Origin of the sequence: Streptomyces sp. NPDC059851 (assembly GCF_042732005.1) — a bacterium.
Lineage (GTDB): Bacteria > Actinomycetota > Actinomycetes > Streptomycetales > Streptomycetaceae > Streptomyces.
In genome coordinates, this window is sequence record NZ_JBHWJJ010000062.1 from 1 (window position 1) to 41,971 (window position 41,971).

Here is a 41,971-nt window from a genome sequence, read left to right on the forward strand (position 1 = left end):
CCGGACACCGGTCGACGTCAGGCGGGTGCGGCGGCCGGCGCGGATCGGACCGGGCGCAGCGGACGCAGGCGGTCGCGGCCGGACGGATCTCCAGGGCCGGCGGGCTGCAGCGGGGCGCGGGCCGCGGCGGCTGACCCGCGAGCGCCGGGAGCTGCTGCGCGAGGTGGGTCGTCCCTCTGCCCAAGACGAGTGCCGCCTTGCCGACGATCGGCATCCAGGCTCTACAGCCCCGTCCTGCGGCTGGGTCATTGCCAGAAGAGGGTCTCGATAACGATCTGTGGTTCGGCAACGCGCGGGGTGAACACGTAGCGCAGCCACCCGCGCCCGCGGTCGAAGTACAGGAGGTGGGCCCCGCGGGGCTGGGTGGAACGGACGGGCTCGATGTTGACCTTGGCCGTGTCAAGGTGATCGTCACGGTAGGGGTGGCGCGAGCATTTCAGCTCGGTGACTGCGTCGATGATCTGGTCCCGCACCGTGGTGGGCAGGCTGTCGCGGTATTCGGCGGCGCTCTTGGTCCAATCGGTTGCCCATGGCGGGCCGGTGAGGTCCTCGGTCACTCGCCAGGCCCGAGCAGGCTCACCCGGCGGTGGATCTGCGCTGCCTCCTCCAGGAGGGCCATGGCCTTGTCCGGATCGGCGGACTGGGCGGCCCGCTCCTCCAAATCGCGCACATACCGGTCGAGCCCCGGATCGCGGGCCAGGGCGTATTCGGCCCACCACCGGGCCAGGAACGCCGGCGCCGCACCGATGTCGTACGTGTCCGCGATCCTCGCCCGCCAGTTCGCCTCGAAATCGGCTAGGAGCTGGGGCGTGTGCGCGGCGACCGCGGCACGCAGGGCCGGGATACTGCGCTCGGGCATCGGGGGCACACCATGAGGGCGCCCGGGGGCGGTGGTCACTTCTCCTCCTGCAGTCGACACCCGCCACGATAGCCGCCGGCGCCGGGTGGGCGGAGGTTGTCGGGGCAACAGAACGCAACCGCCTGCCGACGCCCCGCGGCCGCGCCGGACAATCCAACTCAGCGGCTGGCGTCGATGCCCTTCCAGTCGTGCCCGAGCTCGCGGCGCAGTGGCCGCGACGGCGGGTCAGCGGGGGCCGGGCGGGTGTTCCGTACATCGGTCACCTGCCGGGCAGCCGTGGAGGAGAGGCTGGAGGTGACCTGCCCGGAGGTTAGGACCCGGGCGGGCCCCGCCCGTACGCGGCCAGGGCCACCGCGAGCGAGGCCGCAGCCGTCTCGGCCGGTGCGCCCCACCGCAATGCGTCTTCGCAGCAGGGGAGTTCAGGGCGGGCGGTGAGCAGTACGGCGAGGGCCTGGGCGTGGGCCGCGTCCAGCGTTACGGTCAGCACAGCGAGGCCGAGCATGTGGACCTGGTGTCCGGTGAGGCTGTGCGCGGCGAGTGCACGTCCTGGCCGGTACTCAGCACCCGCAGGATCCTCCGTGCGGTCGGCAGGCCGATCGGTGCGGCTGTCGCGGGTGCATGCTTGTCGCGCAAGCAGCGCGGTGGCGGGGATGACCTCCGAAATCTCAGCGGCTTCCGGGCTGAACCCGGATCCCGCCCCGGCGAGCACCTCCAAGGCGGTGGCCTCGTCCTCGACGGCTCCGCCGCTCCCCCGCTTGTGGCCGATGGTGTCGGCGAGGAGACACACGGTGATCACCGCGGTCTGGCCAGCGCGGGTCCAGTCGAGTCCCGCGAAGAGCGTCATCAGACCTGCTCACCACGCCGCCGGCCGCTGATGTGCAGTGCGCCAGGATCGCGCCGTTGCTGTCGGTCCGGACTCGATGCGATCGCGATCGAGTACCGCACCGGCACGCCGCGGATGGACCGGCCCGAACACTTCGGCTCGTGGAAGGGCGCCCACAACCGCCTGCGGAAGTGGGCCGCCGAACGGCACCCGGAAGAAGGTCTTCGCCGCCCTGCTCGCCCAGGCCAGCCGGGCCGGGGGCGGCGTACGTCCGGGCATACGCGTGCTTCGACTCCGCCTCGCCCCATGTTGCCGCACAGGACTGGCGCCGGACGTGGCTCACTTCTGCTGGAAGCGAGGGGCTACTGCGAGCGCTGCGTTCCGCTGCGCACCCTCGGCTGGGGTCAGCTGCTGAGCGCCCGAGAGGTGGGGAACTGGCCGAGTCGGTGGGCGCGAAGCTGCGGTGGGGTCTGTCCGCGGACCAGGTCGAAGTCGACGCGTGAACGTGAAGGTGTGCCCACCGGGCCGTGTAGGTCTGTGATCACCGCCGCGTCCTTCGCGTCGGTCTTCGCCTCTCCCGGTAGAGATCGGCGATCCGCCGGGTCGCGCCGCTCGCAGGGACGGAAGGCGCTGGTCAGTCTTGGTTCGGGAGGGCGTCGAGTCGAGCCAGGGCATCGGTGATCACAGCGGTTCACGGCCAGTGCTTGGCGAGGCGGGGATGCGGGGTGGGAGGTGGGCGGCAGTGGAGTGCAGCCGCCGGCGGAGCCGGCGCGGTTCCCAGCGCCGGGCGGGACCGGTCCGGGCGTGCACCGGCATCCAGGCAGGCGCAGTAGGTCGAGGGCGATCCAGCCAGATGTGGTTCTGTGCGGCGTCGTGGAGGCGGAGCCGCAGTTGATCCACCGCGTCTACCGGTGCACGCTCGACCAGGCCGGGCAGATTTTCGGCCCGCAGGCCGCTGCGTCAGCCTCGCCGGGCGGGTTGTGGGACGTTCACCGCTACCTGACGATGAACGTCGACGGCGCCGGACCGTGGTCGACGTGACGTTCCCCGCGGGCCCGGGCCGGGACGGGTTCGCTCCGTGCGGCTCGCCTGCGGGTCCGGGACCGATCACGTCGTGACCGCGGACGCGGACGCGGAGAAGCGGGCGTTGGAGGAGGCTGGTGCGATCCGGCGGTCCGGCGATCCGGCGGTCCGGGAGCCCTTCATTGCGGCGCTCTCCGGCGAGCGACCGGCCGTCCCGGGAAGCCGAGCCGTTCCCGCGCATGCCCGGAAAACCGGTGGAACGGTGCCGCCGTGCAGGCCTACCGTGCTGTCCGAACGCGTCGTCGAGCCGAAGGCAGACCCTTGTACACCCTGTGAGACCCCCGAAGAGCTGATCGGTCGCGCGTCGCGCATCTGCGCGCCGTGCTGCTTCCTGCTGCGGATTTCTCACTGAAACCGGTGTACACCTGTGCTCAACACCTGGGTGGTCGCTCCCACCTGCCTGCCCCTCGTCCGCCGTCGTTGCCATGCGTGCACGTCCGACCGTTTCCGGGCGAGCGGCAAGTTCCGCGTCAACGCGAACCACAAGGCGCTCGACGCCTGGCTCCTCGTCCTCTGCACCGGGTGCGGGGACACGGCGAAGCTCACGGTCTTCGAGCGGGCGAACGTCCGCTCCGTACGACCGGAACTGCTGGACCGGCTGCACGAAAACGACCACGGTCTGGCCGCCGAGTTGCTCCAGGACCCGGTCCTGCAGCGTCGCAACCGCATCGCCCTCGACTGGGACGGCGCCTGGCGCCTGGACACCGGCGGCTCGAACCACCTGGACCGCGAGGTCATCGACGTCTCGGTCCGCTTCGCGGCCCGGATACCCGTCCGGCCGGTACGGCTCATCGCCGAGGGCTGCGGTCTCGCACGGGCCGAGGTCGAGCGCTTGATCGCAGAGGGGAGTCTCGTCTCGGCGGTCCGGCTGGGCGCCAGGCTCTCCGGTGACTTCACCTTCACGCTCAAGCGCTGATCCGCGGCAACTCCCCCTTCCGCGGCCCGAACTGACAGGTCGCGGAAGGGGGATGTCCGACGAGGACTGGACCCGCATGGCGCGCCGCGTCCCGCATGTGGACGCAGCCCCGCTCCACGTCAAGACCCCCGGCCGCCTCACTATGGCCACCCTTGAAACCGAGGCCCGCGAACTCGTCGAGGACCACGGTGTGGCGATCCTCGCCGTCGACGGTATCCAAGACATCCGTCCGGCGAAACGCAGCGACCTCCGCGAACGCGAAGCCGGAGAGGTCGTCCGCGACCTGAAGACCCCCGCCCGGGAGCTGAACATCCCTGTCGTCGCCACCAGCCCCCTGAACCGCAACCCCGAGCAGCGGTATGACCGCCTTCCCAAGCTGGACGACCTCCGTGAGTCCGGAGCCACCACGTTCGCCGCGGATACCATCCTGCTACTGCACCGGGAGGACTCCTAACCTTGGACACCCCGCGGGCCGGCGAAGCCGATGTCCAGGTCGCAAAACACTTCGCCCAGCCCAACGCCGATGCGGTCAGGGCCCAGCTCGACAACGTCGCGGACATGCTCGGCAGGCAGTTCCCCGAGGTCAAAGAGATGCTGCTGGAAGCGAAGGAGGATCTGACCGCGTTCGCGGACTTCCCCAACCAGCATTGGAAGAACGGCCCCAGACCCGCAGGTCCCGTTTCAGCTCGTTGAACCGTGCAGCCCGGCGGAGGGCTTGGTTCGCGTCGGGTGCGCTGCCGAGCGCCAACCTCCGCAAGACTCGCCATGCTCAGCACAACGAGCCGAAGCGCCAAAGGGAACGACGCCTTAGCGGGAGGCGGCGGTGAGAAGCGGCCTCTGCGCGCCGAGCGCGAGCGGGCGGATGCCGCGTCATTGAAGCCCGCCGCATGGTTCCGTAGCCTCGGATCCCGGCCACCTCACGCGGGATCGGACCGGCAACGGGCGGAAGGGCGGGCGAGGTTGACACAGCAGGCGCAGCCGGGCAGGACGATCGGGGGGCGCTACCGGCTCGTGGATCTCCTGGGGTCCGGAGGGTTCGGACGGGTGTGGAGGGCGCACGACGAGGCGCTGGACGTGGAGGTGGCGGTCAAGGAGGTTTGGTTGCCGCAGCAGGCCGGCTCGGAGCACGAACAGGAAGAACGGCTGGCCCGTGCCACACGAGAGGCCCGCAACGCGGCGAAGCTGCGCGACAAGGCGCACATCGTGGCCGTCCACGACGTGGTGGTCGAGGAGGGCACTCCCTGGATCGTGATGCGCCTCGTGGAAGGGTGCTCCCTGAGCGAGTACCTGCGGGTGGAGGGAAGGATGCCGGCCGCGCGGGTGGCGAAGGTGGCCACCGCACTGCTCAAGGCCCTGGAGGCGGCCCACGCGGCGGGGATCGTGCACCGCGACCTCAAGCCGGCGAACGTGATGCTGACCCCGGACGGGGACGTGTTGCTCACCGACTTCGGTATCGCCGTCCACCGGACCGACACGAGACTCACCGTGACCGGCGGGGTCGTCGGCTCGGCCGAGTACATGGCCCCGGAGAGGCTCAACGGGGGTGAGGACCAGGGCGCCGGCGATCTCTTCTCGCTGGGCGCCACCCTGTACGAGGCGGTGGAGGGCACCTCGCCCTTCCGGCGCGACACCCCGACCGCCACGTTCGCGGCGGTGGCACTGCACGATCCCCCACCACCGCAAGGCGGCGACACTCCGCTGGCGTCGCTGATCACCGCCCTACTCGCGAAGAGGCCCGGAGAGCGGCCCACCCTCGGGCAAGCCCTGTCCCTGGCCGCAGCCGCCGCCCCTCACAGCGGCCGGTACCACGAAGACGGCGGCGATCTGCTGCGCTGGAACGGCACCGGCTGGGACACCTACCGACGGGCCGACAGCCTGACCTGGACGCCGTACACGCCGGCCTGGTCGGGTCTGGCCGCACTCGGCTCGTCCGTCCCGGGCGGCCGGTACGCACGGATCGGCGACACCGTCCTCTACGTCGCCGAGCTGACCTGGGGTCCCGGAAGCAAGCTCGGTTCCGGCGAGGTCCAGGCGTCCTTGCCGCTCGCGGCGGCGGGAGTCGGCAGCACCGAGTGGGGCTGGCAGGGCACCGGTCGCTACCGCGACGGCACCCGCGGCACGTGGAAGGGACTCACTCCCGTCGTCGCGCACGGCGGCAGTGTTGCCACGGTCTTCGCATGCCGCCCGAGGGACGGCGGCTGGGTGCCCCCGGGCCGGATCCCCTACACCTGGGCGGCCGGCGCGCACATGCGGATCCAGGGCGAGTACGAAACAGCTTGAAGGGCGAGCGTGACCGACGCGTTGTGCTCGAGGTGGAGCCGCGGCAGCGTACTCGTCGAGGCGGCCGGGGCGCCCCACTCGTGCGGGGAGTGGGGCGCCCCGGGCAGGCCGATGTCCGGCCAGCAGGCCTCAGGCGATGTCCGCGCGGGGGCCGGCGATCGCTTCGGGCCGTAGGAGGGCCGCAAGCTTCTCGGCCGGGAGCAGGCCCCTGTCCAGGACGAGTTCGGCCACACCACGGCCGGTTGCAAGTGCCTCCTTGGCGATGTCGGTGGCGGCGGTGTACCCGATGTGCGGGTTCAGGGCGGTCACCAGGCCGATCGAGTTCTCGACGGTCGCGCGCAGCAACTCGGTGTTGGCTGTGATGCCGGCCACGCAGCGCTCCGCGAGGGTGAGGCAGGCCGCGCGGAGGTGCGTGACGGACTCCGACAGCGAGTGAAGGATGATCGGCTCGAAGGCGTTGAGCTGGAGCTGTCCCGCCTCGGCGGCCATGGTGATGGCCACGTCGTTGCCGATCACCTCGAAGGCGACCTGGTTGACGACCTCGGGGATCACCGGGTTGACCTTGCCCGGCATGATGCTCGAGCCGGCCTGCACCGGCGGCAGGTTGATCTCGCCGAGACCCGCGCGCGGCCCTGAGGAGAGCAGGCGCAGGTCGTTGCACGTCTTGGACAGCTTGACGGCGATGCGCTTGAGCACGCCCGACATCTGGACGAACGCGCCGCAGTCCTGTGTGGCTTCGACCAGGTTGGCCGCGGTGACCAGGGGCAGACCGGTGATGTCGGCGAGGTGGCGGCGGGCCGTTTCGGCGTATCCGGCGGGGGCGTTGAGGCCGGTGCCGATCGCGGTCGCGCCGAGGTTGATCTCGTGGATCAGCTCCACGGCCTCCGCGAGCCGGCTGCGGTCCTCGTCGAGCATGACGGCGAAGGCGGAGAACTCCTGCCCGAGCGTCATCGGCACGGCGTCCTGGAGCTGGGTGCGGCCCATCTTCAGGACGTCGCGGAACTCGACGGCCTTGCGGGTGAAGGCCTCCTGGAGCACGGCCATGGCGTCGAGCAGGCCGTGCACCGCGCAGACGGTGGCGATCCGGACGGCGGTCGGGTAAACGTCGTTGGTGGACTGGCTGAGGTTGACGTCCTCGTTGGGGTGCAGGTGCCGGTATGCACCCTTCGTGTGGCCCAGCAGTTCCAGCGCCCGGTTGGCGACGACCTCGTTGGCGTTCATGTTCGTCGAGGTGCCGGCGCCGCCCTGGATGACGTCGACGACGAACTGGTCGTGCAGCTTCCCGCCGCGGATCTCCTGGCAGGCGGCGACGATCGCCGCGGCCTTCGAGGCCTCCAGCAGGCCGAGTTCCTCGTTGGCCAGGGCGGCGGCCTCCTTGACGGAGGCGAGGGCGTCGATGAGGTGCGGGTAGGTGGAGATGGGGGTGCCGGTGATGGGGAAGTTCTCGGTGGCGCGCAGGGTGTGGACGCCCCAGTAGGCGTCCGCGGGGACGTCGCGGTCTCCGAGCAGGTCGTGTTCCCTGCGGGTGGCGGCGGTCATGGGTGTGCGGGTCCTCTTCCTGAGGTGGTGGCCGGATTCCGGCAGTCTGTGCGGTCAGGCGGGTGCGGGGGCGGCCGTCGGGGCGAGTGCCGGCACCGGCCGGATGGCGCCGAGGAGCCGGCCGCCGCCGGTGACGGGTTGCTCCGTGAACCGGGCGAGCAGCCGCGGGTCGGCTCCCGCCATGGCCAGGGCTGCGGCCGTCACGGGGATGCGCGCGCGGTTCGCCCCGTCGGCGATCTTCACGGCCACGGCCCGGCCGTCGGGGAGAGCGGCGACCTGGACGCCCTCGAAGCCGTCCTTGGCGAGCAGCCCGGGCACGGCGCGCATCAGGTCGGCGACGTCCCGACCGGCGCCGGAGGCCATCTCGGGGTGGCTGCGCAGGGCATCCGCCACCCGGTGCTCGGCCGTGCCCGGCGCCGCGGTGGCGATGCGGGCCGCGGCACGAGCCAAGCCGTGCAGGGAGACCGAGAACAGCGGGGCGCCGCAGCCGTCGACGGTGACGTTCGCGGTGCGCTGGCCGGTGAGCTCCTCGACGGCCTCGGCGATCGTCCTCTGGAGCGGGTGGGCGGGGTCCAGGTAGGTCTCCAGGGGCCAGCCGGCCAGGACGCAGGTGTACAGCATCGCGGCGTGCTTGCCGGAGCAGTTCTGGGCGAGCCGGGAAGGCGGGCGCCCCTGCCGCGTCCAGGTGTCCCGAACGGCCGGGTCATAGGGAAGGTCCGGGACGTTGCGCAGGTCCCCCTCGGTGGCGCCGGCCAGGGCCAGGATCCGCCGGACCCCGGCGAGGTGGCGTTCCTCGCCGGAGTGGCTGCCCATGGCGAGCGAGAGCAGGGCGCCGTCGAGGGGCAGGCCGGCCCGCACCATGGCGGCGGCCTGGACGGGCTTGAGGGCCGAGCGGGGGTAGCAGGCGGCCTCGGTGTCGCCGAGGGCGAAGCGGACCTCGCCGTCCCTGCCGAGGACGACGAGTGAGCCGTAGTGGACGCCCTCGATGACGCCGCCCCTGGTGACGTGGGCGACGGGTGCGTGCAGGGGCTCCCGGATGCCGGGCGCGTCCGCGAGGGGTGCGCTGCGCATCAGTGCCTCCTTTGCTGTGCTGGTTCGAGCTGGTGGGGCTTGTGCCGGGTGGTGCGCCGGCTGCGCGGATCGTGCAGCCGGCGCCGTCCGGTTCAGCTGCCGGTCTTGGTGGCGGCGCGTGCGTCGCGGCGGCGGATCGCGTACCAGCCGGCCACGAGGGTTCCGGCGATCAGAGGCACGCACAGCACGGTGGTGCGTCCCGCTCCGCCGTCGGCGTACATCAGGACCAGGACGGAGGCGAGGAAGACCAGGGTGATCACCTGGGTCCACGGGGAGCCGGGCAGGCGGTAGTCGGGGCGGGTGAGTTCGCCGTCGCGGGTCTTCCGCCAGAAGATCAGGTGGCAGATCATGATCATGCCCCAGGTGGAGAGGATGCCGAGGGCGGCGAGGTTGAGGACGATCTCGAACGCGTCGTCGGGCACCACGAAGTTGAGGCCGACGCCGAGGACGCACACGCCGCTGGTGAGCAGGATGCCGCCGTAGGGCACCTGGGTGCGGCTCATGCGGGCGGTGAAGCGGGGGGCGGAGCCGTTGGCGGCCATCGAGCGCAGGATGCGCCCGGTGGAGTAGAGGCCGGAGTTGAGTGAGGACATGGCCGCGGTGAGGACGACCAGGTTCATCACGCCGCCGGCGGCGGGGACGCCGATGTGGGAGAGCACGGTCACGAACGGGCTTTGATCGGCGCTGTAGCCGTTCCACGGCATCAGCATCGACAGCAGGACGACCGAGCCCACGTAGAAGAGGCCCACGCGCCACATGATCGAGTTGATCGCCTTGGGCATGATCTTCTCGGGGTTCTCGGTCTCACCGGCCGTGACGCCGACCAGCTCCACTGAGGCGTAGGCGAAGACGACGCCCTGGACGATCAGCAGCATGGGCAGCAGGCCGTTGGGGAAGATCCCGCCGTTGTCGGTGATCAGGGATGGGCCGGGTACGACGCCGTCGACGGGGTGGCGGGTGACCAGGAGGAAGATTCCGAGGGCCATGAAGACCACCAGGGCGCCGACCTTGACGATGGCGAACCAGAACTCCAGTTCTCCGAAGATCCTCACGGAGATGAGGTTCACGGCGAGGACCACGGTCAGGGCTATGAGGGCGATCACCCACTGCGGGACGTCGGAGAACAGGCCCCAGTAGTGGGTGTACACGGCCACGGCCGTGATGTCGGCGATTCCGGTGGTGGCCCAGTTGAGGAAGTACATCCAGCCCGCGGTGTAGGCGCCCTTCTCGCCCAGGAACTCGCGGGCGTAGGACACGAAGGCGCCGGACGACGGCCGGTACAGAACGAGCTCGCCGAGCGCCCGCACGACGAGGAACGCGAAGATGCCGCAGACGGCGTAGGCGATGAACAGCGAGGGCCCGGCTTCGGCGAGCCGGCCGCCCGCACCGAGGAAGAGCCCGGTGCCGATGGCACCGCCGATGGCGATCATGTTGACGTGCCGGGGCTGCAACGACTTGCTGTAGCCGGCGTCGCCGGCGTCGACGTGACGGGGGGAGGGGCGCCTCTCGTCTTGGAGGAACTGCTCGCTCACGCCTCGGGTCCGCCTTCCGTGGGGCTGTCCGTGCGCTTGGGGTGCACGATGTCGGTCAGGGTCGTCTCGACCCTGTGGAGGTGGTGGGACATGGCCTCGATCGCGTCCGGTTCGCAGCCGTCGATGAGCGCCTCGTAGATCGCCCGGTGCTCGCAGTTGGACTGCTCGCGGCGGCCGCCCAGCTCGTTGAGGAAGGTCGACTGGCGCGCCAGCGCGTCGCGGATCTCCTCGATGACCCGACGGAAGACCGGGTTGCGGGAGGCCTCGGCGACCGCCAGGTGGAAGACGGTGTCGAGGGCCACCCATGCCGTGGTGTCGGTCTCCTGCTCCATCCGGTCGAGCAGGTGGGCCAGGTGGTCCAGGTCTTCCGGAGTGCGGCGCACCGCGGCGTACCCGGCGACCGGGATCTCGACGTGCCGGCGCACCTCGAGCAGGTCGCTGGCGGCGTAGTCGCCGAAGGTCGGGTCCTCGACCGTGTTCGCCACGACGAAGGTTCCCTTGCCCGTCTTCGAGACGGTCAGGCCCATGGCCTGCAAGGCCCGGAGGGCCTCGCGCAGAACGGGCCGGCTGACCTCGAGAGCGCGGCACAGCTCGGCTTCGGAGGGGAGCTTGTCCCCCACTGCGTACTCACCGCGCTCGATGGCGGTGCGCAGGTGGCCGAACACCGCTTCCATCGCGCTCACGCGCCGCGGCATCCCACCACCTGTCTGGCTGTCTGACAGGTTCACGGCCCGATCTTGGGGCCTGCCGAGCAAGGCTGTCAAGAGTCGTCGGGAACCCGGCGAGAGGGGCTCCCTGCGGCCTGGGAGGTCTGCTCGTCGCCCAGGCGGGCCCGCCAGTCGCCGACGAGGTCCGGGGGCGTGGAGGCCAGGCGTGCTATCTCCTCGTCGCTGCGCCCGTCGGCCCACGCCAGGATCCGCGTCATGGTGCGGTTCCGTGCGGCGCGGAACTCCCGGAGCACGTTCTCCAGGCGTTCGACCTCCTCGCCTTCGCGGACGAGCTGCCGATCGACGCCCTTCCTTTCCTCGGCGCGCAGCGTCCGCAGGTAGGCGGGCAGTCCCATCAGAGCCAGCCCCTGCTCCTGCGCGGCGCTTTCGAAGCTCTCGACCAGCAGCGACAGGACGCAGTCCGGCACGTCGGCGAGGGTGGCTCCGGGGGGTTTGGCCGCCTCCCAGGCACTCCTGCCGGCCTCTGTCGTCTCCAGCCACGTGCGGGCGTCGATCGGAGTGCGGCCGCCGCAGGCCCGCGCCCGGTGGGCGTACAGGGCGGCACGGTGGCCGTAGAAGGTGAAACCGTCCTCGATCTGCTGACCGGCGGCGAGGCAGACGCGTCCCGGGACGCCGCCGTAACCCGAGTCGGGCCGGTAGTCCGCAAAGGCGTCGAGCTCCGCGTCGGTGGCCACCGCCCAGGCGGGGTCGCACAGGTCGGGATTGCCCTCGAGGAAGGCGCCGACCTCGACCCGCCACGCGGGGACGGGGCTCATCCGAAGCCTGGGCCAGAGGACCGCTCGGGAAGCCTCGAAGGAGTGGGAGGCGACCCGCTCGATGTCCTCCCAGGCAGTGGCCGCTTCGGCGGACCACTCCAGCTCGCCGTCCGGCCCGATTCGGTGGATCGAGTCGACGAGCCGCTGAACGGCCGGCAGGACGCGCAGGGCGAGCTCATGCACCTCCGCGGCGGTGAAGAAGCGCCAGGAGCAGCCGTGTTGCTCATCGTGTGTCATGTGGCTCAGCAGTTGAACCAGCACCCCGGGGGCCGGCAGCACGCCGTCGCCCAGCGCCTTGCGCGGCACGCCGGGGAGCCGGCCTTCCACGTCTTCCCGTGGAGCCCGCCAGTCGACATCCCCGAACCAGATCGCGCCAGTGCACGCGTCGACGGCCAGCCATTGCTGGTATCCCACCCCCGGGCCGTACCGCTGTTCCTGCTGCTCGGCGTCCTTGTCGTGCCATACGTACTCGGGGGGAGGCGGATTCAGCTCGGCGGCCAGGAAGCCGTCCTCGGGGCGGTAGCCGGTGAGGATGCAGGCCGTTCTTGGCGCTTCGGCAGCGGTCATGAGGGGTTTCCTCTCGGTGGAACAGCAACCTCCGCAACCGTAGTGCGCCTGTCGGCCAATAGTTCAACATTCAGCCATTTGGGTCGACTCGACGACCCAGGAGGCCAGCCCGCCAGCTCCGGCGACCCGGGGAGTTCTACGCGCGTTCAGCCTCAGCGTCAGGTTGTCTTGTTTTCATACATTCGGCACGGCCTGTTGGGGGCGGGCGTATGAGGAGGTGCGTGGTGAACCGCTCGGAGAAGGGGTCCTTCGCGGGTCGACAGGTAGGGCAGCTGTGCATCATGACGCAGCTCCGCGGACCCCACCGCCGGCGTCGAGGCGGGTGATGCGCCGCTGCGCGGCGAAGGCGGCGGCCGGATAGCGCGGGTCGGGCCGTAGGGCGTATTCGCGCAGGCACGCTTCGGTGAACTTGATGACGTGCTCGTCGCCGTGCTCGGCGGCGCGGGCGCCCAGCTCGTCCAGTGGGGGCAGATCCGGTATCTCCGACTGCCAGGCCGCCGTGCCCTCGTCGCGCCGGTCCGAGGTGAAGGCGAGCAGGAACGCCGACTGCACCTGCCAGAGCCGGGCCAGCGTCGGCGCGTGCAGCTCGTGCGGTAGATGCGGGAGTACGAGGCGGACGGCGGCGGGGGCCGTGACGCCGTGGATCAGCGGGACGGGGTACACCTCGGGGTGACCGAGATAGACATCGGCGAACTGAACCGTCATCTCGCTCAACAGCCGGGGTTCCTGCTGCGGTGCCAGCGTCTCCAAGGACTCGCCGTAGCCGGGGAGTTCGGCGAGCGTGTCCAGGCGGTGGCGGGCGGTACCCGGCCCGAGCGGGCCGTCGAGCGGTACGCGGGGCAGCGTGGCGACCGCGTCGGGCAGCTCGTGGTGGCCGTGCAGTCGCGGGCGGCCGGGGAGTTCGCTGTAGCGGGCCGCCCAGTAGGCCAAGCCCCGGGCCAGTTCCTTCAGCTGGAGTGCTGTGGTTCCGTCGCCGGTCGCGTACAGGCCGCGTACGGCGTGCGCGGTGCGGATGACCCCGTGCGTCAAACCCGCAAAGAGCCCAGGAAGCAGACGGGGCCACCAGCGCACGAGCACCTCGCGCCAGTGCGCCTCGGCCAGCTCGCGGACGAAGAGCTGCTCCCAGTCCCCGGCCCGCCGGAAGGTGCCGAGGGCGGGACGCCACGAGGACTCGTCCGTGGGGTCCAGGGCGAAGCTGGCGGAAGGGGGCTCGTGGTGTTCCATCGCCTTCCGGTAGCGCCCTACCCACCGGGCGACTTCGTCCACTTGCCCGAGCAGGGCGAGTGCCTCGGCGCCCATCGGGCCGTGGTTGGCGAGATCTACGGCCTGTCCTCGCTCGTACCCCAGGTCATCCATGCGTTCCAGGGCGTCATTGAGCGCATCGCTGTAGCTGATCGACGGCATAAGAGATCCTTCGGAGAGCCAAACGGTTTGGATATCAGAACCATATACACTTGTAGCATGCCGCAGAGCGAGAACGCCGGGAAGGCGTCACGGAAGCCGACCCCGGATGAGCTCGAAGTCGCCGGTCTCGTACCGCTGCTGGAGCCGTTCTTCCGCGGTTCGGTCGTACGGGATCTGATGCCGGAGCCCTTGCGAGGCGCCATGGAGGCGCATGGCCTGACGCCGCGCCACGGCGCCGTACTGCCCCAGTTGCTGGCCGGACAGCCACTGGCCGTCAGCGAGATCGCCCGACGCCTTCAGGTGTCACTGTCCACCGCCAGCGAACTGGTCGGAGCCCTGAGCCGGGCCGGCATCGTGGATCGCGCCGAAGATCCAACGAACCGCCGCCGCGTCCTGGTGTCCCTGGCCGAGGAACACCGCCTGCCGCTCGAAGCCTTCATCGTCCGGCGGACCGAGCCGCTGCTGCGCGCGCTGGAGGGGCTGTCGCCCGACGAAAAGGCAGGATTCGTGACAGGGCTCACAGCGTGGGTCCGCGAAGTGCAGAAGTGAGCGTGTCGTGCGCGCTTCCGCGGGCCTTGACCGCCCGCCGGATCCTCGCGTTCACGGACTCGATCGCGTAGGTGGTGCACACGATGCGGCGGATTCGGTGGCGAAGCGGAGGAACGGAGTGAACTCCTCCCAGGCGTTCTCCCAGAGCCGGACGATCGCCGGGTATTCCTTGGCACGCTGGCGTGCCATCGCGGCGTCGAACTCCAGGCCCAAGAGGATGGCCAGGTGGTGATCCACAGCCACATCAGAAAGATGATCACCCCGGCGAGGGTTCCGTACGTCTTGTTGTACGAGGCGAAGTTCGCGACGTAGAACGCGAAGTCCGCCGAGGCGATCATCCAGATCACAAGCGCGAGCAGGCTCCCGGACGTGATCCATCTGAAGTCACGGCCCCGTGCATTCGGCGCTGCCCAGTACAAGATCGGCGCCTTGCCCGCGACCATTGGTGACGGTGGGCCAGCAGCAGACGCGTCACCACTGTCGAGGCAGACGTGGCCCTCGGGGCGCCTGCACACTCGTGCCGCTCGCTCAGGACATGGAAACCCCAGGTTGCAGCAGGGGCGACGACGGGACCGGTACTGGCCTCTGCCACGTGGTTGCCGGGGTTGCCGTGGAACGGGGGGGGCGGTTCAGGACACCACGGGAGAGGCGTCCGTGACCTCGCTCAGCCGGACCGTGCACAGCCCGCGGGGCTCGCTCTTCACCTCCGTCACCTTGAGCTGGGTACCCGGCGTAAGGATGTATTCCTCCTCGCCGGTGAAGGCGGAGAAGCTCTTGATCCCGACCGCCCGGGCCGGCGTCACCTCGAAGAGGGTCCGCTTGCCGCGACTGCCCAAGAACGCCCTGGCCACCTTCAGCTCGGAGGTACACGAGGAGACGCCCCACCAGGTCACCGTCCGGCCCACCGGGTACTGCGCCCGAAGGTCCAGCGACACCCCGCGCCACAGCGGCTGCGTGTAGGTCGGCAGCTCCGAGACCGCCGAGAACAGCAGTCGCAGGTACGGCAGGTAGGGCGTGACCTTGGTGCGGTCGGGGGAACGCAGAACGCTGTTGATCTCGCGGTAGAAGGCTGACTCACAGGTGTAGAGGTGGAGCGCGGCGATCGCATCGGCGGACAGTCCGCCGCCGACCGCCTGGTCCGCACGGTGCTTGCCGAAGTCGTGGGAGCGTCGGATGTGCCCGGCGAGCCCGGACAGCGCCGCGGAGACCGGGGCGACGGCGTTCTGGAAGTCCATCAGCGGGGTGTCGAAGACACCGGTGATCGCGGGCAGGGCCAGGCCCTCGTCCTTGACGCTGGTGAGGCGCTCCAGGTACAGCTGGTGCAGGTTCATGGTCGACTCGATGAAAGCGCCCATGCGCGCCGCGACACCCCCGTCCGCACCGCCCGCGTCGGCCGCCGTCTTGTTCCACCCCTGGCTCGGCAGCCAGTCGATGCGGTCGGCGCCCAGCGAGGTCAGCGCGTCGTTGACCTGGGCGAAGTGGTCGCCCTCGCAGAAGATGTCGCCCTGTGCCGCCGGGTTCGCGTGGTCGAGGTGCCGGACCTCGACGTCCGGGTACTTCTGCTGGAGCCGCAGGACGACCCGCTTCAGGCTGCGGGCGTGCGCCCCCCACCACGCGAACACGACCCCGCGGTCCTCCTCGGCCGCTTCCTGCTTGGCCTTGAGGATCTCCTCGACGATCCGCTCGGCGACCGGCCGCCAGAACGCCGTGTGCTGGTCGGCACCCATCGCCCCGTCGCCGCTCGAAGTCAGCGACGCGTTCAGCAGGAGCACGCCCTGCGTCAGCATCGCCTGGAACCACTCCGGCGGCTGAACCGTGTCCCGCTCCTTCAGCAGCGCCCGCACGTCGGCGATCGGAGTCTTCTTGGCGATGCCGTACTTCCACATAGCCGCCGCCTTGATGAGGCACCGGATGCTGACGACCCGGCCGAACTGGCTGTCCTTCCAGTCGCTGAAGGTGTTGTCGAACATGGCTATGCCGGTGGCGCTCTCCGGCCGCGGGTACGGGTTCTGGCCGAAGACCACGACTTTCCACTTGTGCGGCGGGTTCGGCTTGAGCGCCTGGAACGTCAGCTCGCGGACCGGGACCACCTCGTGGCTGCGGCCCTTCCCGATGAACCGCGCGGCGTCCGGCTGCGCCTCGATGACCGGCTTCAACAGCGGGAGCCATGCCTCCCCGCCGCCGTCGAAGAGCTCGGTCAGAGCGAGGGGGTCGTTCGCATCGGGCTGGGGCTGCGGCGACAGGCCCGGAGCCGGGACGCCAGTCGTCGATCCGGTCATGGCAGAGGCGCTTTCGCTCGTCGTGGCAGAAGGAGAGGAGGGGGCGGTGGAGGGAGCGGGAGCGGAAGCGGCACCCTCGGGCACCGGCCCGGGGGCGACGGGCGTGACGGCCGCCGGCGGCACGATGCGCACCCGCTGGTCGACGGGCGCGTTCTCGATCCCGTGGAGCTGGGAGGTGATCGTGGAGCGCAGCTCGTCGTCGTCCTCGAACCAGTGGTCGTGGAAGAGCGTGTAGCCGGTCCACATCAGATTGGCGCACACCCGGGCCGGCACCTGGCCGGTCTGCGCCCCCAACCCGACCAACGCCACGGACCGGATGCTGCCCGGCGTCTTCCGGTTCTGCCGATGGACGGCCTGGAAAGCGGCCGCGCACGCCAACGCCACGTTCAGCGTGGCGCTGACGTTCTGCGAGGACCGCACCATCGTCGGCGTCGATATCAGGTATCGGGGGACGGTCGCGCCGGACGGGACGCAGACCGCACTGCCCACCGGCATGGATCCGGCGAACCGGTCACGGATCGCCCGCTGGACGCGCACCTGAATGCCGGACCCCAGGTACCGCTTGATGACGGCGTCGACCCCACCGTCCATCCGGCCCCGGGAGTTCGTGGGGGTGACCCAGGCGTCGACGTCCTCCTCGAGGATCGAGCCCTTGCGGATCTCGATGCCTGGGGTGTCGGCGAACGCGGCGCGCCACGCCTCCACCACACGCTCGTTGACATCCGTCAGCACCACCCTGAGCGCGGGCAGCACACTGCTCTCGGTCATCGTCCGCTCCTGTCAAACAACAGCCGTTCCAAGACCTCGAACGTATCTCCCACCACTGACAACGCCGCTCCGGCAACGGTCCGGTGACCTGCTGTCATGCTCCGGTGAGCCCTCGCCGACCGGTGGCCGCACGCGCTCGTGTCCTACCGGACGTGCACCCGCCGGTTGAGGTTGATCGTGCGGTAGCCGAGTGCTGAGTGGCGGCGGCGCCGGTTGTAGTAGGAAGGCCAGCGGAACAGCTCGAGCCGGGTTTGTGATCTTCGCCAGGTCGGTGGCCAGGTCCGGCGACATGGCGCCGGCCGGCACCTTCACCTTGATCGACTTCACGTCGGCCGGGATGCCGCTCTGCCGGGCGACCCAGAACCCGAACCGTTTCTGATCAATGGACGACTGAGGCGCAGCGAACGAAGCCGGTCGGCGACGTGGTAGCCAGCCGCAAAGGAGGGCCGGTGCGCGGCCGGCGACGGAGGAGCCCATCCGCCCCGAATATGGGCGCGGACCGTACCCTCGCCGCCACGGCCGGGCGCAACCGATTGAACTTGCATCAGGCATGGATCCCGGCCAATTTTCGCCGCGCAGTCGGCCACACCATCGAAGGACGAAGCGGCCGAACTCAGCTGCAGAACCGTCAACATCCCTAGTACGACGGTGAAGTCAGGCTCTTCCACGGGTAGCCACACGATCACGACGTCCGTGGCGCCGCTGCGGAGCTGACCGAACGGATCAGTGAGTTCTGCCTACCGGATCTTGAGGCCCCACAGCGGGTAGCGCGCGGAACGCCTTCCAGTAGGGGTGGAGGCCCGCCACGTTGAAGGGCATCGGGCTGACCTCGCAGGTCTGGCAACCACGGTGGACCGCGTCGTCGCCGACGGCTGGACCCCCGTCCACGGCCACGTCAGCACCCGCGCCGAGCTGGACGCCTACGAGTGGGCATGCTGGGGCTCGCTGGCCGGACGGGCCCTGGACCACCCGGCCGATCCGGCCGCCGCGAGACCGTACGGGCCGAGGCGGAGTCCCTGGCCGCCGCGTTCGACGCGCCCAACGGCACGACCGGGGTCGGCGACCGGCGGCGCGCCCGGCTGGGGTGTGCGCGCCCCTGACTGGGGAGCCGTTGCCGCTGGGGCTGCGTACGGCCGCCGGGTCCGCCTCCGGCGGGGGCGCGGGCGGTGCTGCCGGTGCTCCGGCTGTCCCCGCGATCCCTGGGGAGTTCGTCGAGCTGGTGCGGGATGCGCGGCGGATGGCCGCGCTGGGGCACCCGGACGACACGCCGCTGTGGCGGCGGATCACCGCCGTGACCGGCGAGGCCGGGTACGCGCACGACGACCGGCTCGGCCCGGAGGCGCGCCTGCGAGCTGTTCGAGGACGACCGGGAAACAAGGCCGTGGCCGCGAGGACGGAGGCTGCCGCGATGTTCGGCGCGGCCGGCCTGCCCCGGGACGCGCTCGTCTGCAGGGTGCGGGCCCTCGCCTGGGCGTCCGTTCCGGGCACCGGGAGCGGGGAAGGCCGGAACGGCGACGCGCCGGAACCCCGGAACACCGCCGCGGGCGACTCTGCGGGGCCTGCCGCGGCCGACTCCGGTTCCGATGCCGGTGCCGGTGCTTCGGACCGGGCTGCGGTCCGTGCCGGACTCGACGTGGTCCTGCGCGAGGCCGTGGAACTGGCCGCCGCCTCGGGCGGCTCCCAGGACCTCGCCGCGCCGTCCGACCGGTCGGCGGTCAGCGCGGACCGGGAGGCTGATCGCCCCGAATGACGCCCAGGGGCGGCCTTCGCCCCCACCTGCCCGCGTCCGTGCTCCGGAGGACCCGGCCCCTTGGGCGAGCGGCGTAGCAGGCAGCCGGGCAGACTCCGTTGCGAACTCCACGTTCGTGGCATCCAGCGGTCTTCGTCGCCCTCAGGACAGCTTCCACACCCGGATGGTGGAGTCGTCGCTCCCGCTGGCGAGGGTGTCGCCCTTCGGGCTGAACGCGACCGAGGTCACGGCGCTGGTGTGTCCGTTGAGGGTCGCGCGGTGGACGCGGGAAGCGACGTCCCACAGCCGGACGGTACGGCCGCCTCCGCTGGCGAGGGTCCTGCCGTCCGGGCTGAACGCCAGCGACCGGATGCTGCTGTTGTGCCCGGTCAGGTTGCCGGCGGTGACGCCGGTGCGGGTGGCCGCGTCCCAGAGGCGGATGCTGCTGTCGGCGCTGCCGCTCGCCAGGATCTTGCCGTCGGGGCTGAACGCCACCGAGGCGACGGCCTTGGTGTGACCAGTGAGGGTGGCGGTGGTGGAGCGGTTGCCGAGGTCCCAGAGGCGGACGGTGCTGTCGGCGCTGCCGCTCGCGAGGGTGCCGTCGGGGCTGAACGCCAGGGACAGCACCGGCTTGGTGTGGCCGGTGAGGGAGGCGACGGCGACGGGGGAGCGGGTCACCACGTCCCAGAGACGGACGGTGCCGTCGTCGGCCCCACTGGCCACGGTCTTGCCGTCCGGGCTGAACGCCACCGCGCGCACATGCCCCGTGTGTCCCGCCAGAACGCCGACGGACTCCAGGCTGAAGACGTCGTACAGGCGGAGGGCCCTGTCGCTCCCGCCGACGAGAACCGAGCCGTCGGGGCTGTAGGCCACGCAGGTCACGGCGGCGTCGTGGCCGGGGAAGGGGCTGAGGCCGGTCTCGCCGAGGAAGTTCCACAACCGGACGCTGCGGTCGTTGCCGCCGCTGGCGAGGAACCTGCTGTCCGGGCTGAACGCCACCGACTCCACCGAGCCGGCGTGCTTCTTGATCTCGTACGCCGTGCGCACCCCGCCCGTGCCAGGTCCGTCGCTCCCGTCTCCCGAATCGCCGCCGCCGATCTTGTCGCCTGCCTTCTTGTCGCCCGCGCCGCCGTCCTTCTCGCCGCCGGTCAGCCGCACGACGGCGTACGTCCCGCCCGAGATCCCCGCCAGCGCGCCGAGCGCCCCGAGCAGGACGTTCCGGCGGCTGGGCCCCAGGTCGGCCGGGGCCGCCCGGGCGGTCGCCCCCAGGTCCATGGTGGGTACGTCGCGCACGGCGGGCTCCCGCAGCAGCGCGCGCATCTGCTCCGCGACGGCGGTGGCGTCGGGCCGGTCGGCCGGCCTCTTGGCCAGCATCGACGCCGCCAGCTCCACCAGCGCGGGCGGCAGGTCCGCCCGTACGGAGCTCAGGGTGGGCGGCTCCTCGTCCAGGTGCATCCGCATCAGCACCCAGGGCTGCGTGACCCCTGCGAAGGGGGAAGCACCGGTCAGCAGCACGTACAGCACGCACCCCAGGGCGTACACGTCGCAGCGCCCGTCCACGGACTCGCCCCGCCACTGCTCGGGGGCCATGTACGGCGGGGTCCCGAAGGGCTTGCTGGTGGCGGTCAGCCCGGTCGTGGAGTCGGCGGCGCGGGCGATGCCGAAGTCGCAGATCTTGAGGCGGCCGTCGGTGAGGAGGAAGAGGTTCCCGGGCTTCAGATCCCGGTGCACCACCTTCTGCGCGTGCGCGGCGGCCAGCGCCTCGGCCGTCTGGAGCGCGAGATCGAGCGCCCGGGGCAGGGGAAGGCCGTCGCCGGGCGAGTCGGCCAGCAGGTCCGAGAGGTCCCGGCCCTCCAGCAGCTCCATCACGATGAAGAGGCGGTCGTCGTGGTGGCCGATGTCGTGGACGACGGTGATGCCAGGGTGCTGGAGCCGGGCCCCGATGGCGGCCTCGCGGCGGAACCGGCCGAGCTGCTCCTCCGACGCGTCGAACTCCAGCAGCACCTTCACGGCCACGGCCCGGCCCAGCTCGACGTCATGGGCCCGCCACACCTCGCCCATGCCACCGTGCCCGAGCCGCACGTCCAGCCGGTACCGCCCGGCCAGTTGCTCCCCCGGCTGCATCCCGCCCCCTGGCCGCCCCTGTCAACTACTGCGTGTGCAAGGGGCCATTGTGCCGCAAGCTCGTCGATGTCCATCAGGTGGTCTTCCACAGGCGGATGGTGCGTCCTCGGCGGCGCTGGCGAGGAGCGGCCATCGCGGATGAACGCAACGGACCGCACGGGGGCGGTGTGGCCGGTGGCGCAGGAGGGGGTGCGGTCGCCGCCGAGGTTCCACAGGCGGACGGCGTTGTCCGCGCCGCCGCTGGCGAGGGTCCAGTATGACCGGGCCCGGCGAAGGGCAGCGGCCTCGGTCGCCGCAGCCTCGCGGCGGCGCTGGACACGGGTCTGCTCGATCGGGGCCGGCGCATCCTCCGTGGCGGGGAACGCGCGGCGGGACAGCTCTCGCATCGCGGCGTTCTGCCGCTCCACCGCTTCCGCGATACCCGGGTCCACCCGAGAAGGGGGCGCGGCCCGGCGGTGCGCCTCAATCGCACGGCGGTAGCCGTCCGACGCTGTCCGTCGTTCCACCGACGCGACGATGCAGTTGCGCCCGGTGGACGCATACGAATACGACCACCGCGACGGCGTGCTGATCCGCCGACGGTGGGCACTGGCACGACGCAGCCCGAGCCGACCAGACGACATCGCCTACTACCTCGCCTACGCGCCGCTGGACGTCACCGTCGACGAACTGGTGCGCGTCGCCGGCACCCGGTGGGTGATCGAAGAGTGTTTCCAGGCTGCGAAGAACGAGTGCGGCCTGGACGAGTACGAGGTCCGCCGCTACGTCGGCTGGTACCGGCACATCACCCTGGCCATGCTCGCACACGCCTTCCTCGCCGTGACGAGCGCGCAGGCAGCCGAAGAAGGGGATCCACCGGTGAGGACGTCGTGGTCTCCCGTCACTCAGTCGCGGGTGGCGAGTTCCTGGGCCATTTCCGCGCAGCGCACTCGAGCCGGGGAGAAGTCGTGGGGCAGCTTGGTGACCGCCTCGAAGGCGCTCATGCCGCCGTGCTTGGCGTCCGGCTCCGGTGTGTCTCCGGCGCCGTCGGGGCAAGCGGTGTCCAGGGCGTCGAGGAGGACTGCTTCCTCCTCCGCGATCCCGGACTCTTCGATCACCGTCATCAGGGTCTTCTCGAAGGCGTGGCGCTGGGCGGCCGTCTCGGCGACGCGCGGGTCGTCGACGGCGACGGTGTCGTCGAGTGCTTCCTCGCCGGTGTCCACGCGGTCGGACTCGGCCCGAAGTTCGGGATGGGTGGCCAGCGCGATGAACCGGGATGCCTGCACGGCCGCGCCGAGAGGGCCGAAGATCCGCTCGGTGACGAGCAGGGCGTCCAGGTCGGACTGGCGCAGCGAGCCTTCGGGAAGATTCTTCAGACGGCCGGTGACCGCCTCGGAGAGCAGGCCCATCCGGCTGCCCTCGGCACGCATCCGCTGCACGCGGGCCCGCTGGCGGGCAAGCTCCGCCTCCTGGGCGGCGAGGGCCTCCTCCAGCCGGGCCAAGGTGGCCTCTACGCCCTCCCCTTCACTCTCGCCGGTCCCGGTCCCAATCCCGGTCACGGTGGTGGTGAAGGCGTCACGGATGTCGTTCAGGGCGATTCCCGCGTCGGCCATCTTCCTGATCCACAGCAACCGGACCACGTCCTGGAAGCCGTAGCGGCGGCGGCCGTCGCCGCCCCGTCCGGGCTCGGGGATCAAGCCCATGTCGTGGTAGTGCCGGATCGCCCGCGGTGTCGTGCCCACGAGGGCTGCCACGTCACCGATCTTGGCCTGACGCGACACGAAGAAGGACATGGGCATCAGTGAAGGACCTTTCACACACGAACGAGGACAGCTCCACCTGACCACATAACGCTACGGCAGGTGCAAACCTGCCCCTGCCCCTGCACGTCGGGCCGTCCCGCACAGCACCAGCCGAGCCCCCTCCCCGCCCGCGCCGGACTTCAGGCGTGCGACGCGGCGCTCGACCGGTGCCCGCGCCGCGGCCAGGGCCCGGTTGACGGTCTTCTCCGTGAGGGTGAGTCCCTTCAGTGGCCTGCGTCTTGATGCCGGTACTCACCCAGGGGTCGCCGCTCTGGTAGGCGAGATCGGCCAGGAGTACTGGGCCGCGGACGGCGTCCACCCGGCGCCGGCCTGTCATGCCGCACTCGTGACGGCCTGGCCGCGCCTGGTCGCTGGAGTGGGCCTCGGGATTCGGTGCGGTCGCAGTCGTCAGCGGGCGCTGCCGAGGTTGCGGTCGGCGTCCGTGCCGCTGAGCATGAGGGTGCACTCCGCGCGCGGCGACCTGACGGCGTGGGCCGAAGCCGGCGTCGCCGCCATCCGCAAGCCCGAAGGCCGGCTGCTCGTGCGAGCCGTCGCCCTGTCCATGCCAGGCAGCGCCCAGGAGCAGGGATCGCGCACAGCACTTCGAACGCCGCATCCACGCCGTCGAGCGCATCCGCGAGCGGGCCGCTGCCCGCGGGGAGACCCGCCGCCCCTCGACCAGACCATCGACCAGCTCGTCGCACCGCTCTACCTGCCAGCCATCTTCGGCATCGACCCGCCGGCCTCCGGCTACCCCGAACTCCTCGTGGACCGCCTGCTCGGCGGCATGGGGCCGTCGCCGGCCGCAGATACTTCGTGATCATGTAACCGGTCTGCGACAGCGGTGTCCTGGAACGAAGACGCCGGGATCCCCCGGCTCACGGCTCGGTCATAGTGATCGAACAAGCGCCGAGGAACCTAACCGCTTCGGCCTCGATCACAGACCACGGACCACCAAGGGGCTCTTCCATGTCCGGCAACCGTCGCAAGGCCTTCCTCGTCTCCGCAGCACTCGTCGGCGGAGCCCTGCTGATGACGACGGCCTGCCAGAACTCCGACGCCGCCACGGACGCCGGCGCCGCGCAAGACTCTTCCTCCACCGCTTCGGCCGGCAAAACGGGCACCCCGGCCGGCTCGTCGACGGCGGACACCAGCCAGGGAGGCAACGGCAAGAGCTCCGGCGCGACGGGCAAGGGAACCGCGGAGGAGGCCGGCTCCGGCAACGGCAAGCCGGTCGGGCAGACCTGCGGCGCCAACGACATCGCCTGGAGCACCAAGTCCGAAAGCCAGGCCGGCGGTTACATCCTGATCACCGCGAAGGCAAAGCCCGGGATCACCTGCTACCTGCCCGCCGTGCTGCCCACCGTGGCTTTCGGGTCCGACGGCACCAAGGCGGGCCCCGCGGAGCAGGCCGTCGGCAAGCAGATCAAGCTGAGCGGGAACACCGCCGCCTACGCCGGAGTGAACCCGAAGACCACCAAGGAGAACGGCGGCAAGGAACTGGACAGCATCATCGTCGCCGTCGGCAACGACGACCCCAACCCCGCGTCCTTGCCGGTCGGCACCATCACGGTCGACCGCCCGATCGTCACCAACTGGCACACCTCCCCGAAGGACGCCGTCCCCGTCAAGTGAACGGACCCTCAGTCCGTGACCCTCGGTCGGTTCACCCGCCCGCGCCCTCGCCTCGCGCGGGCCGGTGAACCGCGGATTCGTGGTTCCAGGGGCGCACGTCGTGCCACGGCCGCGGCGGGACGGCCGACGTGACGGCCGGCCGACGGCCGACGTGACGGAGGGGGGCGGCCCATGCCCCGACCCGGCCCCTCAGGCGGCCACCGCCACCGCGCGGCGACGCTCGCCGCTGCGGCGGTCGCTCGACCGTACTCAGTTGCCCGGACCCGCCACCGCCCAGGAGCGCCGTCCCTCTCGGCGGGGGTCCCCCGACGACCGGTCCGCCCCGCTGTCGCCGACGTGCGGACCCGAATCACGAGTGAACACGCTCCGCGCTCGTCCCAGAAGGGCTCGAACGTCCCCTGGGCCATTCCGCTGGGGGCCGAACGCCCTTCAGGGGGGCCGTGTCGATTCGCGTCGCCGGCCGGCGCCCCGCGGGGGAAAAGCCCGACCGGTCAGCCGGTCCGGTAGGCCGCCTCCGCCGCCATGGTGCGCAACTCGGCCGCCCACTCGGCGGTGAGGGCCTCGCCGATGGCCCGGCCGGCCGCGTCGACGCGCTCCCCGATGACCGCCTCCACCCGGTCGCGGACGCCGGCGGTGACGAGCAGGCGGTGCAGGACGTCCGGGTCCGGTGCCGTGCCGTCTTCGGCGAACAGCGCCTGCACCGCGGGCACGTCCCGCAGGGCCAGGGACATCAGGAGGGTCATCTTGTGCTGCTTGAAGTCCAGCCGGGCGGGCTTGCCGGTGAGCTCCGCATCGCCGAACACGTCCAACAGGTCGTCCCTGAGCTGGAAGGCCTCGCCCACCGCCAGCCCGTACTCCTCGAACGGCGCGAGGAGCCCCTCCCCTCCTGCCAGAGCGGCTCCGAGCGCCAGCGGACGGGAGACGGTGTAGCGGCCGGACTTCAGCAGGGCGATCCAGCGGGCCCGCTCCGGATCCGCGCTGAACTGAGCGGCACTGCGCAGGTCGAGGAACTGCCCGATCATGAGCTCGGTGCACAGTTCCGCCCAGATGCGGCGGGCGTGGGGCGGGCAGTCGGCGAGCAGGCGCTCCGCGTACACGAGAGCCAGGTCTCCGGCGAGGACGGCGACCGCCTCGCCGTACCGGCGGCCCTCGCCCCGCCATCCGCGCCGCCCGTGCAGCTCTTCGTGCACCACGTGTGCCGTGGGTCTGTTCCTGCGCCGCTCCGAGGCGTCCATCACGTCGTCGTGCAGCAGGGCGAAACTGTGCAGCAGCTCCAGCGCCGCCGCGACGTCGACGACCACCGGGTCGTCCGGGTCGCCGCCGGCCGCGAGGTGGCCTGCGATGCAGAAGGCGGGCCGCATCCGCTTCCCCCCGCTGCCGAACATGTCCGCGACGCAGTCGAGGAGTTCGGCCGAGGCCGGCTCGATCGCCGCCCACCGCTGCTGTTCGTCAGCGAGGAACTCCTCGATCCGCCGCTCCACCCGGACGAGGAGCCGGTCGCGCTGCCGGCGTGCGGAGACGTGGGTCGTGTTGCGCGGTGAGAGTGTCGAGGGCACCTGGGACTCCTTATGCGGTACACGGCAGGGAGGTACAAGCATTTCTCGCACGCGCCCGGCGACCCCCGAAAGAGGCAGCTTCGGGATACAGGACAGGTCCAGTAGCGGCCCGCCTCCACCCTGTAGCGTCCACGGACCGTCTGCCGGGCGGCCGAACACCGCAGTGCGCCCCGGCCGCCCCGGGCGGATCCCCGACCCGGAACGACCTGCAAGGAGCTCGTCATGGACACGTCCACAGACGCCCGCACCGGACCCGCCCCCCGACTCGTGGAATCGCCGGTCTTCGTCATCTCGACGGTACGGTCGGGGTCGACGCTGCTGCGGTGCGTACTCAACACGCATTCCCAGGTGTACGCCGGCCACGAGATGCACCTGGGAGGGTTCCGGGTCGCCGTCGAGACCCCGCCGGCGGTGGCGGCGGCGGACGAAATGGGGCTTTCGGGAACCGAGTTGGAGCACATGCTCTGGGACCGGCTGCTCCACCACCAGCTGGAGGCCAGCGGGAAGAACGTCCTGGTGGAGAAGACGCCGGGCAATGCCGGCATGTGGCGGCGCATCTCCGCATGCTGGCCGCGCGCCAGGTACGTCTTCCTCCTCCGCCACCCCCTGCACGTGCTGGACTCGCTGGCCGAGATCTTCCGCGGCCAGCTGGCGGACCGGTCGCTCCCGTACAGCGCGCAGGAGGTGGAGGAGAAGATCCGCAGCAGCGCGCTCGAACAGCTCGCCCCGATGGTCGAGGCGGTGGCCGAGGCCCGCGCCCACCTGGACGGCATCACCGTCCGTTACGAGGACCTGACGACCTCCCCGGAGACCGTCACCAAGGCCCTCTGCGAGTACCTCGGAATCCCGTGGGAGGCCACCATGCTGGAGTACGGGAGCCACGACCACGGCGCCTTCCGGATGTTCCTCGGCGACTGGCACGAGAAGATCTCCTCCGGGGTGATCCAGCCCCACCGCCGGCTCCCGTCCCCCGACGAGGTACCCGAGGACCTCGCCGACCACTGCAGGGCCCTCGGCTACCTGTAGCAGCCGCCACCGGCAGCAGCCCGTACAGGCACTGTCAAGCGGCCCGCGCTGTGCCGCCGATAGCTTGCGCCTCCTGGAAGCCGTCCTCGCAGGGAGGGCGGCGGGTGCGAGGAGGTAGGTGCTGATGCCGGTCGATCCGACGACTGGTTGGCCGGGCCTGCGCGGGCTGCGCGTCCTGGACCTTTCGCGGCTGCTGCCGGGAGGCTTCGCCACGCTCATGCTGGCGGACCTCGGCGCTGACGTCATCAAGATAGAAAGCCCGAACGGGGGCGACTACGGCCGGACCGTCGACCCCGACGCCTTCGCCGCGCTGAACCGCAACAAGCGGTCCGTGGTGCTGGACCTGCGCGAAGAGGCCGGCCGGGAGACCCTCCTGCGCCTGGTGGAGCGCAGTGATGCGGTCGTGGAGAGCCACCGTCCGGGGGTCCTTGAGGGCATGGGGCTCGGCTACGGGCAGCTGCGCGCCGCCAATCCCCGGATCGTGCTCTGCTCGATCAGCGGCTACGGCCAGACCGGCCCCTACGCGGGACGGCCCGGCCACGACCTGAACTTCCTCGCCCTGTCCGGCTTCTTCGGAGTCCCGCACCGCCCGGACGCGGTCGTCGACCGGGTCGGCATACGGGTCGCGGACATGGCGGGCGCCATGTACGCGGCGTTCGCCACCACCGTGGCGGTCACCGCGGCGCGGACCACGGGCGAGGGCCAGCACCTGGACGTGTCGCTGCACGAGGCGGCCGCCGCCTGGTCCGGCGCGCTCACTCCGCCGCTCCGGGAGGACCGGGCCGCAGCCGACAGTCCCCTCGTCACGGGGGACAACGACGTGTTCCTCCTCGCCGACGGGCGCCGCATCTCCCTCGCGACGTTCGAGGACAAGTTCTGGCTCACCTTCCGCCGGGCCCTCGCCCCCGAGTTCCCCGCACTCGCAGACGGCAGGTACGACCGCCGGGCGGACCGGACGCGTGCCAAGAGGCAGGTGCGGGCGCTGCTCACGGGGATCTTCGCGCAGCGCGACCTCGCCTGGTGGTCCGAGGCCCTCTCCGCACTCGACCTGCCGTGGGCGCCGGTCTACGAGAGCACCGCCGAGGTCCTCGCGGACGAACACGTGGCGGCCCGCGAGCTGGTGGGCTCCCTGCCCGGCTCGAACGGCGAGCCCCCCAGGCACCAAGTGCGCTTCCCCGTCGTGTTCGGCTCCGGCCTCGACTCCCTGCGCAGCGCCGCACCGGGGCACGGTGAACACACCGCCGAGGTCCTGGCCGCGCTGGACGCCGAACGGACCGGCCGGGACTCGACCCGGGCCGCGGAAGGAGCGCGGTCTTGACCGGCAGCTCTGCGGCGGCCGCGGCCGGTGCGGCGGACGCCCTCTTCCTGGAAAGCGCCGAACAGCGGGCGCTGCGCGCGGCCGTCGCCGCGCTCGCCGGACACCGCGACCGCTCGGCCGGCAGCGGGTGGGCCGAGGAACTGTGGGCCGAGGCCGGGAAGCTGGGCTACCTCGGCGTCAATCTGCCCGAGGAGTTCGGCGGGGGCGGTGGCGGGATCACCGAGCTGGCCATCGTGCTGGAGGAGCTGAGCGCAGCGGGCTGCCCCCTGCTGATGCTCGCCGTGTCGCCGGCCATCTGCGGCACGATCATCAGCCGGTTCGGCACCGCCGAGCAGAAGCAGCGGTGGCTCCCCGGCCTGGCCGACGGAACGGTCCGGATGGCCTTCGGGATCACCGAGCCGGACGCCGGGTCCAACAGCCACCGCATCACCACCACCGCGCACCGGGACGGCACGGACTGGCTCCTGACCGGCCGCAAGGTCTTCGTCTCCGGTGTGGACACGGCCGATGCCACGCTCGTCGTCGGCCGCGCGAGCGGTGGCGCCGACGGCAGGCTGAAGCCGTGCCTGTTCATCGTGCCGCGCGAGACGCCCGGTTTCGAGTTCCGCGAAGTCGAGATGGAACTCTCGGCCTTCGAGAAGCAGTTCCAGCTCTTCCTGGACGATGTCCGGCTGCCCGCCGACGCCCTGGTCGGCAACGAGGTCGCGGGACTGCCGCAGTTGTTCGCCGGGCTGAATCCGGAGAGGGTCATGATGGCCGCCTTCGCCGTCGGGATGGGCCGGCACGCCCTGGACACGGCGGTGGAGTACGCCCGTACCCGGCAGGTCTGGTCGGTTCCGATCGGCGCCCACCAGGCCATCGCCCATCCGCTGGCCCGGAACCGCATAGAGTTGGACCTGGCGCAGCTGATGATGCGCAAGGCGGCCCATCTGTACGACCGCCGGCTCGAAGAGGCCGCCGCCGAGGCCGCCAACATGGCCAAGTACGCCGCGGCCGAGGCAGCCGCCGGGGCGGTCGACCAGGCGGTGCAGACCCTGGGCGGCAACGGGCTCACCGCCGAGTACGGCCTCGCTTCGCTGCTGGCACTCTCGCGGGTGGCCCGGATCGCTCCGGTCAGCCGCGAAATGGTCCTCAACTTCGTGGCACACCACACCCTCGGTCTGCCGAAGTCGTACTGATCACTGCCGCATGAAGGCGTGTCCGGGGTACCGGGCACGCCTTCTGCGTGTGCGCCGCCCACCGGAGGGTCCGTACGGCCGGACGGCGCCCGCACAGCCCGACACCCCGGCCCGGGCATACCGGGTCGGGGTGTCGGGGGTGCAGGAGCCGGGCCGGTCAGAGGTAGGCGTTGGCCGGGTTGAAGCCTTCGCCCAGCACCGGGATGCACTTGTGCCGGCTGATGTCGAGGTTCGACCCGTCGTACGTGTCACCCGTGGCGCGCTGCGGGTAGACCCACGTGTCGCCCAGGGTGTACCGCGCGTTCACGGCGAGCCGGAGCCGCGCGTCCGGCTTGGAGGCGCGGGAGCGGTGCATGCAGCGCTCGCTGAAGATGATGTACTCGCCCGCGTTCATCGGCATGGTCTGGGTGTCCCCGGGGCCGACCTCGAAGGGCTCGGTGACCACGGCGAGCAGGCCGGCGCAGCGCTCGGTCAAGAGGTCGAAGAGGTCGTCGAGGGAGTGCTGGTCGGGGTCCACGCCGTCGAACACCCGTCGCGTGTCGATGTCGAGGATCAGGCTGTTGTTCTTGGCCCGGGTGAGCAGCTCCTCCTTGGACTTGATCCGGTTGCGCGGGTCGACGTAGGCACCCGACTCGCTGAGGGTGACCATCCGCTTGGGGTAGGCCGTCCGCTGCGATCCCTTGACGAACTCCATCACCCCGTCGTCGTCGGAGACGTCGGTCAGCGGCAGCCAGAGCGTCCAGCCCCACTGGCTCGACGGGTTCATCGGGAAGAGCGCGGGCCGGTGGCCGCCGATCTCCTCGCCGTCGAAGTACCCGTACTCCTGGTGCCAGTCGATCGCGCCGTCGCCGGGGAACTTCTCGAACAGCTTGCTGCGCCACAGGACGAGGGAGTCCGCCCCGGTGGCTTCCTGCAGCGACTTGATCAGCTCGGGTGCGGTCAGGAGTTCGCGGACCTTCTCGTTGACGAGGTGCCAGTCACGGACCGAGTAGCGGTCGTACAGCGGATGGACCGGCTGGTTGTCGAGCACGTCGCGGAAGAACTCCCGGAGTTCTCCGATGGTGTCCTCGGAAGCGAAGCGGGGGAACGGTCCGACGAATCCGTTCGTCTGCAGTGCTTCGCGGGGCGAGGTCGTCATTGCGGTCATGTTCTTGCCTTTCAGCGGGTTCGGTGTCCAGGGATGTGCAGGGAGTCGGTCAGGAGACGCCTACGGCGTCCCGGGCGGGTGCCGGCGGTGCCTTGATGCTCCGCTTGCGCTGCAGCCGCTCGACCAGGCTCAGGCCCGGGCTCGTCATGACGGTGGTGATCACGGCCACGACGACCAGCTGGGCGAACACGGTGCTGGTGAGCAGTCCGGCCTCCAGGCCGATGTTGAGGGCGACGAGCTGGATCAGGCCGCGCGTGTTCATCAGCACACCGACCTGGGCGGCCTGCACCCAGTCCCGGTCGTGCCACAGCTGGGCGGCCGTGCAGGCCCCGAGCTTGCCGACCACGGACGCGGCCAGGAAGAGCAGCACCCCGGTCACCATGGCGACGGAGCCGAGCAGCTGGATGTCGGTGCGCAGGCCGGTGTAGACGAAGTAGAAGGGCAGCAGCACGCCGACGGCGAAGGGCCGCACGGTGGCCGACCACCGGGACAGCGCCTCGCTCTTGGGGAAGGCCAGGCCGAGGGCGAAGGCACCGATCACCACGTGGAGGCCGAGGAACTCGGTGACCGCGCACGCAGCGAACAGCAGGGCGCAGACCAGGGTGAGGAAGCCGGTGCCGGTGTCCTGCCGGCTTTCGGACCGGGCGAGGTAGTGCCGTACACCGGGGCGCACCACGCCGAACAGGACGGCCGCGAAGACCGCGAAGCCCAGGGCGGTGACGAGGGGGCTGACCTCACCGGACGCCGTGAGGGTGAGCATCAGGCCGATGCCCAGCCAGGCCACGACGTCGTCGATGGCTCCCGCACCCAGCGCGATCGTGCCGGTCCGCGAGCCGAGCAGGCCGCGCTCCTCGATGATACGGGCCAGCATGGGCAGCGCCGTGATGGAGACGACGATGCCGATGTAGAGGACGCCCGAGGTGCTGCCGACCGCGGGCACCATCTCCGGCCGGCTGCTGAAGAGCCAGGCGGTGACGCCGACTCCGAGGACGAAGGGCACGGAGATGCCCGCCAGGGAGACGGAGATGCAGCGCCGGAGCAGTCCGCTGCTCTTGGACAGAGAACTGCTGAACTCCAGCCCCACGAGGAACATGTAGAAGGCGATGCCCATCTGACCCAGGGCGTACAGGACCGGACGTGACTGGTCCGGGAACATCCACTCCTGGGCGTCCGGCAGGAGCAGGCCGAACAGCGAAGGGCCGAGCGCGATACCGGTGAGCATCTCCGCAACCACGGGCGGCTGGTTCAGCCGGGCCATGACGGCGGTGAGCAGCCGGCACACGACGATCATCGTGACCGCGCACAGCAGGAACTTCGTCAGGAGCTCGGCAGACATCCGCTTCAGCCGCCCATCGCTGCGATGAGGCTCTTGGGCCGCATGTCGGTCCAGTTCTGCTCGATGTAGTCGAGGCAGGCCTGGCGGGTGTCGGCCGCCTTGGCCACGTCCCAGCCGTCCGGGATCTCGGCGAAGTCCGGCCACAGGGAGTGCTGGCCTTCGTCGTTGACCAGGACCAGGTAGGTGCCCTCGGGGTTCTCGAACGGGTTGCTCATGACGTTTCTCCTTCGTTGGAACGGAAGACGGGTGCGCCGGGGGTCATGCCGGCAGGCCGGTCAGGCCGGTGGTGGGTGCGTTGACGAGGACGGCCATGTTCCCGGCGGGGTGGCGGTTCTCGTAGACGAGCTGGTGCGCGTGGGCGATGTCCCGGAACGGCAGCGTGATGCTCAGGCAGGGGTCGATCCGGCCCGATCCCACCAGGTCGATGATCGCCTTGGTCTCCTGGACGTTCGCGGCGTGCGACCCCTGGAGCCGCTTCTGGAACATCCACAGGTAGCGCAGGTCGAGGTCGCCGTTGTAGCCGCTGGTCCCCGCGCAGGTCACGACCATTCCGGCGTGGTCGCACAGGTAGACGGAGGTCGGCAGGGTGTCCGCGCCCGGGTGCTCCAGGACGATGCGGGGCGAGCGTCGTTCTCCGAGCGCGTCCCAGAAGGCGCGGCCGAAGGCGCGGGCGCCGTCGAGCCAGGCCCCGTAGGCCTCGGTGTCGTCGGAGTCCGGCAGCCGGCCCCAGTGGGTGAAATCCCTGCGGTTGATGACGCCCTTGGCGCCGAGCTTCAGACAGTACTCCGCCTTGGCCTCGTCGGACACCACCGCGATGGGGATGCCGGCGAAGTGCCTGACGATCTGGATCGCCATCGAGCCCAGGCTGCCCGATCCGCCCCAGATCAGGACCGGGTCGCCGGGGCGGACCACGTGGGGCGCCCATCCGCAGAGTTGGCGGTAGGAGGTCGATCCCCCCGCGAGGAAGCACCCCGCCTCCTCCCAGGTCAGATGGGCCGGCTTCAGGTGGCACTGGTATTCGTCGGCGACCGTGAACTGGGCGAAGGAGCCGTGGTTCAGCTCGTACCCCCACGCGCGCTGCGAGCGCGAGGCGATGGGATCGACACCGAGGCGGATGTCGGGCGCCGACTCGTCCCAGCAGACGCCGCCGACGATGACGTGGTCGCCGACCTTGAGCTGGCGGACCCCCTCGCCGACGGCCCAGACCACGCCGGACCCCTCGGAGCCCGCGATGTGGAAGTCGTCCGGGTCACCCTGCTTGCGGCGGGCGGCGATGACGTCGGCCGGGGTGCCGAGACCTGCCCACACGCCGTTGTAGTTCACTCCGGAGGCCATCATCATGATCACGACCTGGCCGCGTCCCGCCTCGGGAACCGGTACGGTCTCCAGCTGCATGGCCTGGGACGGCGGTCCGTACCGTTCGGGACGGATGACCGCCGCGTACATGTGGCTGGGGACGTGCCCCAGCGGGGGGATCTCCCCGAGTTCGTACAGCTCCTTCACCGTGTTCTCCTCGGTGGTCATGCGCGGGCGGGCCGCGGCAGCAGCGCGGCGTTGAGGGGGGCGGCGATCTGCCGGAGCGCATCGCGCCCCAGCATGTCGCGGTGCTCGCAGGGGACGGCGTGGGCCGTGAGGGTCCCGCCGACGTACGGCTTCCAGTCATCGGCGCTGCCGGGGTGCGCTTCGCCGGCGGCCACGAAGAGGAGCATGTCCCCGTCGAAGGGAGCCGGCTCGTGCGCTCCCTGGAGCACCACGTTGTTCCGATAGGTCTCGACGAGCGTCGCCAGGTGGCGCTCCACGAGCCGGGCCATCGGCAGTTCGCTGCGGCGCAGCAGTCCGGCGGCCGTCTCGACGGTGAGCGGTCCGCCGACTGCCTGCGCCGGGTCCAGCTCCACCGCTTCGAGCAGGGCGTGCAGGACGTCGTGCTCCGCGGGCCGCTCCGCCGGTGCCGGTTCCCCGGCCGGGTAGGAGTCGAGCACGGCGAGCAGTGCGACGTCCTGGCCCTCGGCCCGGAGCAGGCCGGCCACCGTGTGGGCGAGGTGCCCGCCGAAGGACCAGCCGAGCAGGTGGTACGGGCCCTGCGGCTGCAGGGCGCGGACGTGCCGCAGGTAGAGCGCTGCCAGCTCGGTGACGGACGAGGCGTGTTCGCCCGGTCGGCTGTACGCCGGGGCCTGCAGGGCGTACAGGGGCCGCCCCTCGGGGAGGTGGTGCAGCAGCTCCGTGTACCGCCAGCCGAGCCCGCCGCCGGCGGGGAAGCAGAACAGCGGCGGCTCGTCCCCGCCGGTGCGCAGCGGGAGGACGATCCCCAGCCCGTCGCCGGCGTCCGGGGACGCTGCACGGTCCAGGAGTCCTGCGACGGTGGGCGCCTCGAAGAGCATCGCGATGGTGAGCCGGGGGTCGACGTGCGCCCGCAGGCGGGCCAGCAGCGACGCGGCGCGGAGCGAGTCCCCGCCCAGCTCGAAGAAGTTGTCGTCGATGCCGACTCCGGGCACTCCGAGCGTCTCGGCGAACACCGTGCACGCCAGGGCCTCCCGTTCGGACCGCGGTGCGCGGCCCTCCCCTCCGCCCTGCCCGTGGCCGGGGGCGGGCAGGGCCGCCCGGTCCACCTTTCCGGCTGCCGTCAGCGGGAGGGCGTCCAGCGTGACGAAGGCCGAGGGGACCATGTGCGCCGGCAGGCTCTCCGCCAGCGCGCCGGACAGCCGCTCGGGCTGCGGGGCTTCGGCCCCCGGCTGCGCCGTGAGGTAGGCGACGAGCCTCCGGCCGCCGGGCCGGTCCTCCCGAAGGGTGACCAGCGCCGTGGCGACGCCGGGCAGCGCGGCCAGCGCCGTCTCGATCTCGGCGGGTTCGATCCGGAAGCCCCTCAGCTTGAATTGGGAGTCGCCGCGGCCGATGAACTCCAGCGTGCCGTCGGACCGCCACGTCGCCAGGTCTCCGGTGCGGTACATCCGTGCTCCGGCGGGTCCGTACGGGTCGGCCACGAACCGCACGGCCGAGTACGCGGCATCGCCGTGGTAGCCGCGGACCACGCCGGTGCCGGCGATGTACAGCTCCCCGGTCACCCCGGCGGGAGCCGGCCGGAGCTGCCCGTCGAGGACGTAGAGCCGGGAGCCGCCCCACGGCCGCCCGATCGGCACGGAGTCGGGAACCGCGTCCCCGCTCCGCATCGGGTGCCTGGCCGCGAGCACGGTCGCCTCCGTCGGCCCGTAGCCGTTGATCACCAGCGTTCGGGGGCAGGCGTCCAGCACCTTGCGGACCGCGGTCGCGGACACCACGTCACCACCGGTGCGGATCTCGTGGACGCCGGCCAGGCAGGCCGGGTTCTCTTCGGCCAGCAGCCGGAAGAGTCCTGCGGAGAGCCACAGCCCGGTGATCCGCTCGCGCACGATCAGCTCGCCGAGCTCCGCCAGGTCCAGCCGGCCGGGGGGCGCGACGACCACGGTGCCGCCGAGAAGCAGCGGAACCCACCATTCCACGGCCACCGGATCCCAGACGTGCAGGGAGTGGAACAGCACCCGCTCCGTGGCGGCCCCGCCCCAGCCTGCGTCGGCGACGAAGTTCACGACGTTGCGGTGGGTCACCGCGACGCCCTTCGGGATTCCCGTGGAGCCGGAGGTGAACATCATGTAGGCGAGCTGGTCCGCTGCCACGGGCGCGGCGGGGGCCGTCGCGCACGGCGCACCGGCACCGCGCCCGGTGTCGACGACGAGCACCCGGGCCGGGAGGTCCGGCAGGCTGCGGAGGCGTTCCGCCCGGTCCGGCCCGGTGAGCAGCACGGTGGCGCCGCTGCGGCCGGTCATGGACGTCCACCGGGCCGCGGGGCTGTCCGGGTCCAGCGGCACGTAGGCGGAGCCGGCTTTGAGCGTGCCGAGCACCGCGGCAAGCAGGTCCAAGGAGCGGTCGAACAGCACCGCGACCCTGCTCTCGGGGACGGCCCCGGCGTCGATCAGGTCGTGGGCCACCCGGTTCGCGAGGGCGTCCAGTTCCGCGTAGGTGACCTCCCGTGTTCCGGTCCGCACGGCCACCGCGTCGGGCTGCCGTTCCACCACGCGGGCGAAGCGCCCGACGAGCGTCTCGCCGTCCAGGTCGTGGTGCTCTGCGCCGGCCCCCCATGCGGTGAGCAGCTGTCGACGCTCGTCTGGCCCGGTCAACTCGCCCCGGCCGACCGGCTGGTGGGGGTCGTGGGCGAGCACGTGCAGCACCTGCCGGAACCAGCCGAGGATGCGCTCCGCGAAGGCCGGGTCGATCACGTCGGGGCGGTGGTTGAGGCGCAGGCGCAGTCCGTCGCCGGTGAGCGCCGCCACCAGCGTGAGCGGGTAGTGGGCGGCGTCCTTGCCCAGGGAGCCCACGGTGCGGGCGCCGTCGGCGTCGTCCGTTCGGGTGACGTCGACCGGGTAGTTCTCGAACACCACGAGGGAGTCGAAGAGCTCTCCCAGACCGATCAGCTTGTGGATTTCCGACAGGCCGACGTGGTGGTGGCCGGTCATCGCGGCCTGCTCGTCCTGGACGCGGCTCACTGCGTGCGCCCAGCTCTCGGCATGGTCGAGCCGGACCCGCACCGGGACGGTGTTGATGAACAATCCGATCATGGACTCGATGCCGGGGATCTCCGGCGGCCGGCCGCTGACGGTCGTGCCGAAGACGACGTCGTCGCGGCCGGTGAGCTTGCCGAGCAGGACCGCCCAGGCCAGCTGGACCATGCTGTTCAGCGTCACGCCGCACTCTGCCGCCCGCTTCCGCAGGGCGCCGTACAGGTCGGCGGGGAGGTCCGCCGTGAGCCACTGCGGCATCATCGGTACGCGGCGCAGTTCGGCGGCGGTGACGCGGGTCGGCTCGTCGAGGCCTGCGAGTTCCTTCCGCCACGCCTCCAGGCTGTCCTCCTGTCCCCGGTCGGACAGCCATTCCAGGTAGTAGCGGTACGGCGTCACGGGCGGGAGGGTCGAGTCGTCGCCGGCCAGCCCGTACAGATCACGCAGCTCGGCCAGGAACAGCGGCATGGACCAGCCGTCGAGCAGGATGTGGTGGTGGGTGATCACCACGCGGTGGCGGCCCCCGCTCAGCCGGATCACCATGAACCGCAGCAGCGGTGGCACCGCGAGGTCGAACCGGCGGGTCCGCTCCTCTTCCAGGAGCTCCTCCAGTTTCGTGTGCACGTCCTCTCCGTGGAAGCCGGTGAGGTCCCGCTCCCGCCATTCCGGTTCGGTGTGGCGGGGTACGACCTGCACGGCACGGCCGGACGGCTGGTGCCTGAAGCCGGCCCGGAGGTTGGGGTGGCGGCGCAACAGCGTACGGGCGGCGGCCCGCAGTGCCTCGCTGTCGAAGGCTCCTTCCACGTCGGCCGACAGCTGGACCGCGTAGACGTCGTCCTCGTCCTGCGCGAGCAGGGAGTGGAACAGCAGTCCCTCCTGCAGGGGGGACAGTGGCAGGACGTCCTCGATGCCCGGCCCGCCGGCCTCGATCGCGTCGATCTCCGCCTGGTCCAGTTCCACGAGGGGGACGTCGGACGGGGTGAGTCCGCCGGCGGCGGGGGTGGCGGTGTGCGCCGCCAGGGACCGCAGCGCGGTCAGCCACAGGTCGGCGAGGCCGGCGACGTCCTCCCGGGTGAAGAGCGCCTGCGGCCAGGCGATCGCGGCGCCCAGGCGTACGCCGTCGGCGGTGGTCCGCGTCGCGGCGTTGATCTCCAGGCTGTGGGCGAACGGCGCCTTCGCGTCCCGTGCCGGAACCTCCGCCCGGATGTCCGCGGCGGTGGTCCAGACGGAGTCCCCGCCCGCCCCGGCACCGCGGGCTCCCAGGTAGTTGAAGCCGATGGCGGGCCGGGGAAGGCCGGCCAGGACGGTGGCCGTGCGGGGGTTGAGGTACCTGAGCAGACCGAAGCCGATGCCGTGGTCGGGAGCGGCCCGCAGCTGCTCCTTCACCTGCTTCAGCGCCTGCCCGACGGCGGGACCGCCGGCCCAGGCGTCGGCGGTGTCGACGGCCGGGTCGAGCCGGACCGGGTACAGGCTGGTGAACCAGCCGACGGTGCGTGAGAGGTCGGCGCCCGGGACGACGTCCTCCCGTCCGTGCCCTTCGACGTCCACGAGCACGGCGGTGTCCCGGCCGAGGCCGCGGCGCTCCCGCCATGCGGCGACGGCCAGCGCGAGGGTGGCCAGCAGTGCTTCGTCGATGCCCGCGCGGAAGGCTGCCGGCACGGCCGACAGCAGCTGCGCGGTCTCCTCCTCCGGGAGCTCCAGGGTGAGGGTGGCGGCGGTGTCGTACGTGTCACGGCCCGGCTCGGGTGCGGCGCCCAGCGGGACCTCACCGGGCGCGAGCCGCTCGGACCAGAGGTCGAGCTCCGCGGTGCGCGGCGCGCGCCGCGCCTCGTCGTACAGCTCCTGCGACCAGCGGCGGAACGACGTGCCCACCGGGGCCAGTCGTGCCGGCTCACCGGCCGAGGCCGCTTCGAAGGCGGCCCGGAGGTCAGGCACGAGGATCCGCCAGGACACCACGTCCACGGCGAGGTGGTGCACGATCCACAGCAGTCGGCCGGGCGCTTCCGTTCCCGCGTCGAACCACACCAGCTGCGTCATGGTCCCCGCTTCGGGGTCCAGCCGTCCGACGGCGGCGGCTGCCTCTTCGCGCCCGACCCGGTCGAGGTCGGCCGCCGGTACGGAGGTGGTGTCGACCCGGCGCAGCCAGGAGCGGACGTCGGAGGTACCGGCGGGTGCGATGTCCAGGCGCCAGTCCTCGGTGGACCGGTGGAGCCGGGCGCGCAGCACCTCGTGGCGGTCCGCGACCGCCCTCAGGGCGGTCAGCCACACGTCTTCGCCGGCCGCCGCGGGAACGGCGAGCAGCGTCGACTGGTTGAACCCGGACACCGGTCCGCCGGTCTCCCTCAGCCATTCCGCGATCGGGGTCGGGAACGCCTGGCCACCGGCGTCGGCAGCGGCGTCGGCCGCGTCCCGGGCCGGGTCGTGTTCCTGCTCGTCGGTGGCGAACAGGGCCAGTCGGGCGACCGTCTGGTGCCGGAAGACGTCCCGCGGGGAAATGACCACGCCGGCCCGGCGGGCCCGGCTGACCAGCTGGATGGCGACGATGCTGTCGCCGCCGAGGGCGAAGAACCCGTCGTCGACCCCGACCCGGGGCACGCCCAGGACCTCGGCGAACAGGGCGCAGAGCACCTCTTCCCGACGGCCGGCGGGGGGCCGGGAGGCCGAGGGGCGCCGGTCCGGAGCGGGTAGCGCCGCACGGTCCAGCTTCCCGTTGGCGGTGGTGGGCAGACCCGCGAGGACCACGACGGCCGCAGGGGTCATGTAGTCGGGCAGGACGTCGGCGACGGCGGACCGGAGCCGTTCGCCGTCGAGCGGGGCGTCCGTGTCGCCGGTGACGTAGGCGACGAGCCTGCGGTCGCCGGGCCGGTCCTCGCGGACCACGACGGCGGCCTGGGCGACACCCGGGCAGGACAGCAGCGCCGACTCGATCTCCCCCGGCTCGATCCGGTAACCACGGATCTTCACCTGGTCGTCCGCACGCCCCAGGAACTCCAGGTTCCCGTCCGCACGCCACCGCACCACGTCACCCGTCCGGTACATCCGGCCGCCACCGCCCCCGAACGGGTCCGCGACGAACCGCTCACCCGTCAGACCCGGCCGGCCCACGTACCCGCGGGCCAGCTGCGTTCCCGCGACGTACAGTTCGCCGGCGGTTCCGGCGGGAACCGGGCCCAGGCCGTCGTCGAGGACGTAGGCGCGGGTGTTGCGGACGGGGGCGCCGATGGGTACCCGGGTGCCGCCCGGCTCGCTGCGGTACTCCCAGCGCGTGACGTCGACGGCGGTCTCCGTGGGGCCGTAGAGGTTGTGGAGCCGCGCGCCGAGGCGGGAGCGGAAGGTCTCGGCCGTCTCGGGCGGCAGGGCCTCGCCGCTGCTGAAGACGGTGCGCAGGCTGTGGCAGCGGGCCGCGCTCTCCTCCGCGAGGAAGGCGCTCAGCATGGACGGCACGAAGTGCGCGGTGGTGATCTGCCGGTCCTGGATGAGGCCGGCGAGGTAGGCGGGGTCCCGGTGGCCGTCGGGCTTGGCCACGACGAGGGTCGCCCCCACCTGGAGGGGCCAGAAGAACTCCCAGACGGACACGTCGAATCCGGCCGGGGTCTTCTGCAGGACCCGGTCCTGTGGTCCCTGCGGGTATGCGTCCTGCATCCAGCGCAACCGGTTCACGATGGCCTCGTGCGAGGTGACGACACCCTTGGGTCGGCCGGTGGATCCGGAGGTGTAGATCACGTAAGCGGGGTGCTGCGCCAGCAGGGGCCCGGTCCGCTCCGCGTCGGTGAGGTCGGTTCCCGCCTGCGCGGCCAGCTCCCGTCGTACCTCCTCGTCGTCCAGGACGAGCCACGGGACACCGCTCTCACGCGACAGGGTCTCGGCCAGGCCGCACTCGCCGATCGCGAGCACCGGCCTCGCCTCGTCGAGCACGTTGATGCTGCGGCTCGCGGGCTGCTGCGGGTCGACGGGCAGGTAGGCGGCGCCGGTCTTCACGACGGCGTACATCGCGATGACGAGGTCCGCGGACCGCGGGAGCGCCAGGGCGACGATCCGCTCGGGACCGGCGCCCCGGGCGGCCAGGAGCCGGGCGAGTCGGTTCGCCGCCGTGTTGACGTCGGCGTACGACAGGACGGCATCGGCGGAGATGACGGCCGGCTGGTCCGGCGTGCGGGCTGCCTGAGCCTCGAAGAGGACGGGGAGCGTGTCGGCGGACCCTTCCGCGGCGGTGTCGTTCCAGGTGGTGAGGATCCGGTGGCGTTCGGTGGGGGTGAGGATGTCCAGGCGGGTCAGGGGCCGGTCGGGGTCGGCGACGGCGGCTTCGAGCAGCCGCACGAGGCGGCCGACCAGCGACTCGACCGTGGACCGGTCGAACAGGTCCTCGGAGTACTCGACCACGCCCTCGATGCCCGCAGCGCCACCGTCCGCGGCGAACCGCTCGGCCATGTGGAACGACAGGTCGAACTTGGCCGTCGTCGCACCCGAATCGGCTCCGCGCACCTGCAGGCCGTCGAACTCGACCGTCGGCTGCTGCTGGTTCTGGAGGGCGACCATGACCTGGAACAGCGGGTTGCGTGCCAGCGAGCGGGCCGGGTTGAGGACCTCGACGAGCCGCTCGAACGGCAGGTCCTGGTTCTCGTAGGCCGCCAGGTCGGCGGCCCGCACCCGCGCGAGGAGTTCGCGGAAGGTGGGGTCGCCGCTGGTGTCGGTGCGCAGCACCAGGGTGTTGACGAAGAACCCGACGAGGTCGTCGAGCGCGTCGTCCGTACGGCCCGCGATCGGAGCACCGATCGGAATGTCGGTACCCGCGCCCAGCCGGCTCAGCACAGCGGCCACAGCCGCCTGGACCACCATGAACATGCTCGCCGCACCCTCACGGGCCAGAGCCCGCAACGCACGGTGGCCACCCGCGCCCAGCGCCAGCGGCACGGAACCACCGCGGTGGCTCGGCACCACCGGACGCACCCGGTCCACCGGCAGCGAAATCTCCTCCGGGAGGCCGGCCAGGGTCTGCTGCCAGTACGACAACTGCTGCGACACGGCACTGTCCGGATCGTCCTCAGAGCCCAGGACCTCACGCTGCCACAACGCATAGTCCGCGTACTGCACCGGCAGCGGAGCCCACCCCGGCGCCACACCACCACACCGGGCCGCGTACGCAGCCGCCAGATCACGCGCCAGCGGACCCACCGACCAGCCGTCACCGGCAATGTGGTGCATCACCACAGCGAGGACGTGCTCGTCCTCGCCGAGCGCGAACAACCGCGCCCGCAGCGGAACCTCGACCGACAGGTCGAACCCGGCCCGCGTCACACCCGCCAGCGCCCCGGCAAGACCCGCCTCGTCGACCTCGACCACCTCGAACCCGAGCGCGACCGAGCCGGGGTCCAGCACGACCTGCCGCGGCACACCGTCCACCTCGGGGAACACCGTCCGCAGACTCTCGTGCCGGCCCACCACATCCGCCAGGGCCTCCCCCA

At 71.5% G+C, this 41,971-nt stretch carries 30 protein-coding genes and 4 pseudogenes; 14 read left to right on the plus strand and 20 right to left on the minus strand.

Features of this window, described 5'->3' with window-relative positions; genetic code table 11:
• Positions 1-245: 245 nt before the first annotated feature.
• The 3 genes from ACFV7Q_RS21355 to ACFV7Q_RS21365 all read right to left on the minus strand — a co-directional run bounded on the left by ACFV7Q_RS21355 (position 246) and on the right by ACFV7Q_RS21365 (position 1,703).
• Positions 246-557, minus strand: coding sequence for a hypothetical protein (locus ACFV7Q_RS21355; RefSeq protein WP_385430554.1), 312 nt, complete (start codon positions 555-557; stop codon positions 246-248).
• Positions 554-859 (minus strand): hypothetical protein, encoded by a 306-nt coding sequence (locus tag ACFV7Q_RS21360; RefSeq protein WP_385430556.1) that lies wholly within the window; start codon positions 857-859, stop codon positions 554-556. The genes ACFV7Q_RS21355 and ACFV7Q_RS21360 overlap by 4 nt, the downstream gene beginning before the upstream one ends.
• Positions 860-1,169: 310 nt before the next feature.
• Positions 1,170-1,703, minus strand: coding sequence for a hypothetical protein (locus tag ACFV7Q_RS21365; protein WP_385430558.1), 534 nt, complete (start codon positions 1,701-1,703; stop codon positions 1,170-1,172).
• 852 nt (positions 1,704-2,555) lie between these two features.
• On the opposite strand from ACFV7Q_RS21365, the gene ACFV7Q_RS21370 reads away from it, so the two are divergent.
• From ACFV7Q_RS21370 to ACFV7Q_RS21390, 5 genes are all read left to right on the plus strand, one after another.
• Complete coding sequence (locus tag ACFV7Q_RS21370; RefSeq protein WP_385430560.1) at positions 2,556-2,723, plus strand: hypothetical protein; 168 nt, start codon at positions 2,556-2,558, stop codon at positions 2,721-2,723.
• 409 nt (positions 2,724-3,132) lie between these two features.
• On the plus strand, positions 3,133-3,681 hold the full coding sequence (locus tag ACFV7Q_RS21375) for a DUF1062 domain-containing protein (protein WP_385430562.1): 549 nt from the start codon (positions 3,133-3,135) through the stop codon (positions 3,679-3,681).
• A gap of 52 nt (positions 3,682-3,733) precedes the next feature.
• The gene (locus ACFV7Q_RS21380; protein WP_385430564.1) at positions 3,734-4,135 is read left to right on the plus strand and encodes a DnaB-like helicase C-terminal domain-containing protein; all 402 of its coding nucleotides are present in this window, start codon (positions 3,734-3,736) and stop codon (positions 4,133-4,135) included.
• A gap of 2 nt (positions 4,136-4,137) precedes the next feature.
• Positions 4,138-4,374, plus strand: coding sequence for a transposase (locus ACFV7Q_RS21385; protein WP_385430566.1), 237 nt, complete (start codon positions 4,138-4,140; stop codon positions 4,372-4,374).
• 72 nt (positions 4,375-4,446) lie between these two features.
• On the plus strand, positions 4,447-5,961 hold the full coding sequence (locus tag ACFV7Q_RS21390) for a serine/threonine-protein kinase (protein ID WP_385430568.1): 1,515 nt from the start codon (positions 4,447-4,449) through the stop codon (positions 5,959-5,961).
• Between the two features lie 129 nt (positions 5,962-6,090).
• On the opposite strand, the gene aspA is transcribed toward ACFV7Q_RS21390, so the two are convergent.
• The 6 genes from aspA to ACFV7Q_RS21420 all read right to left on the minus strand — a co-directional run bounded on the left by aspA (position 6,091) and on the right by ACFV7Q_RS21420 (position 13,557).
• The gene (gene aspA, locus ACFV7Q_RS21395) at positions 6,091-7,500 is read right to left on the minus strand and encodes an aspartate ammonia-lyase (protein ID WP_385430570.1); all 1,410 of its coding nucleotides are present in this window, start codon (positions 7,498-7,500) and stop codon (positions 6,091-6,093) included.
• Between the two features lie 54 nt (positions 7,501-7,554).
• Positions 7,555-8,571: an asparaginase gene (locus tag ACFV7Q_RS21400; protein WP_385430572.1), complete on the minus strand. Its 1,017-nt coding sequence runs from the start codon at positions 8,569-8,571 to the stop codon at positions 7,555-7,557.
• Positions 8,572-8,663: 92 nt separating this feature from the next.
• Positions 8,664-10,103, minus strand: a complete 1,440-nt coding sequence (locus ACFV7Q_RS21405) for an amino acid permease (protein ID WP_385430574.1) — start codon at positions 10,101-10,103, stop codon at positions 8,664-8,666.
• A complete protein-coding gene (locus tag ACFV7Q_RS21410) occupies positions 10,100-10,777 on the minus strand; it encodes a FadR/GntR family transcriptional regulator (RefSeq protein WP_385430608.1) in 678 nt (225 codons plus the stop codon). Before ACFV7Q_RS21410 ends, ACFV7Q_RS21405 begins: the two co-directional genes overlap by 4 nt.
• Positions 10,778-10,863: 86 nt before the next feature.
• Positions 10,864-12,153, minus strand: coding sequence for a hypothetical protein (locus tag ACFV7Q_RS21415; protein WP_385430576.1), 1,290 nt, complete (start codon positions 12,151-12,153; stop codon positions 10,864-10,866).
• 279 nt (positions 12,154-12,432) lie between these two features.
• Complete coding sequence (locus tag ACFV7Q_RS21420; protein ID WP_385430578.1) at positions 12,433-13,557, minus strand: hypothetical protein; 1,125 nt, start codon at positions 13,555-13,557, stop codon at positions 12,433-12,435.
• 57 nt (positions 13,558-13,614) lie between these two features.
• Here ACFV7Q_RS21420 and ACFV7Q_RS21425 point away from each other — a divergent pair, with 57 nt between their 5' ends.
• Positions 13,615-14,106, plus strand: a complete 492-nt coding sequence (locus tag ACFV7Q_RS21425; protein WP_385430580.1) for a MarR family winged helix-turn-helix transcriptional regulator — start codon at positions 13,615-13,617, stop codon at positions 14,104-14,106.
• Between the two features lie 16 nt (positions 14,107-14,122).
• Here the strand turns inward: ACFV7Q_RS21425 and ACFV7Q_RS21430 are convergent.
• The 3 genes and pseudogenes from ACFV7Q_RS21430 to ACFV7Q_RS21440 all read right to left on the minus strand — a co-directional run.
• Positions 14,123-14,271 (minus strand): annotated as a pseudogene (locus tag ACFV7Q_RS21430) (transposase); the annotation flags it as partial.
• Between the two features lie 6 nt (positions 14,272-14,277).
• A pseudogene (locus ACFV7Q_RS21435) lies at positions 14,278-14,528 on the minus strand (YihY/virulence factor BrkB family protein); the annotation flags it as partial.
• A gap of 207 nt (positions 14,529-14,735) precedes the next feature.
• Positions 14,736-17,153, minus strand: coding sequence for an ADP-ribosyltransferase domain-containing protein (locus ACFV7Q_RS21440; RefSeq protein ID WP_385430582.1), 2,418 nt, complete (start codon positions 17,151-17,153; stop codon positions 14,736-14,738).
• 825 nt (positions 17,154-17,978) lie between these two features.
• On the opposite strand from ACFV7Q_RS21440, the pseudogene ACFV7Q_RS21445 reads away from it, so the two are divergent.
• Together ACFV7Q_RS21445 and ACFV7Q_RS21450 are read left to right on the plus strand one after the other, a co-directional pair.
• Positions 17,979-18,146 (plus strand): annotated as a pseudogene (locus ACFV7Q_RS21445) (SAM-dependent methyltransferase); the annotation flags it as partial.
• 244 nt (positions 18,147-18,390) lie between these two features.
• The gene (locus ACFV7Q_RS21450) at positions 18,391-18,903 is read left to right on the plus strand and encodes a hypothetical protein (protein WP_385430584.1); all 513 of its coding nucleotides are present in this window, start codon (positions 18,391-18,393) and stop codon (positions 18,901-18,903) included.
• 141 nt (positions 18,904-19,044) lie between these two features.
• Here the strand turns inward: ACFV7Q_RS21450 and ACFV7Q_RS21455 are convergent, their stop codons facing one another.
• Entirely contained in the window at positions 19,045-21,006 is a 1,962-nt protein-coding gene (locus ACFV7Q_RS21455) for a WD40 repeat domain-containing serine/threonine protein kinase (protein WP_385430586.1), read from the minus strand.
• Between the two features lie 579 nt (positions 21,007-21,585).
• On the opposite strand from ACFV7Q_RS21455, the pseudogene ACFV7Q_RS21460 reads away from it, so the two are divergent.
• Positions 21,586-21,858: pseudogene (locus ACFV7Q_RS21460) on the plus strand (IS701 family transposase); the annotation flags it as partial.
• 32 nt (positions 21,859-21,890) lie between these two features.
• On the opposite strand, the gene ACFV7Q_RS21465 reads toward ACFV7Q_RS21460, so the two are convergent.
• Positions 21,891-22,784: a MerR family transcriptional regulator gene (locus ACFV7Q_RS21465; RefSeq protein ID WP_385430588.1), complete on the minus strand. Its 894-nt coding sequence runs from the start codon at positions 22,782-22,784 to the stop codon at positions 21,891-21,893.
• A 457-nt stretch (positions 22,785-23,241) separates the two neighbouring features.
• Here ACFV7Q_RS21465 and ACFV7Q_RS21470 point away from each other — a divergent pair, with 457 nt between their 5' ends.
• Both ACFV7Q_RS21470 and ACFV7Q_RS21475 read left to right on the plus strand, forming a co-directional pair.
• Complete coding sequence (locus ACFV7Q_RS21470) at positions 23,242-23,607, plus strand: TetR/AcrR family transcriptional regulator C-terminal ligand-binding domain-containing protein (protein WP_385430590.1); 366 nt, start codon at positions 23,242-23,244, stop codon at positions 23,605-23,607.
• A gap of 149 nt (positions 23,608-23,756) precedes the next feature.
• Positions 23,757-24,422: a hypothetical protein gene (locus tag ACFV7Q_RS21475; protein WP_385430592.1), complete on the plus strand. Its 666-nt coding sequence runs from the start codon at positions 23,757-23,759 to the stop codon at positions 24,420-24,422.
• Between the two features lie 491 nt (positions 24,423-24,913).
• Here ACFV7Q_RS21475 and ACFV7Q_RS21480 read toward each other — a convergent pair whose 3' ends face one another.
• The gene (locus tag ACFV7Q_RS21480; protein ID WP_385430594.1) at positions 24,914-25,978 is read right to left on the minus strand and encodes a polyprenyl synthetase family protein; all 1,065 of its coding nucleotides are present in this window, start codon (positions 25,976-25,978) and stop codon (positions 24,914-24,916) included.
• A gap of 222 nt (positions 25,979-26,200) precedes the next feature.
• Here ACFV7Q_RS21480 and ACFV7Q_RS21485 point away from each other — a divergent pair, with 222 nt between their 5' ends.
• The 3 genes from ACFV7Q_RS21485 (at position 26,201) to ACFV7Q_RS21495 (ending at position 29,500) form a co-directional block, all read left to right on the plus strand.
• Positions 26,201-27,004, plus strand: a complete 804-nt coding sequence (locus ACFV7Q_RS21485) for a sulfotransferase family protein (protein WP_385430596.1) — start codon at positions 26,201-26,203, stop codon at positions 27,002-27,004.
• Between the two features lie 124 nt (positions 27,005-27,128).
• The gene (locus tag ACFV7Q_RS21490) at positions 27,129-28,322 is read left to right on the plus strand and encodes a CaiB/BaiF CoA transferase family protein (RefSeq protein ID WP_385430598.1); all 1,194 of its coding nucleotides are present in this window, start codon (positions 27,129-27,131) and stop codon (positions 28,320-28,322) included.
• Positions 28,319-29,500 carry an acyl-CoA dehydrogenase family protein gene (locus ACFV7Q_RS21495; RefSeq protein ID WP_385430600.1) on the plus strand — a complete coding sequence of 394 codons (1,182 nt, stop codon included), beginning with the start codon at positions 28,319-28,321 and terminating at the stop codon, positions 29,498-29,500. Before ACFV7Q_RS21490 ends, ACFV7Q_RS21495 begins: the two co-directional genes overlap by 4 nt.
• Positions 29,501-29,657: 157 nt before the next feature.
• On the opposite strand, the gene ACFV7Q_RS21500 is transcribed toward ACFV7Q_RS21495, so the two are convergent.
• From ACFV7Q_RS21500 to ACFV7Q_RS21520, 5 genes are read right to left on the minus strand one after another with little or no spacing between them, the layout of a single operon-like run.
• Entirely contained in the window at positions 29,658-30,647 is a 990-nt protein-coding gene (locus tag ACFV7Q_RS21500; protein ID WP_385430601.1) for a phytanoyl-CoA dioxygenase family protein, read from the minus strand.
• Positions 30,648-30,696: 49 nt separating this feature from the next.
• Entirely contained in the window at positions 30,697-31,983 is a 1,287-nt protein-coding gene (locus ACFV7Q_RS21505; protein ID WP_385430603.1) for a cation:proton antiporter, read from the minus strand.
• Between the two features lie 5 nt (positions 31,984-31,988).
• Complete coding sequence (locus ACFV7Q_RS21510) at positions 31,989-32,198, minus strand: MbtH family protein (RefSeq protein ID WP_385430605.1); 210 nt, start codon at positions 32,196-32,198, stop codon at positions 31,989-31,991.
• Between the two features lie 43 nt (positions 32,199-32,241).
• Positions 32,242-33,507 carry a crotonyl-CoA carboxylase/reductase gene (ccrA, locus tag ACFV7Q_RS21515; protein ID WP_385430606.1) on the minus strand — a complete coding sequence of 422 codons (1,266 nt, stop codon included), beginning with the start codon at positions 33,505-33,507 and terminating at the stop codon, positions 32,242-32,244.
• Positions 33,504-41,960: an amino acid adenylation domain-containing protein gene (locus ACFV7Q_RS21520; RefSeq protein ID WP_385430610.1), complete on the minus strand. Its 8,457-nt coding sequence runs from the start codon at positions 41,958-41,960 to the stop codon at positions 33,504-33,506. The genes ccrA and ACFV7Q_RS21520 overlap by 4 nt, the downstream gene beginning before the upstream one ends.
• Positions 41,961-41,971: the final 11 nt, after the last annotated feature.

Excerpts from the sequence above, each read along its gene's own strand:
- ACFV7Q_RS21360 (WP_385430556.1), bottom strand. The coding sequence starts at position 859 with ATGCCCGAGCGCAGTATCCCGGCCCTGCGTGCCGCGGTCGCCGCGCAC.
- ACFV7Q_RS21365 (WP_385430558.1), bottom strand. The coding sequence starts at position 1,703 with ATGACGCTCTTCGCGGGACTCGACTGGACCCGCGCTGGCCAGACCGCG.
- ACFV7Q_RS21380 (WP_385430564.1), top strand. The coding sequence starts at position 3,734 with ATGTCCGACGAGGACTGGACCCGCATGGCGCGCCGCGTCCCGCATGTG.
- ACFV7Q_RS21390 (WP_385430568.1), top strand. The coding sequence starts at position 4,447 with ATGCTCAGCACAACGAGCCGAAGCGCCAAAGGGAACGACGCCTTAGCG.
- aspA (WP_385430570.1), bottom strand. The coding sequence starts at position 7,500 with ATGACCGCCGCCACCCGCAGGGAACACGACCTGCTCGGAGACCGCGAC.
- ACFV7Q_RS21400 (WP_385430572.1), bottom strand. The coding sequence starts at position 8,571 with ATGCGCAGCGCACCCCTCGCGGACGCGCCCGGCATCCGGGAGCCCCTG.
- ACFV7Q_RS21410 (WP_385430608.1), bottom strand. The coding sequence starts at position 10,777 with ATGGAAGCGGTGTTCGGCCACCTGCGCACCGCCATCGAGCGCGGTGAG.
- ACFV7Q_RS21415 (WP_385430576.1), bottom strand. The coding sequence starts at position 12,153 with ATGACCGCTGCCGAAGCGCCAAGAACGGCCTGCATCCTCACCGGCTAC.
- ACFV7Q_RS21420 (WP_385430578.1), bottom strand. The coding sequence starts at position 13,557 with ATGCCGTCGATCAGCTACAGCGATGCGCTCAATGACGCCCTGGAACGC.
- ACFV7Q_RS21425 (WP_385430580.1), top strand. The coding sequence starts at position 13,615 with ATGCCGCAGAGCGAGAACGCCGGGAAGGCGTCACGGAAGCCGACCCCG.
- ACFV7Q_RS21440 (WP_385430582.1), bottom strand. The coding sequence starts at position 17,153 with ATGACCGAGAGCAGTGTGCTGCCCGCGCTCAGGGTGGTGCTGACGGAT.
- ACFV7Q_RS21450 (WP_385430584.1), top strand. The coding sequence starts at position 18,391 with ATGGCCGCGCTGGGGCACCCGGACGACACGCCGCTGTGGCGGCGGATC.
- ACFV7Q_RS21455 (WP_385430586.1), bottom strand. The coding sequence starts at position 21,006 with ATGCAGCCGGGGGAGCAACTGGCCGGGCGGTACCGGCTGGACGTGCGG.
- ACFV7Q_RS21465 (WP_385430588.1), bottom strand. The coding sequence starts at position 22,784 with ATGCCCATGTCCTTCTTCGTGTCGCGTCAGGCCAAGATCGGTGACGTG.
- ACFV7Q_RS21470 (WP_385430590.1), top strand. The coding sequence starts at position 23,242 with ATGAGGGTGCACTCCGCGCGCGGCGACCTGACGGCGTGGGCCGAAGCC.
- ACFV7Q_RS21475 (WP_385430592.1), top strand. The coding sequence starts at position 23,757 with ATGTCCGGCAACCGTCGCAAGGCCTTCCTCGTCTCCGCAGCACTCGTC.
- ACFV7Q_RS21485 (WP_385430596.1), top strand. The coding sequence starts at position 26,201 with ATGGACACGTCCACAGACGCCCGCACCGGACCCGCCCCCCGACTCGTG.
- ACFV7Q_RS21490 (WP_385430598.1), top strand. The coding sequence starts at position 27,129 with ATGCCGGTCGATCCGACGACTGGTTGGCCGGGCCTGCGCGGGCTGCGC.
- ACFV7Q_RS21500 (WP_385430601.1), bottom strand. The coding sequence starts at position 30,647 with ATGACCGCAATGACGACCTCGCCCCGCGAAGCACTGCAGACGAACGGA.
- ACFV7Q_RS21505 (WP_385430603.1), bottom strand. The coding sequence starts at position 31,983 with ATGTCTGCCGAGCTCCTGACGAAGTTCCTGCTGTGCGCGGTCACGATG.
- ACFV7Q_RS21510 (WP_385430605.1), bottom strand. The coding sequence starts at position 32,198 with ATGAGCAACCCGTTCGAGAACCCCGAGGGCACCTACCTGGTCCTGGTC.
- ccrA (WP_385430606.1), bottom strand. The coding sequence starts at position 33,507 with ATGACCACCGAGGAGAACACGGTGAAGGAGCTGTACGAACTCGGGGAG.